Origin of the sequence: Chromohalobacter nigrandesensis (genome assembly GCF_023061285.1) — a bacterium.
Taxonomy (GTDB): Bacteria; Pseudomonadota; Gammaproteobacteria; order Pseudomonadales; family Halomonadaceae; genus Chromohalobacter; species Chromohalobacter nigrandesensis.
This window is the reverse complement of the sequence record NZ_JAKGAM010000018.1, coordinates 1-56286: the sequence shown is the minus strand read 5'-3', so window position 1 is coordinate 56286 and position 56286 is coordinate 1. Positions and strand designations below refer to the sequence as shown.

The window sequence follows — 56286 nt, the reverse complement described above, 5'->3', positions numbered from 1 at the left end:
CGTAATGCCGAATTGGACAGTGCTTACAGTGACGCCCAGGAAACCACGCGTGAGCTTGAGGCACGGCTCGATACGCAGGAACAGGACCTCTTGATGCGTTATTTCACCTACGGTGCTGCCGTGGCTGGCGCCGGCTTGCTGGTGGGCTTGATCGTGCCGCACCTCCCGCGTCGGCGTAAGCGCCGGAGTGGATGGTTTTGATGACGTGTCGTAGACGTGTGAACGATAGAAGATGGAAAGAGGGGCGTTAACGACATATGGCGACGGATGAGTGGCTGGCGCGCTGGGAGGAAGGCCGGATCGGGTTTCATCGGTCGGCGCCGCATGATGCCTTGATGCGCCACTGGCCGTCACTCGGGGCGGAGCCCGGCGGCAAGGTGCTGGTGCCTCTGTGTGGCAAGAGCCTGGATATGCGTTGGCTGGCCGAGCAGGGACATCCCGTGCTCGGCCTGGAGCTCTCGTCGTTGGCCATCGAGCAGTTCATGGCCGAAAGCGAGGCGCCGATATCACGCTATACGCAGGGTGCTTTCTCGTGCTGTCGTCAGGGCTGCATCGAGCTCTGGTGTGGCGATTTCTTTCATTTCCATACCGCCCAGGCCGAGGAGTTGTCGGCGTTCTACGATCGCGCGGCGCTGATCGCGTTGCCCGAGGCCACGCGGCAACGTTATGCCTTTCACCTGGCGCAATTATTGTTGCCCGGTACGCGAGGCTTGTTGATCAGCCTGATGGATATGCACTCACCGGAGGGTGGCCCGCCGTATTCGGTGGCCGATGACGAAGTCGAGCGTTTGTTCGCGGCGAATTTTGAACTCACGCATCTGGAAACGCGGCCACCGGATGATTCGGGCAAGCAGGAAAGCGTGTGGTCGCTGATACGGCGTGGGCCGCGACCGGCGTAATCGCTGTCGCGGCGCTGGCGCGCGTCAATTCTTGAGTTGGCGGGAAAGCTCGGGATCGCTGAAGGCGCGCCGCAAGGCGCTGCTCAGCAGATCGCTGACCATGCGGTTGTTGGAATCCCAGTCGGGCTTGATGGCGAAGCTCTGCTTGCGCTTGGCCGTATAGGTGCCGGTATAGGTACCGCCGTCGTTGGCGACCTGGGCACGCAATACCGCCTGTAGCTGCGCGGCGTCGAGTAGTGGCGCATCGGCCTCGACGTGAGCGTAACTGAGATCGGCGAGCGTCAACGTCAATGTCGCGTTGGCGCTACCGTCCTCGACGGGTGAAAAGCCCATGCGACGTAATGCTGTTTCCGCCTGCGTCTGTAGCTTGGGAATGACGTCATGCGCGGGGACGCGGATCGTCGATGTCGCCGCAGGTGAGCCTGAGCGTGTGCCCAGCACGTCGCTGCGGCGACCGTCCACGACGTCGAGAGCGATTTCCTGCCCGTTCCCCGTTTGAGGAAGATCCGTCCCGATATCGGGTTTGACCTGAAGCATCTGGGGGCTCTGGGCGCAGCCGATCATGAGCAGTGGCGTCATGAGTAGCGCGACGAGGGCGAACGCGGGACGTTTTGTGACGGGAATGAACCGGCGCATACGCATTGTGTGTCCTGGAAGAGAGTGAAAACAGGTAGCCGAAGTCCGGCTGCGAGTATAGCGATCCTCGCAAGCGTGAACGAACCCCTTTTTGCCCCGACCCCCTGCGTCTTTATTTACAGCCCCAATGCGGAAGATGTCGAACGCCTTGGGTCGGCGGCGCCGCCGTAATAGTGCCCGTTTTCGATCAGCACGGACTGCGCGGCCCCCATGGCGGCTTGTTGTGAGACCGTATGACCCATGGACTCGAGCAGCCCGATGGTGTCTGGGCTGATGCCTTCTTCGATGCGGATCTCGTCGGGCAGCCACTGGTGATGGATGCGTGGCACGCTCACGGCGCTTTGCACGTTCATGTCGTGATCGATGACGTTCATGACCACCTGCAGCGTCGTAGTGATGATGCGTGAGCCGCCGGGGCTACCGGTGATCAGGACGTTCTTGCCCTCTTTCTTGACGATGGTGGGCGTCATCGACGACAGCATGCGCTTGTTGGGCTCGACCTTGTTGGCCTCGCCGCCGATCAAGCCATAGGCATTGGGTGTGCCCGGTTTGGCGGAGAAGTCGTCCATTTCATTGTTGAGCAGGAAGCCCGCGCCCTCGACGACGATGCCCGAGCCATAGCTGAAGTTGAGGGTGTAGGTGTTGGACACGGCGAGGCCGTTGTCGTCGGCGATCGAGAAGTGCGTGGTTTCGTTGGACTCGTAAGGCAGTGGATCGCCCGCCGCAATGGTATCGCTGGGCGTGGCGCGCCCCAGGTCGATCTGCTCGCGCAGGTCGTTGGCGTAGGTCTTGGAGGTGATGCCCTCGAGCGGAACATCGACAAAGTCGGTATCGCCCAGATACTCGGCGCGGTCGGCATAGGCGCGCTTCATGACCTCGCTCATGACGTGCAGCGTGCGGGCGGAATTGAAACCCATCTCGCCGATATCGTAGCCCTCGAGGATGTTGAGCATCTGCACGATATGTGCGCCACCGCTGGACGGCGGGCTCATGGCGTAGACGTCGTAGCCGCGATAGGTCCCATGCACCGGCTCGCGAATCGTCGGTTGGTAGGCAGCCAGATCCTCGGCCGTCATCAGCCCGTCGTGTTTTTCCATTTCCTGGGCGATGAGTTCGGCAGTCTTGCCCTCATAGAACTCGCGCGGGCCTTGGGCCGCGATGCGCTTGAGCGTTGCCGCGAGGTCCGGCTGGCGGAATGTTTCGCCGGCAGCATAAAGGCTGCCATCTTCCTTATAGAACACGGCGCGTGAGGCATCCCATTGGCCCAGGCGTTCGCGTGCGTCGCGCAAGCCATTGGCGAAACGCGGCGGTATCTCGAAGCCTTCTTCGGCGAGTCGAATGGCGGGGGCCAGGGCCTCGGCGAGGCTGAGGGTGCCGTATTGCTCCAGCGCCAAGGCCAGGCCGGCGACGGTTCCCGGGACGCCGGAGGCGTTGTGGGTATCGCGCGAAAGCTCGGAGACCGCCTCGCCTTGATCGTTCTGGAACATCGTCTCATAGGCCGCCCCAGGCGCCTTCTCGCGATAATCGATGGCGATGACCTTGTCGCTTTTTTCATCCGAAATCAGCATGAAACCGCCGCCACCGATATTGCCGGAGCGTGGCTGTGTGACGGCCAGCGCGAATCCTGCGGTGACCGCTGCATCGACCGCGTTGCCACCGTCTTGCATGACGTCGCGGGCGATCTTCGAAGCCAGATAATGACTGGTGGCCGCCATGCCGTGTTGGCCTTCCTGGGGATGGAAACGCTCGCCTTCGAGAATCGCCTGCTCGGCACTGGCGGCAAGCGGCAGGGTGGCGAGTACCGCGCACAGTGCCAGACGTCGTCCATGGCGCAAGATAAATCGAATCATGCCGGGCCTCTCGAGAGTGGGGCGGTAATACGACGCCGCGTTTTTATAAAGGATTGCTTTACTATCGAAGGCGTCGCCTGAATATGCAAGGTCGTCGTGATCGAGCCGATCCACGTGCCTGTTTTTCCGTCCGGCATTCGCTAGAATGAAGTCTTCATTTCCAGCCGACAGCACCTTTATTGCTTATGCCCGACTTCAAGATTGCACCTTCGATCCTATCCGCCGATTTCGCTCGTCTCGGTCAGGAAACGGAGGATGTGTTGGCATCCGGCGCGGATATCGTGCACTTCGATGTCATGGACAATCATTACGTCCCCAACCTCACCATCGGTCCGATGGTGTGCAAGGCCCTGCGTGACCATGGCATCACCGCGCCTATCGATGCGCATTTGATGGTCAAGCCGGTGGACCGGCTGATCGGGGATTTCATCGAGGCAGGGGCGAGCTATGTCACCTTTCATCCCGAGGCCAGTGAACACATCGATCGTTCCCTGCAGTTGATCCGTGATGGCGGCTGCAAGGCCGGCCTGGTCTTCAATCCCGCTACGCCGCTGCATTACCTCGACTACGTCATGGACAAGCTCGACATGGTGCTGCTGATGAGCGTCAATCCCGGCTTCGGCGGGCAATCCTTCATCCCCGGCACGCTCGACAAGCTGCGCGAGGTGCGCCAACGCATCGATGCCAGCGGTCGCGACATTCGTCTGGAAGTCGACGGTGGCGTCAAGGTCGACAATATCGCCGAGATCGCGCGGGCCGGGGCGGATACCTTCGTCGCCGGGTCGGCGATATTCAAGGCTCGCGACGAGGCGGATCCACACCGTTACGACAGCGTCATGCAGGCCTTCCGCGACGCTTTGGCACAGCGTTGAGTCAGTTGCCTCATGGCCGATGACGAGCGCGCCGCCCAGGCGCAGTCCTGGTATCTCTACCTGATCGAAACGGCGGCGGGCGCGCTGTATACCGGGGTGACGACCGATGTGACGCGGCGTTTCCGCGAACATTGCGACGGCAAGCGTGGCGCGCGGGCCTTGCGTGGCAAGGGGCCATTGGCCTTGCGCCACTCGGAATACGTGGGCAGCCATGGCGAGGCGCTGCGTCGCGAAGCCGCGCTCAAGAAACTCAGCCCCGCCGCCAAGCGTGCCTGGCTGGCGGCACGCCGGGACGAGGCGTCGTCGTCATAGGTCGTCGTTATAGGCAGCGGGCCAGCGTTTCGAAGACCCGCGCAACGGCTTCAGCGCCAGGATCGACGACACCTTCCAATGCACTGTCGGGCACATAGGCGGCGCGTCCCGCCCGGGCGCGGGAAAGCGTCGCCGTGTGCTCTGCGCCTTGACGTGCCGCCTGGGCCGCGTCGGTGAGCGAGGCGTCTTTCTGGAGTGCCTGAAGCGCGGGAATCAAGGCGTCCAGCAGGGTGCGGTCGCCGAGCCGGGCGCCGCCATAGGTCTGCATGCGCTCGACCCCTCGCCAGAGACTGTCGATCAGGCCGCGCTGTTCGAGGGCGGTCGCCGTGGCGGTAAACAGAATCGACAGCAATACCCCGCTCGAGCCACCCATGCCGGTAGCCAGACATTGTCCCAGGCCTGCGAACAACCGCTCGGGGTGTGCGGTATCCAGGCGGCCCGCTGTCAATGCCAGCTCGATGGCATCGGCCCCTTCCACCAGGCTGCTACCGGCATCGCCGTCGCCGCTGCGAGCGTCCAGCCCGTCGAGATCGTCACGCGCGTCGCGCAACACGCTTAACACTTGCGTGAGCGCCGCCGTGAGATGCGTCGCCTGGGGTGCATCGTCTTGCAGTGCCTCGCCCTGGGTGGCAAGGCGGGGCGTGAACGTGTCCGGCGGACGCACGTCTCTGACGCCGGGCCAGGCGGGCGCATCAGTGGGCGCTTGCAAGGCCTTGCGCATGGCGTCGTCGGCGGCCATCAGCGTCACCGAGAAGCCGTGCATGTCCAGCGAGGTCATCAAGGGCGCGGGGCCGATAAGCTGGGGCAGTTGTATCGGGCCGAGGTTATCGATCAAGCTGCCGCTCAGCACCCCCATCTCCTGGGTCGAACAACCGCCGAGATTGTTGAGCAGAGCAAGCCAGCCGTCGGTGTGACCGCGCTCATCGAGAGCGTCTGCGAGGGGCGCAACGACGTGGTTCATAGCGTCGCGCGCGCTATCCGGTGCGATATGCTGGACGCCCGGCTCGTTGTGAATGCCCAATCCTAGCTCGGGGCTTCGGTCGGGACGCGTTTGGCCCGGCAGGGTGGCCGGCGTGAGCGCCATGCCCATCGAGGCCATGCGCTCGCATGCGTGTTGAGCGAGCGCTTGGATGTCGTCCAGTGTGTCTTGCTGCTGTGCGTGATAGCCGGCGATCTTGTGAATCAGCAAAGTACCGGCAAGGCCGCGTGGCTGTGGTGTATCGGGCAGGGAGATATCGTCGGCGACGATGACCATGGCGACTTTGAGACCTTCGCGACGCGCATGTTCGGCGGCCAGTCCGAAGTTGAGCCGGTCCCCGGTGTAGTTCTTGACTACCAGCAGGCAGCCGGCCGGCCCGCAGACTTCGCGAATGGCGGCGAGCACGGCATTCATGCTGGGCGAGGCGAACAGGCTGCCGGATATCACCCCGGTCAACATACCCTCGCCGATGAAGCCGGCATGCGCGGGTTCGTGCCCTGCGCCACCGCCGGAGAGTACCGCGACCTGCCGTTGGCCGTGCGTGTCGCGGTCCCAGTCGCGGCGAATCAGAATGCGGACGCCGCTTTGCGGCTCGGCAATACGCAAGGGGGCGAGGTGGCCGGCGGCGTAGAGAACGTCGACGACGACGTGTGAGGCGTCATTGAAAAAATGCTGCATGAACGGGCTCCATGATCGAGCGATAGGGTCTCTCGATCATGGTGGCCTCGCTGTATCAGTGCAACTTCATGCGTGGGCGGATATAGCGGTTGAGGCCGTCGACGACGACGGTCATACCGGTTTTGAACACGCCATGAATCGCCAACTGGTGCATGCGGTAGAGCGAGGCATAGAACAGCTTGGCCAGGCGCCCTTCGATGAACAGGCTGCGTGCCGAGGTGCCTCGCATCAGGCTGCCCACGGCATCGAAATGGGCTAGCGAGATCAACGAGCCACGGTCGCGAAAGACGAAGGGCTTGAGGGGCTTGTCGTCCATGGCCGCGCGCAGGTTGCGATACAGCAGGGTAGCCTGCTGGTGGGCCGCTTGCGCACGCGGCGGCACGCGCGTGTCGTCGGGTTGGGGGCAGGCGGCACAATCGCCGAAAGCGAAGATACGCTCGTCGTCGAGGCCCTGCAGCGTCTGGTTTACCTTGAGCTGATGATTGCGCTCGGTGGCAAGGCCCAGCTCGGAGAGAAACGCCGGTGCGCGAATACCCGCCGCCCAGACGTTCAGGTCGGTGGCGATGCGTTCCTCACTGGCGGTGACGAAGCCGTGCTCGTCGGCACAGGTGACGCGGGTATCGACGTGGACCTGCACGCCGAGCTTTTCCAGCTCCTGATGCACGGCCTGGCTGATGCGTTCGGGGAGTGCCGGCAGAATGCGTGGTGCCGCCTCGATCAGGTGGATCTCCAGCTTGCCGCTATCCATGGCGGTGAAGCCGTAGCTGTGCAGCATCTTTGAAGCACCGATCAATTCCGCGGCGAGCTCGACGCCGGTGGCGCCGGCCCCTACCAGGCCCACGCTCAACTTGGGATGCGTCCGGCGTTCGGGGTCGCTGTAACGCAAGAAGGTGTTGAGCATGTTCTGGCGGAAGTGTTCGGCTTGCCCAGGGCTGTCGATGAAATGGCAGTGCTTGGCGACGCCGGGGGTGCCGAAGTCGTTGGAGACACTGCCCAGCGCCATGACCAGATAGTCGTAGTCGATCGTGCGCGCGGGAAGGATCACGACGCCGTCGTCGTCGATGATCGGCGCCAACGTGATGGTGCGGTTGTCACGATCGAGATTGCTCAGCGTGCCGCGTTGGAAGCGGTAACCATGGGACTTGGAATGGCCTTGATAGGAGACTTCATCGAGGCTGGAGTCGAGCACGCCCGTGGCCACTTCGTGCAGCAGGGGTTTCCAGATGTGGGTCGCGTTGCGGTCGACGAGCACGATCTCGGCGCGTTGGCGCTTGCCGAGCTTGCGCCCCAGGCGAGTCACCAGTTCGAGGCCGCCGGCGCCGCCACCGACCACCACGATGCGGGGTGTGGACATACAGACTCCTGGAAAAGAAACGTTGAAAGGGGACGAAAAAAGGGTCGCCAGGGTCGGGGCATCGCGATGGGTCAGCCAAGACGCAAGCAAGATGGCAATGACTTGCGTGTCGTGCCGGGAGGGCGATGGCGCCTGGTGTCGGCGACGTCTGCGTATAGAATAACGCTGTTCGCGTATCAAGAACACCGTAGGGTGCGCGCGATGCCGAGTTTTTGCGTAATATTACATGCATTGTGATAGGCGCTTTCTGGTTCAAGGAGACGAATATGCCGTCCAGCGCGATGCATCCCGCCCTCAAGGGCATTCGGTTGGTGGTCTTCGATCTCGACGGGACCCTGATCGATTCCGTGCCGGATCTCGCCGCGGCGCTCGATGGCGCGCTTGGCGAGCTGAGATTGCCGGAAGCCGGCGAGGCAGCGGTGAGAGACTGGGTCGGCAACGGTTCTCGCAAACTCGTCGAGCGAGCGCTTTATGCCGTCGACGCGCAAGATAGAGACCTCGATGAGGTGCATGAGGCCTTCTTACGGCACTACCGGCAGGCGCCATGCCGATTGACGCAGGTCTATCCCGGCGTTCGCGAAGCGCTCGAAGCGCTTGCTACGCGTGGTGTGGCAATAGGGTTGATCACCAACAAGCCGACGGCGTTCATCGTCCCGATACTGGAGTGTCTAGAGCTTTCACGGTACTTCGCGCTGACGCTGGGCGGCGATGCATTGTCCACCCGGAAACCCGATCCGGCCCCGCTGCTGCATCTAGCGGATCGGCTCGAGGTTGCGCCGAGTGCATGCCTGATGGTGGGGGACTCACGCCACGACGTTGAGGCCGGCCGGCGGGCGGGTTTTCGCACATTGGCGGTGCCATACGGGTACAATCACGGCAAACCGGTGGCCGCGAGCGAGCCGGATGTCATGGTTGAATCGCTGGGGGAACTCGTTTAGTGTTTTCGAGACTGGCGTCTATTACGCTAAGCCTTTGATAATCATCTGCTATAACGGATAGCGTTTAATGGTTCTGAATGCTCCCTCATTGCGTAGAGCCCATGCGTTGATGCGCGAAGTCAAACGCTGGCGATGGTGATGCTTGCCGACCCGTCCGAGTGTCGGCCCCATGCGGAAGTGCGAATTCGTCACGACGTAGACTCTCACCAAAGGAATGCAGGGCATGATGACCCCCGAACGCTTCACCGAGCTGGCGCAGGCCGGCTATAACCGCATCCCCGTGACTCGCGAAGTGCTCGCGGATCTCGATACGCCGCTCTCTACTTATCTCAAGCTGGCCGATGCGCCCTGGACCTTCCTGCTCGAGTCCGTGCAGGGTGGTGAGAAATGGGGGCGCTATTCGATCATCGGCTTGCCGAGTCGCGAGCGCATCGAAGTGCGCGGCCAGGTGGTGCGTCATATTGCCGACGGCGAAGTTCTCGGTGTTACCGAAGTCGATGATCCGTTGGCGTGGATCGAGCAGTTCCAGGCGCGCTTCAAGGTGCCTCAGGTCGACGATCAACCGCGTTTTGACGGCGGCTTGGTCGGCTATTTCGGGCATGACACCATCCGTTATATCGAACCGCGCCTGCGGGGCGTGGAAAAGCCCGATCCTATCGGGGTGCCGGACATCCTGCTGATGGTCTGCGATGAGCTGGTGGTTTTCGACAATCTTTCCGGGCGTCTGACGCTGTGGACGCACGCCGATCCCGATGTGACGGATGCCTACCTGCGTGCCCTGGAGCGTCTCGAAGCACTGGAAATGAAGCTGCGCAGCGCCACGCTCAATACCGTCAGCCCCGGCACCGGCGGACCGGCGGTGGAAGAAGGGGACTTTACCTCCGGGTTTACCGAGGCGGGCTTCAAGGACGCGGTCGAGAAGATCAAGGAATACGTGCTGGCCGGCGATGTCATGCAATGCGTGCCCTCGCAGCGCATGACGATCCCGTATCGCGCGGCGCCGTTGGATTTGTATCGCGCGCTACGCAGCCTCAACCCGTCGCCCTATATGTTCTTCTTCAACCTCGACGATCATCATGTCGTCGGCTCGTCGCCGGAGATCCTCACGCGCCTGGAAGACGGCGAGGTCACGGTGCGTCCCATCGCCGGCACGCGGGTGCGCGGCCAAAGCGAAGCGGAAGACAAGGCACTGGAAGATGAACTGCTTGCCGACCCCAAAGAGATCGCCGAGCACTTGATGTTGATCGATCTGGGTCGCAACGATGTGGGGCGCATCAGTGAAACCGGCTCGATCGAGGTCACCGACAACATGGCCATCGAGCGCTACTCACACGTCATGCATATCGTCTCCCACGTGACCGGCAAGCTGAAGCCCGGCATGTCGGCACTCGACGTGCTGCGCGCCACCTTTCCCGCCGGCACGCTTTCCGGGGCGCCCAAGTTTCGCGCCTTGCAGATTCTCGACGAGCTAGAGCCCGTCAAGCGCGGGGTATACGGCGGGGCAGTCGGCTATCTTTCCTGGCACGGCAACATGGATACCGCCATCGCCATTCGCACGGCGGTCATCAAGGATGGCCAGTTGCATGTGCAGGCCGGCGCGGGAATCGTCGCCGACTCGGTACCTGAGCAGGAGTGGCAGGAAACCCTCAACAAGGGCCGCGCGCTTTTCCGCGCGGTGGCGATGGCCGAGCGTGGCCTCGATAACCTGGGGTGAGGTTGCTGAACAAGGGCGAGAACGGCGCTGCGCGATGACGTAGCGCCGTGCAAGGACACGTTCAGCGAGAAGGCGAGTTTTTGGACGACTTCTTGCGATTCTGATATTTCTCGGCCATCTGCTTGGCCGTTTGCTTTGCCTTCTCGCGGTTCTCGGGCTTGCGGAACCAGTTGGCAATGGCTGCGCCTATCATGCGTTTCATTGGTGCCTCCTGCGGATATAAAACCGTTCATCAGTATTGCCTCTGAGTATAGATCTGGCGTCGAGGCCATGCGAGGTCAAGTCTGTACGGCTATGTGGCTTTCAGCTTGATTGACATTTCCTCACTGCAAACGGCACTATTCAAGACATGACTATCGACTCGACCTACAGCTTGATTCAGTGGTGGCGCTTCTGAGCGAAGGGCGGCACGCTGACGATACAAAAATGCCGCCGTGTGGGCGGCTTTTTTGTGTCTACTGTCCCTGCACGGCTGGCCACTCATTAAGACCGACCTGGGTAATATTCTAGGTAACAAATCGCGGCGAAAAATGTTTATGCCATTAGAAACAGGAATTTAAAGCCATGTCCGTGCTGATGATCGATAACTACGACAGCTTTACCTACAACGTCGTGCAATATCTAGCGGAGTTGGGGGCCGAGGTTGTCACCTACCGTAACGACGCTATCACTCTCGAGGAGATCGAGCGCTTGGCGCCGAGTCATCTGGTGATCTCGCCGGGGCCGTGCACGCCCAACGAGGCGGGCATTTCGCTTGAGGCCGTGCGCTATTTCGCGGGCAAGTTGCCGATCCTCGGCATCTGTCTGGGGCACCAGGCCATCGGCCAGGTCTTCGGTGGCGAGGTGGTGCGGGCACCGCAGGTGATGCACGGCAAGACCTCGCGGGTCGAGCACGATGGTCGCGGCGTGTTCGATGGCCTGGTCAATCCGCTCGAGGTGACGCGCTATCATTCGCTAGTGGTGGCCGAGCAGGGGCTGCCGGAGTGTCTCGAGATCTCGGCTCGCGTCGTGGCCGATGACGTCACGCCCGGCTTGATCATGGGCATGCGCCACAAGACACTGGATATCGAGGGCGTGCAGTTCCATCCCGAATCGATCATGACCCGCCAGGGCCACGAGCTGCTGGCCAATTTTCTGAAACGCCGCGCGTAAATCGAGGAGCGAAACATGCAGATGCGAGAAGCCATCGGCGCGGTGATGCGTCATCGCCACCTGAGCTTCGACGACACCCATGCGGTGATGAAAGCGATCATGACCGGCGAGGCCAGCGATGCCCAGATCGGCGGCTTTCTGATCGGCCTGGCGATGAAGGGCGAGACCGCCGACGAGATCACGGCGGCCGCGCAGGTGATGCGTGAATTGATGCTGCCCGTCGAGATTGACCGCACCCACCTGGTGGATATCGTCGGCACGGGGGGCGATGGTGCCAACCTGTTCAACGTCTCGACCGCCGCCAGCTTCGTGGTCGCCGCCGCCGGCGGGCGTGTCGCCAAGCACGGCAACCGTAGCGTGTCGTCGTCTTCCGGGAGTGCCGACCTGTTCGACGTGGCGGGCATTTCGCTGGAACTGCCGCCGAACGAGGTGGCGCGCTGCATTCAGGAAGTCGGAGTCGGCTTCATGTTCGCGCCCATGCATCACCAGGCCATGCGTCATGCCATCGGCCCGCGTCGCGAGATGGGCGTGCGCACCGTGTTCAACATCCTCGGGCCACTGACCAACCCCGCCAATACGCCGAATCAGCTATTGGGCGTCTACGATCCCGCGTTGCTGACGATCATGGCGGAAGCCCTGAAGCGACTCGGCAGTGAGCATGTGCTGGTCGTCAACGCCGAGGACGGTCTGGACGAGATTTCCCTGGCCGCGCCGACGCGTGTCGCCGAGTTGCAGGACGGCGAGATCCGCGAATACACCATCGTGCCGGAGGATTTCGGCATCGAGCGCCAGTCGCTGGCGCCGCTGAAGGTGGTGACCGCCGAGGATAGTCTCAAGCTGGTCAAGGCCGCGCTCGTGGGCGAAAGCCCGGCGGCGGATATCGTGGCGCTGAATGCGGGGGCGGCGCTTTATGCTGCCGGCGTGGCGGACACGTTGAAAGAGGGCGTGCTCCTGGCGCAGGATGCCCAAGGCTCCAAGCTTCCGCTGGAGAAGATGAAAGAGCTCGCGGATTTCACGCGCATTCTGGCCCATAAGGACGACCGCTGATGAGCCACGAACACGACACCGGCCTGCCGACGATTCTGGCCAAGATCCTGGCGCGCAAGGACGACGAGATTCGCGAGCGTCGCGCGCGCTTGAGCGAAGCACAGCTTCTGGAGCAGGCAGGCCAGCAAGACGCGCCGCGTGGCTTCGTCGCCGCGCTCGAGCGTGGCATTGCGGCGGGCGATCCGGCGGTGATCGCCGAGGTCAAGAAGGCGTCGCCTTCCAAGGGCGTGATCCGTGAGGACTTCCAGCCGGACCAGATCGCCAAGTCTTATGCCGAGGCCGGGGCCAGTTGCCTCTCGGTGCTGACCGACGCCGATTTTTTCCAGGGCCACGAGCGTGACTTGCAGGCGGCGCGCGAGGCCTGCGCATTGCCTGTGATTCGCAAGGATTTCATCGTCGATACCTATCAGGTCAGCGAGGCGCGCGCCATCGGCGCGGATTGCATCCTGCTGATCGTCGCGGCACTCGACGACGCCCGCCTGAAAGCCTTGCATCAACAAGCCCATGAGCTGGGCATGGACGTGCTGGTGGAAGTTCATGACGCCCATGAGTTGGAGCGTGCGTTGGCGCTGGACGTGACGTTGGTAGGGATCAATAACCGGGATTTGCATACCTTCGAGACATCGCTGACGACGACTTTCGAGCTACTGCCGCGAATTCCGTCGCATGTCACCGTCGTCACCGAGTCGGGTATTCATACGCGTGACGATGTCGAGCATATGCGCGAGCACGATGTGAATGCCTTCCTGGTCGGCGAAGCTTTCATGCGTGAGGAAGACCCGGGGAGTGCGTTGCGCCGCTTGTTCTTCTAGACGTGCGATACAGATCACGCCGTTCACCATCGGGCCGCCTTGTGCGGCCCGATGGCGTTGTGGGCATTCAGAATTGTGGGACGTTCAGAATTCGGGCGAGTCGGGGTAGACCAGGCTGATCAGAGTGTCCCCGGCACGCGGGGTGAGCGGCGTCCTGTCGTTGGCAACCCGAATACGGCCGTTGGGGCCGATGCAGAACAGGGGCAACAAGCGGTTGCGGTGTGCTTGACGGTAGTCTTTGATGCCGAAGTTGGCGCTCAGCTTGGCCTTGCGGATCTCGCCGCCACGATAGACCACGCTCGAGAGCTGGGCATAGGTCACGTCTTCGCCGAAGACCATGGGCAGGTGGTCCAGCGCCTGTTCCTGATGGCGGTGAGCGTGCTTGCTGTTGCCTGCTGCGAGACGAAAGACCTTGCCGTGCCCCAGTATATGTTCGAAATGCAGGATTGCCAGGTTGTTCAGTTCGCGATAGGGCGACAGCGGCAGCAGATGGCCGATGCCGGTCAACTCGAGATGCTGCGTGGCATGCTCGGAGAGCGGGTTGCCGTAGTAGACGGGCAACCCAGCCATGCGTGCTTCTTGTACGGCGTCCCAACTGTTGTCGGTCAGGCGCACTGTGAAACCGGATTCCTCCAAGGCCTTGGCGATGGTGCGCGCCACTGGATTGGCGCCGATGATCAGGAAGCCGGTGGGCGGTGGTTCGCTGACCTTCAATGCCAGTGCAATGGGGCGTGACAGCAGGCTTTGCACCACGACGGTACTGATGATGACCAGGAAGGTCACCGGCACCAGCATTTCCGCGCCCGGCATGTTCAGGTCCTCGAGCTTGAGGGCGAACAGCGATGCCACGGCAGCGGCGACGATACCGCGCGGCGAGAGCCACGCCAGCAGCGCTTTCTCTCGCCAGTTGAGGCGAGTGCCCAGGGTGCAGACCCACACCGCCAGAGGGCGGGCCACGCCTACCAGGATGAGCAGGAACGCCCAGGCGGGCCAGGAAAGTTGTGCCAGTTGATCGACGGTCAAGCGTGCGGCGAGCAGGATGAAAAGCCCCGAGATCAACAGCAACGAGAGCGTTTCCTTGAACTCGATGATCTGTTGCGTGGGTACCCCGCGCATATTGGCCAGCCACACGCCCATCACCGTTACCGTCAACAGCCCGGATTCATGAAAGAGCATGTTGGAAAGCGTGAACAGCGACAGCATGGCCATCAGCGTGCCGAAGCTGTGCAAGCGCTGAGGCAGCCAGTGGTGACGCAGCACGCACCCCCATAGATAACCGCCGAGGCCACCGAGCCCGAAACCGATCAGCGCCGTCTTGGCGAACAGCACCAAGGCGTGGGTAGCGGCGCCGTTGGACGCGCCCAGGGCGACGTATTCGTACACCAGCACGGCGCCGATGGCACCCACCGGATCGATCAGGATGCCTTCCCAGCGCAGGATCTGCGAAAGATGCTCGCGGGCGCGCAGCGTCTGCAACATGGGCAGTACCACCGTGGGCCCCGTCACTACCAGTAAGGCTCCCAGGACGCTGGCCATTTCCCACGACAGGCCTAGCGTATAGCGTGCCGCGACGATAGCGATGATGCCGGTGACCAGTGCCCCCCAGGTGACCAGCCGGCGTACGATATGGCCATGACCGCGCAGGTCGCCGAAGTCGAGCGTCAGGCTGCCTTCGAACAGGATCACTGCGACGGCCAGTGAGACGAGCGGAAACAACAGGTCGCCGAGCAGCGCGTCGGGCTGGAGCAGACCGGTGACGGGGCCCATGACGATACCCACGATCAAAAGCGGCAGGATCGCCGGCAATTTGAGACGCCAGGCCAGCCATTGGCAGATCAGCGCGAGCAGGCCGATCAATGTCAGGTCGACGGCAGCGTGCTCCATGGTCGCGCTCCTTGGGGTGAACGAAAGCGCGAAGCCTAGCGTTGCCTCACGCTAGTTGCAATGCATGGCAAGCGTTATTGATGAATGTGTCGACATCGTGACGGGATGCCCCGTTATGGTATGTCTCGCTGCACCGTTTTGATGTATGTCGATTCAGCGATTGAACAGCCACAACAGGGCCGATACGACCACGCTGACTAGGATCATGGTGGTGATCGGAAAATAGAAGGCGAAGCCTTCACGCTTGATGGCGATATCGCCGGGCAGATGCCCGAGCGGCAGCTTTGAAAGCCAGGGCCACAACAAGCCGATGACTACGATGGCCAGGCCGATGAAGATGAGAGTTCGGGACATGTCGACTCTCTTAGAGGGTGCGTTTGAGCGCCGCCAGCAAGCCCTGTAACGGATGCGGCAGTACAGCATCGGAGAGGCGCTTGGCCTGGCTGCGGCATGAGTAGCCGGTGGCCAGCAGGCGCCCGGCATTGGCGTCGTCCTCGACCGGCGCGCGCCACGAGAGATCGTAGATTTTCTCGGATGTCTCGCGGTTACGGGCTTCGTGGCCGTAGGTGCCGGACATGCCGCAACACCCGGTGGCGACGCTTTCCAGGCTCAGTCCGAACGTCGCGAACACCTGTTGCCAGGCCTTGGTAGCGCCCGGCGCATTGGTCTTTTCGGTGCAGTGCGTCAGCAGCTTGTAGCCAGGGTCCTCGAGCGCTGTCAGGCCCGTGGGTAGCAGGGAGCTCCCCAGTGACAGCAGCCATTCCTGCAGCAATAGCACCTCGGGCACGGCCTCGGGCCCCAGCGCCTTGACGTACTCCTGACGGTAGGCGAGCGTCATGGCCGGGTCGATGCCCACCAACGGCACGCCGAAATCGGCGAGCGTCTTGAGACGCTTCGCCTGGGTCGTGGCGGTCTTTTCGAACGCGCCCAGAAAGCCTTGCACGTGCAGCGGTTTACCGTTGGCGCGGAAGGGCGCCACGAAGACGCGAATATCCAGCCGCGAGAGCAGCTCGACGATATCCATCACCAGCTTGGCCTCGAAGTGGCTAGTGAAGGCATCCTGAACGATGATCACGCTGCGCGCTTTCTGGCGTTCGGTCAACAGGCCCAGTGCGGTGGGCGTGGCCTCGGCGATGCCCCAGGCCCTGAGTTGCTTGGTGAGACTCGCCCGAGACAGGCGTGGGGTGTCGACCATGCCCAGCGGCCCGGCGAGCAGGCGCTCTGCCAGGCGTGTGTTCAGCAGGGCGTTATATGCGGGCGCTATCGGTTTGAGATAGGGCACGAAGAATTCCAGCGAGCCGATCAGGTAGTCGCGTGGCGGGCGCAAGTAGCGGTTGTGATAAAGCTCCAGGAACTGCGAGCGAAATTCGGGGACGTTGACCTTGATCGGGCACTGGCCGGCGCAGGACTTGCACGCCAGGCAGCCGGCCATGGCGTCATACACTTCATGGGAGACATCTTCCTGGCCGCGTCGCTTGCGCAGGGTGTTGCGCAGGCGCCGCGGGAAGGCCTTGGTGGCGCCCCAGAGGCCCTCGGCTTGCTTCTGGCGTGATTCTTCGATGATATCGATGCCGGCCTGGTCCTGCAGGCGCAGCCATTCGCGCATCAAGCTGGCGCGACCCTTGGGCGAGTGGACACGTTCGCGGGTGGCCTTCCACGATGGGCACATGGCGTCATTGGGGTCGTAGTTGTAGCAGGCGCCGTTGCCGTTGCAATACACCGCGCTGGCATGGTGCTGCCAGACCCGCTCGTCGATCTGCCGATCGCGCTGCCCGCGGGTCGGCACGCCGTCGATGGTCAGCAGACCGGGATCGACCCATTTGACCGGCTCCGCCTCGGCGGCTTCAGGCGAGCTAACCGCTGCATCGTTCGTGGCAGATGTATCGGCGGGCGTGGCGATCTTGCCTGGGTTGAGCTGGTTATGCGGGTCGAACGCTGCCTTGAGGCGCTGCAGGCTGGGGTAGAGCTCGCCGAAGAACTGGGGCGCGTATTCCGAGCGCACGCCCTTGCCGTGCTCGCCCCACAGCAGGCCATGATAGCGCTGGGTCAGGGCGGCCACCTGATCGGAGATCTCGCGGATCAGAGCTTCCTGCGCCGGGTCTTTCATGTCGATGGCCGGGCGCACGTGCAATACGCCGGCATCGACGTGGCCAAACATGCCGTAGGCCAGCCCGTGGGCGTCGAGCAGGGCGCGGAACTCGGCGATGTAGTCGGCCAGGTGCTCGGGCGGTACGGCGGTATCCTCGACGAAGGGAATCGGGCGCTTTTCGCCCTTGGCGTTGCCGAGCAGGCCCACCGCGCGTTTGCGCATGGCGTAGACACGGCCGATGGCCTCGCGGCCTTCGGCCAGGGTATAGCCCAGGCGCTCGACCTGGGTATCGGTGCCGAGGTGCGTGCAGAAGGCCTCGACCCGGGCCGCCAGGCGTTCGGGATCGTCGTCATTGAACTCGACCAGGTTGATGCCGTGGATATCCTCGCCCTCGGCGGGAAAGAACTCGGCCACGCCGTCCCAGACGAAGTCCTCCATGGCCAGCGTCAGCACCTTGTCGTCGACCGTCTCGATGGAGGTGGGACGCGGCTGGGGTGAGGTGGAGAGCGCCTGCGGCTGGGTCGATGAAGAGCTGCCGCCCATCAGCGCCTTGGCATCGCGCAGGGCATCCATGAAGCCTCGGTAGCGGATGTTGACCAGCGTCGAATGTTTGGGAATCGGCAGCACGTTAAGCGTCGCCTCGGCGAGAAAGCCAAGCGTTCCCTCCGCGCCGCACAATACGCTGTTGAGGTCGAAGTCGCCGTTGTCACGATACAGGTGCGCCAGGTCGTAACCCGTGAGGCAGCGGTTGAGCGGCGGAAAGGTGGCCGCGATCAACGCGCCTTGTGTGTCGGCGATCTCACGGACGGTGCGATGCGCCTCGCCGATGCGGTCGTCGCGCGCGCAGGTCTGCGTTAGCGACTCATCGGTCAGCGGCTGGCTGTGCAGGCGTTCGCCGCCGAGCAGCAGCATGTCGAGTGCCAGCACGTGATCGCGGGTCTTGCCGTATTCGCAACTGCCTTGGCCGCTGGCATCGGTGGAAATCATGCCGCCGAGGGTGGCGCGGCTGGAGGTCGACAGATCCGGCGCGAAGAACAGCCCATAAGGCTTGAGAGCGGCGTTGAGCTGATCCTTGACCACCCCGGCCTGGACGCGCACGCGGCGGTTTTCCGCGTCGATCTCGAGGATTTGATTCATGTGCCGAGAAACATCGACCACCAAACCATCGGTGAGCGACTGGCCGTTGGTGCCGGTGCCCCCGCCACGTGGGGCGAGCACGATAGCCTGAAACTCCTCGCGCCCGGCGAGACGTGCCAGGCAGGCGAGGTCCTCGGCGTCGCGCGGATACAACACAGCCTGCGGCAAGCGCTGATAGATGGAATTGTCGGTGGCCATCACCGCGCGATTGGCATAGTCGGGGGCGATCTCGCCGCTGAAACCGGCCTGGTCGAGCGCCTCGAGAAAGCGCAGGTAGGATGTGGCGGTGCGTTCCGGTATATCCAGGGGTGCGATCATGAAGTCTCAAGCCATCGGTCAGCGCCGGGCGACGGTTTCTGCGACCGTTTGGCCGTGCGGCGTCGTCGGGACGATACAGTCTGGGGTACTTTCTTGAACGTACTTTACTGCAGCACGTTGCGCGACGCATCCCGATCGTACGCTCGAGAACGCGGCGAGCGTGGTGAACGGCGCGGCTTTTCCCTACAATGTGGGCCTATTCACGTGGCTTCATTATTTCTTTTCGACGGATAAGATCCATGCTCGATCCTAAATTGTTGCGCAGCGACCCGGCATTGGTCGCCGAACGACTGGCCCGTCGCGGCTTTACTCTCGACACGGCGCACCTCGAGACGCTGGAAGCGCAGCGTCGTGAGCTGCAGACCGAGACCGAACGTTTGCAGAACGAGCGCAATACGCGCTCCAAGGCGATCGGCCAGGCCAAGGCATCGGGCGAAGACATCCAACCGCTGCTCGACGAGGTCAGCGATCTGGGCGAGCGCCTCGACGCGGCGAAATCGCGCCTCGCCGAGGTACAGGCACAGTGGGACGAGTTCGCGGCGGCGCTGCCCAATCTGCCCCACGACAGCGTGCCCCAGGGCCTTGATGAAGCCGACAACGTCGAGCTGCATCGTTGGGGAACGCCGGGCACGTTCGATTTCGAAGTACAGGACCATGTCGATCTGGGCGCCAAGTTCGGTTACCTCGACTTCGAGATGGCGGTCAAGCTGACCGGTTCGCGGTTCGCCGTCATGCGCGGGCCTATCGCGCGTCTGCATCGTGCGCTGGCGCAGTTCATGCTCGACAAGCAGACTCGCGAGCACGGTTACGAGGAATGCTACGTCCCGTATATCGTCAATGACGATTCGCTCACCGGCACGGGGCAGTTGCCCAAGTTCGGCGAAGATCTGTTCAAGCTGGAAGGGGAGAGCGATTATTACTTGATCCCCACCGCCGAGGTGCCGCTGACCAACATGGCGCGCGAGCAGATCTTCACCCCGGCTGAATTGCCCTTGAAGCTGACCGCGCATACGCCGTGCTTTCGCAGCGAGGCCGGTGCCTATGGGCGCGATACCCGCGGCATGATTCGCCAGCACCAGTTCGACAAGGTCGAAATGGTGCAGATCGTCGAGCCGGAAACCAGCTATGACGCGCTGGAGGCCATGCGCGGGCATGCCGAGGCGATCCTCCAGGCGCTCGAGCTGCCGTATCGCGTGGTCACCCTGTGTGCCGGCGACATGGGCTTCGGCGCCAGCAAGACCTACGATCTCGAAGTCTGGCTGCCGAGCCAGGAGACGTATCGCGAGATTTCCTCGATCTCCAATTGCGAGGATTTCCAGGCGCGTCGCATGCAGGCCCGCGTACGTCATCCCGAACAGAAGAAGCCGCAACTGGTGCATACGCTCAATGGCTCCGGCCTGGCGGTGGGGCGCTGCCTGCTGGCGGTGCTCGAAAACTACCAGCAAGCCGATGGTGCGGTGGAGATTCCCCAGGCGCTGCGTGCCTACATGGACGGCGTCGAGCGGATCAACGCCTGAGTGCTGGACGCGTTGAGCGTGCCATTGCCCATATGCGGGCAATGGCACACTTCGCTACTTGGTTATAACCTTCCAACCAGACGTTCCTTCCTGCGGATGGTCTAGACCCTTATCTTTTCGGCTATATAATTTCGTGTTTTAAGTCGATTCGGGAATAAACGACGCGATGCCTGCCTCTCCCTATGACGCCACATCATGCCCACCAAGCGCCACGCCCGACTTTGGGCATGTCGCCCTGGTGGGTGCTGGCCCCGGCGATCCTGAGCTGCTGACGCTCAAGGCGCTGCGGTTGTTGCAGCAAGCCGATATGGTGCTGCATGACCGCTTGGTCAGTGATGAAATCATGGCGCTGGCCAATCCCGAGGCGCGGCGGCTTTATGTCGGCAAGGCGTGCTCCTCGCATAGCGTGCCCCAGGAAGGCATCAATCAAGCCCTGGTCGACTGGGCGCGCGCCGGTCATCGCGTGGTGCGGCTCAAGGGCGGCGATCCGTTCATTTTCGGCCGCGGCGGCGAGGAGCTGGAAACCCTGGCCCAGGCGGGAATCGCCTTCGAGGTGGTGCCGGGTATCACGGCGGCGAGCGGTTGCGCCGCCTATGCGGGGATTCCGTTGACCCATCGCGATCATGCCCAGTCGGTGCGTTTCGTCACCGGTCATCTCAAGAACGGTGGCTGCGATCTCGAGTGGCCGACCCTGGCGCGCCCGGGGCAGACGCTGGTGTTCTATATGGGGCTGGGGTCGCTGGCGACCATTCGTCATGAACTGCAGGCGCATGGCTTGCCGGGGCAGACCCCGCTGGCGCTCATCGAGCAGGGCACCACGGCGCGCCAACGCGTGCATGTGGGCACTCTAGAGACACTCCCCGAGGCAATGCAGGCGGCCATCGATGCTGGCGATATCCGCCCGCCGACATTGATCGTGGTCGGCGACGTCGTCTCCCTGCACGGCACGTTGGACTGGTTCTCGCCGGATGCCGCGACCAGCCAAGGCTGGCAAGACGGCAAACATCCCACGCCGCTGGGTAACGCCTCCAGCATCTGATCTGCAAGCGTCTCGCGCATGTTGCGGCTATCGCTTCTCCTTTGCTCCCTTTTCCTTTCCTTTTTATGTGCCACATTTTTGTGTGCCACAAAGGTGCGTTGCATCGTTGATGCTGGCCTTTATTGGTGCGACATCGGGTTGTGAGTGTCCTTGGTCGGTCGCGTTTACAACGAATTTTAAGAATAAGTTTTTGATATATAGGAATTTTATTGAGGATTCCTGATGTTGGCATGGCCCCTGCAAGCTTCTTGTATACCAGATGGAATGCAGGGGATATATGCCGATGGCCACCGACCAAGTAGAAACGAATCGTGCCAACGAAACGCCATCCTCCCTTCAAACGAAAGGGTGGGCACTCGATGAATGGCGCCATCACCAGCGAGATGGAAAGGGACTCGCCCGACTTGGAGCATTGATCGAGCATCTATCCGAGGACGACCCCGCCTGGATTGAGCTCGCCGATCGCGCTTCGCTCGAACGTCAGTGGCAGGCGCTGGAGACGCTGGCAAACGAGAAGCAAGACGATGATCTACCCCTGTATGGCGTGCCCTTCGCCGTCAAGGACAATATCGACGCAGCAGGTTGGAAGACGACGGCGGCATGTGAAGCGTTTGCGCATTGTGCCGAGGCCGATGCGACCGTCGTCGCGCGTCTGCGCGCCGCCGGGGCGATTCTGGTCGGCAAGACCAACCTGGATCAGTTCGCGACGGGACTTGTGGGAACGCGTTCTCCCTGGGGGGCGGTGCCCAACACCCATCATCCGGATTATGTCGCTGGAGGCTCCAGCGCGGGATCGGCCTCCGTGGTGGCGCGTGGGCTGGTGCCTTTCGCGCTTGGCACCGATACGGCGGGATCGGGACGCGTGCCCGCAGGGTTCAACAATATCGTCGGACTCAAGCCGACCCGGGGGTGGCTCTCGACGAAAGGGGTCGTGCCGGCTTGCCGCACTCTCGACTGCGTTTCCGCCTTTGCGCTGACGGTCGAGGATGCGTGGGCCGTGGCGGAAGTCGCGGGGGGCTATGATGAGGAAGATCCCTATGCGCGCTGCAACCCCATGACAGCCCCCGTGGGGATGGCCGAGAAGCCACGCCTGGCGATTCCCGAGACGCTCGAGTTCTGCGGCGATACCGCCATGCAGGCGGCTTTCGAGGAAGCTCGCGAGCGGCTGTCTCTGCTCGCGGAACTGGTGACCATAGATTTCTCGCCTTTCCAGGAATTGGCAGCGTTGCTCTATCAGGGCCCATGGGTTGCCGAGCGTACCCATGCCGTGGCCGAGACGCTTGAACAAGCCCCTGCCTCGATGGACCCCTCGGTACGTACCATCGTCGCGTCGGGGTACGGTTACTCGGCACTGGATTACTTCGCTGCCGAATACCGTCGTGCCGAGTTGGCACGCCACATTCAGCGTGTGTTGGCAGACGTCGATGCGCTAGTTGTACCCACGTCGCCGACCATTCGCACCTTGGTAGAAATGGCGGAAGAGCCCATCGCCTACAACAGCGAATTCGGCACTTACACCAATTTCACCAACCTTGCTGACCTGAGTGCACTGGCATTGCCTGCAGCTTTCCGCGATGACGGTTTACCCGCGGGCATCACTTTGATCGCGCCCGCTTGGCACGACCGTGCTCTGGCGACATTCGGCAAGCGCTGGCAGCAACAGAGTGGTTTGACTCTCGGGGCTACCGGACGCTCGCTATCCGACGTCATCCCGACAGAAAGCTTTCAGCCAATCGAGCCGTCGTCGACCAGCATTCGTCTGGCTGTCGTCGGTGCCCACCTGCGTGGCATGCCGCTCAATTTCCAACTGACGACACGTAATGCGGTATTCATTGAGGCGACGCATACCGCCCCCGATTACCGCCTCTATGCCTTGGCGAATACGACACCGCCGAAGCCTGGGCTGGCGCGTGACGACCATGGTGCACCGATTGAGGTTGAACTGTGGGATGTACCGCTGGCGCGGTTCGGCGAATTCGTCGCCGAGATTCCGAGCCCCCTGGGGATAGGGTCGCTGGTCCTGGCCGATGGTCGCGTCGTCAAGGGGTTCATCTGCGAGCCATGGGCGATTCCCGAAGCCAAGGATATTACCTCGCTGGGGGGATGGCGCGCCTATATCGCCTCGTTGTCAGTATCGAATGATCAGGAGACAGACGCATGAACCGGACGTCGCTTTTCAAGACTGTGTTGATCGCCAATCGTGGTGAGATCGCTTGCCGCGCGATACGCAGCTTACGCCGGCTGGGAATTCAAAGCGTTGCCGTCTACAGCGATGGCGATCGCAATGCCATTCATGTGCGTGAGGCCGATGTCGCCGTGGCGCTTGGCGGTGAGCGTGCCGATGAAACCTATTTGTCGATCGACAAGCTGCTCGCCGCAGCGCGTGAGACAGGCACCAATGCTATCTATCCAGGCTACGGTTTTTTATCCGAGAGTGCTGAGTTCGCCGAGCGTTGTGAGGCCGAGGGCATTGTGTTCATTGGTCCGACGCCGGTTCAAATTCGTGACTTTGGCCTGAAACATCGCGCGCGGGAGCTCGCACAAGCGGCTGAAGTACCGCTGACGCCGGGTAGCGAACTGCTTGAAGATGTCGAGGCAGCGGTGATGGCTGCCGAACGGATCGGCTACCCGGTGATGCTCAAATCCACTGCCGGTGGTGGCGGTATCGGCATGATGCGCTGCGCCGATGCGTCCGAGTTGCGGGCGGCTTACGATTCCGTCGTGCGCCTGGGTACGCAATATTTCAGTGATAGCGGCGTTTTCCTCGAGCGATGCATCGACGATGCGCGTCACGTTGAGGTGCAAATACTTGGCGATGGGCGCGGTAATGTCGTGGCTCTTGGAGAGCGCGATTGCTCCTTGCAGCGCCGCCATCAGAAAGTCGTCGAGGAAACCCCGGCGCCCCACTTACCCCCCGCCACGCGAGAGCGCTTGCTCGAAGCATCCGTACGTCTCGGTGAGCAGGTCGGCTATCGCAGTGCGGGGACGATCGAATTCATCTTCGATCCAGTTCAAAACGCGTTCTACTTTCTCGAAGTCAACACGCGCCTGCAGGTCGAGCACCCCGTGACCGAGGCGGTAACGGGGCTCGATCTGATCGAGCAGATGCTGCGCGTGGCTGCTGGCGAGACGCTGGACCCGGGACTCGAAACGCTCGAGCCACAGGGTGCGGCCATTGAAGTACGCCTTTACGCCGAAAATCCACTCAAGGACTTTCAGCCTAGCCCTGGGATGCTGGACGCGGTGCAGTTTCCTTCAGGATTGCCTGGCGTACGCATCGATGCAGGTGTGGAAAGCGGAAGCGAAGTATCGGCGCATTTCGATCCGATGATCGCCAAGCTGATCGTCCACGGTTGCGACCGTGACGAGGCTATTGCGCGTATGCGGACGGCGCTTGAGTCGACACGGCTTTATGGGATTCCGACCAACCTGGATTATTTGCGCGCCATCGTTGCGAGTCCCATGTTCTCGCAGGGAGAGGTCTCGACACGCGCGTTGGAGTCGCTTCACTGGGCGCCGCGTTGCGTCGAGGTCATCACGCCAGGTACGTATACCAGCGTGCAAGATGTGCCTGGGCGCGTGGGCTACTGGGATATTGGCGTTCCGCCTTCCGGCCCCATGGATGATATGGCGTTTCGGCTCGCCAATCGTGTCGTGGGCAATCCGTCCGATGCCGCAGCGCTCGAGTGCACGCTGGTCGGCCCGAAGCTCAGGTTCCACCGCGATGGCGTGATCTCGCTCACTGGCGGGGCGACGTCGGCGACCCTCGATGACCAGTCGGTGCCTCACGATCACCCTGTGGCGGTCAAGGCGGGTCAGGTACTCGCCATCGGGCAGGTGCAGAGCGGCTGCCGTTGCTATCTGGCGGTGCGTGGAGGATTGGACGTGCCAATCTATCTTGGCAGCCGTTCAACTTTCGCACTTGGCCAATTCGGCGGTTACAGCGGGCGCACGCTGGTGACAGGCGATTTGCTCGACATCGCCGAGCACACCGAGGAACTGACAACCCCTGCGCCGGCGCCGGCATCCTTGCTGCCGTCCTTCGAGAGCGAATGGCGGATCGGCGTGCTCGTTGGACCGCACGGTGCGCCTGACTTCTTCACCCAAACCGCATTCGAGCAATTCTTCGCGACCGATTGGGAAGTTCACTACAACGCCAACCGCCTGGGCGTGCGCCTGGTGGGGCCGCAGCTTGAGTGGGCTCGCAGCGATGGTGGTGAAGCCGGACTTCATCCTTCCAACGTGCATGACTGTGAATACGCTATTGGAGCGGTCAACTTCACCGGCGATAGCCCCGTCATCCTGATGAAAGATGGTCCCAGTCTGGGAGGCTTCGTCTGTCCGGTCACGGTAGCCAAGGGAGAGCTCTGGAAAGTTGGCCAGGTCAAGCCGGGAGATCGCATTCGCTTCGTGCCGATCTCGCTTGATCAGGCACAGCGCATCGAGGTTGCGCGATTGGAGGCGATCGAGACGCTGAGCTTGCCGGATGGCAATGCAGTGTCGCTGCCCGAGACTGTCCCGCCAGCGCTTATTCAGCCGCGAGTTCAGCCGAGCGGTGCCGTACCGGTAGCGTCTCACTCGCCTTGTGTGCTGGCATCGCGTCCGGCCGAAAATGCGCGTCCGGCGGCGGTTTATCGTCAGGCCGGGGATAGCTACATCCTGCTTGAGTATGGCGAGAATGTCCTTGATCTCACCACGCGGCTGCGCGTGCATCTGTTGATGGAGGCGATTCGTGACGCCTCTATCGACGGCGTACTCGAACTCGCCCCCGGTGTGAGGTCATTGCAAATTCGCTACGACGGTCACCGTCTGGCGCAGCATGACCTGCTTACGCGTTTACAAGCGCTGGACGATGCGCTCGCTGATCCGCGCGAGCTGAAAATGCCGACCCGCGTTCTGCACCTGCCAATGGCGTTCGAGGACAGCGCGACACTCGATGCCGTCCAACGCTATAGCGAAACGGTTAAATCGGACGCTCCTTGGTTGCCCAACAATGTCGACTTCATTGCCCGAATCAATGGCATTGCGCGTGAGGAGGTCGAGCGCATCTTGTTCGAGGCGCGTTACTTGGTACTGGGCCTGGGTGATGTCTACCTCGGTGCGCCCTGCGCGGTACCCGTGGACCCACGCCATCGTCTGCTGAGTTCCAAGTACAACCCAGCGCGGACCCACACGGCGGAGGGTACGGTCGGCATCGGTGGCATGTACATGTGCATCTACGGCATGGATTCGCCTGGCGGTTATCAACTGGTAGGGCGGACCGTTCCGATCTGGAACACCTGGGGGCGCAACGCCCAGTTCGCACCAGGCGCGCCGTGGCTATTGCGTTTCTTCGATCAGGTACGTTTCTACCCGGTCAGTGAGTCGGAACTGGCGCGGTTGCGTGATGACTTTCGCCATGGGCGACTCGAGCTTCATATCGATGAAGAGACCTTCGACGTTGCCGAGTATCTGCAATTTCTGGAGTCGCATGCCGATAGCATCGCGAATTTCCATGAGCGCCAACGCAACGCCTTCGACGATGAGGTTAGCCGCTGGAACGCGGCCGATATTGCGCCGCCCGCGATCGAGCAAGCTGAAGCCGCACCGGTTGAGAACGTTCGTCCCGGGATGGAACAAGTGGCCGCTTCTATCGCTGGTAATGTTTGGAAATTTGTGGCGACGCCCGGGGCCTGGGTAGAGGCTGGAGAGCCGTTGGTGATTCTTGAAGCCATGAAAATGGAGGTGGCAGTCAATGCTCCCGTCTCTGGCAAGCTCGACACGCTATTATGCGAACCGGGGAGGGCCGTCAAGGCAGGTGAAGTAGTTGCGATGATCGATACTGCGGTTCAGGAAACGGAGCCAGCATGAATCAGCGATTATCCAGCTTGCATAAGTCACATTCGAGGCGTCCTAGACTAGCCGATCATGTGTACGCAAAACTCAAGAAGATGATCTTCGATTTTGAGCTTATACCTGGAGATCATTTCAGCGAAGCCGATGTTGTCGAGCGCTTTGAAGCGAGCAGGACGCCAGTACGTGAAGCATTACAACGACTTCAGCGCGAGGGGTATGTGGAAGTCCGGTTTCGCAGTGGCTGGCAGGTGAGGCCCTTTGATTTCGAGGTTTTCGAGCAGCTTTATGACGTCAGGATGGTGCTCGAATGTTCTGCCATCGAGCGCCTTTGCGCGATGAAAAGGCAACCGACAGTCATCGAAGAGCTCAGCGAATTCTGGCGAATACCTGTAGAGAAACGTTCACACGACATCCGTTTAAGCGATGACGATCAATATTTTCATACCTCTTTGGTGGCGGCAGCAGGCAATGCCGAGATGGCCAGTATTCATCGGGATGTAAGCGAGAGAATTCATATCATTCGTCGGCTGGATTTTACCCAGGCTTCCCGAATCGAAGCGACGTTCGATGAGCATGCCGAGATTATTCATGCTATTCGCAAGCAGCACGGTGAATACGCACAGCAATTGATGCGCACCCACATTGCGGCCAGCCGAGATGAGGTGCGCAAGATCACACTGCACATGTTGCATGAAGCCAGAAAACGTCATGAGGCTCATGAGGATGAAGAATTGGTGAAAGCCAATAATCGAGGCCGATGAAATCGACCGCTCCAAGACACCAAACAATCAATAGGTCAGGAGTTATTAATGAAGCCCAACAAACTTATAAAGTGGCTGGCAATGTCCGGGGTAGCGATCGGAAGTGTCAATATGGCGGTGGCGCAGGAAGACGACACCATCAAGGTAGGCATCCTGCACTCCTTATCCGGCACCATGGCCATCAGCGAGTCGACGCTGAAAGACGAAATGCTGATGCTCATCGAGGAGCAGAACGAGAAAGGCGGGCTGCTGGGCAAGAAGCTCGAGCCCGTGGTGATGGATCCGGCGTCGGATTGGTCGCGGTACGCCGAGCAGGCACGCGACATGCTGACCGGCGACGACCAGGTCGACGTGATCTTCGGCAACTGGACCTCGGCGTCGCGCAAGGCGGTATTGCCGGTGGTCGAGGAGGAAAACGGCCTGCTGTTCTATCCCGTTCAATACGAAGGTGAAGAGTCTTCCGAGAATATCTTCTACACCGGCGCGGCACCCAATCAGCAGGCGATTCCCGCCGTCGATTACCTGAGAAGCCAGGGCGTGGAGCGCTGGGCGTTGCTGGGCACGGATTATGTCTATCCGCGCACCACCAACAAGATTCTCGAGGCGTATCTCAAGGAACATGGCGTCGCTGATGAAGACATCATGGTCAATTACACGCCGTTCGGGTTCAGCAACTGGCAGTCGATCGTCTCCGACGTGGCTGACTTTGGTAGCCAGGGCAAGAAGACCGCCGTGGTGTCGACCATCAATGGCGATGCCAACGTGCCGTTCTATACCGAGCTTTCCAATCAGGGGATCAGCGCTTCCGACATTCCGGTCGTCGCCTTCTCGGTGGGTGAGCAGGAACTCAGCGGGATCGATACCGGACCGCTGGTAGGGCACATGGCGGCCTGGAACTACTTCATGAGTGTCGATAGCGATGCCAACTACGACTTCATCGACAATTGGGTCGAATTCACCGATGACGAGACCGCCGTTACCAACGATCCCATGGAAGCGCATTACATCGGCTTCAATATGTGGCTGGAAGCGGTGCGTGAAGCCGGTACGGCAGATGTCGACGCGGTGAAGGATTCCATCATCGGGGTCACGGTGCCCAACCTTTCCGGTGGCTCCTCGGCGATGATGCCCAACCACCACATCACCAAGCCGGTGATGATTGGCGAAATCCAGGATGACGGCCAGTTCAGCGTGGTCTGGGAAACCTCGGGCAATGTCGCGGGCGATGCCTGGTCCGACTACCTTCCGGAATCGCAGAATCTGATCAGCGATTGGCGCGCGCCGCTGCGCTGCGGAAAGCTGAACGTCGAGTCGATGACCTGTGAAGACGGCGCCGGCGACGAATAAGAACGCTTGCGGTGGGCGTGTGTCGCTCACCGTTTCCTTCCAGTCAGGGCGCCCGTTGCGGCGGGCGCTCGCGAAACATGCGCCGCGATCCTTGCGGCGTGAGAAGGGTTTCTTCGATGACGCCAACTCATACAATGATATCCCGTTTGCGGGGGAAGGCCGGGTCGAGGCGCGTGAACGGATTGAAAATAGCGCCCCGACGCTGGTATTGCCTGCCGGTCATGGCTGTGCTGCTGGTGTGGTTCGCCCTCGTCTCGCCGTCGCAAGCCGATGTCTCACCGCAGCGCGCTCAGGCATTGCTGCAGGCCCTGGACACCGATGATTTCGACGCCAAGGCCGAGGCCGCACAGGCCATCGCCGCCAGCGACGCGGCACAGAAAACCCGCTGGCTGGAGGCATTTCTCGACGGTCGCCTGGGGCGCGAACGCGATGGCGAGCGTTTCTACATCATCACCGATGATAGCGGCCGCGAATGGCCGATCATCGATGCCATTACCTTCGAGGATGCCGGGACGGGCTCCCGACGCAGTGTCGATGCCTTCCGCATCAACAATACGTTGCGCACGCAGCTGCAGGGCTTGATCGCCTCGCTGTCGCTTGATGAAGGCGACGAGGCGACGCGTCTCGACGCCGCCAAGCGTTTGATCGGCGAGGTTGATGCGCAGAGTGTCGATGCGGTCGCCACACAGCTCGACAACGAAGAGAGCCCTGCGGTACGCGCCGAGATCGAGACCGCGCTGGCGCTGTATCGCGTGGAACAGGGAGAAGGCGAGGCGCTGGCGACCTTAGAGGGCAACCTCGACACCCGCGTGCGCAATTCACTGACGACCATCGCCAATAGCGATGCCCCGATTGCCGCCGACGCCGAGAAGGTGCTGGCGGGCATCGAGAACAAACGCGCCTGGTACGAGCGTGGGCAGACGCTGTTCTTCGGCTTGAGCGCCGGGTCGGTGCTGGTGCTGGCGGCGATTGGCCTGGCGATCACCTTCGGGGTGATGGGCGTGATCAACATGGCGCACGGCGAGTTGATCATGCTGGGCGCCTATACCACCTGGATGATCCAGCAGCTGTTACCCGGTCAGCCGGGGCTGGCATTGTTGCTGGCGATTCCCGGCGGCTTCCTGGTCGCGGGCGCGTTCGGCATTCTCATCGAGCGCAGCGTGATTCGTTTTCTCAAAGGCCGGCCGCTCGAGACATTGCTGGCGACCTTCGGCATCAGCCTGATTCTGCAGCAACTGGTGCGCACGGTGTTCTCGCCGCTCAATCGGCGCGTGAACTCGCCGGACTGGTTGCAGGGCGCATGGCACCTCAACGAGGCACTGTCGTTGACCCTCAATCGCCTGGGCGTGCTGATCTTCTGCCTGGTAGTGTTCGCCGCGCTATGGGCGTTGATGCGCTATACCCGTCTGGGCCTCGAAGTGCGCGCGGTGACCCAGAACCGTGCCATGGCACGCTCAATGGGTGTGCGCGCCGCGCGGGTGGACATGCTGACCTTCGGTCTGGGGGCCGGTGTAGCGGGGCTGGCGGGGGTCGCGTTGTCGCAGATCACCAATGTCGGCCCCAATCTGGGGCAGAGCTACATCGTCGACTCCTTCCTGGTGGTGGTCTTCGGCGGCGTCGGTAATCTGTGGGGCACCTTGGTCGCTGGCATGTCGCTGGGCGTGATCAATCAGGTCCTGCAGCCCTGGGTCGGCGCGGTGCTGGCCAAGGTGATCGTGCTGATCGGTGTCATTCTGTTCATCCAGAAACGTCCGCAGGGCCTCTTCGCGCCCAAGGGGCGGACGTCATGAGTCTCGCCACGATGTTCAAACGCAACTCCCTGCTCGATGAACGCTCGACCTGGGTTACCAGCGTCGTCCTGATCGTCGGCATGCTAGCGGTGGTCGTGCTGCATGCCTTGCCGTCGGATCATGCCTGGCATCTGAATGGGTCCGTCGTCTCGCTGCTGGGCAAGTACCTGACGTACATGCTGCTGGCGCTGGCGGTGGACCTGATCTGGGGATACCTGGGCATCCTGAGTCTGGGTCACGGCGCCTTCTTCGCTCTGGGTGGCTATGCGATGGGTCTTTATCTCACGGCGCAGGACGCCCCCCTGGCAGGCTGGCAAAGCGCCATGGTCCACTTTCCCGTGGCGGCGCTCGGCGTGGTGCTGGCGCCGGGGCTGCTGGCCCTGGTGTTCGGCTGGCTGGCGTTTCGCTCGCGCGTGACCGGGGTGTATTTCTCGATCATTACTCAGGCGTTGACGTTCGCGCTGATGCTGGCTTTCAACCGCAACGAGATGGGCATGGGCGGCAGCACCGGCCTGACGCGGTTCGATGAATTGCTGAGCTTTTCGCTGAGCAGCGAGGGCATGACGATAGCGCTGTTCGTGGCCTCCGGCGTGGCGGTCTTACTAGCCTTCTGGGGCTGCAAGGCGATCACCCGTTCGCGGCTCGGCCGGGTATGCATGGCCACGCGCGACGCCGAGGCGCGGGTGCGCTTCATCGGCTATCGCGTCGAGCACGTCAAGCTGGCGGTGTTCGTGCTCTCGGCGATGATCGCGGGTATCGCCGGAGCGCTCTACGTGCCCCAGGTGGGCATCATCAACCCCAGCACCTTCGCGCCGCTGTTCTCCATCGAAATCGTGGTGTGGGTCGCGCTGGGCGGTCGGGCCACGCTTTATGGGGCGTTACTCGGTGCCTTGCTGGTCAATTATTTCAAGACGCTGCTGACCGGTGTGATGCCGGATGCCTGGCTGTTTCTCCTGGGTGGCTTGTTCGTGGTGGTCACCATGTTCCTGCCGCAGGGCGTGGCGGGCTTGATGGCACACCTGCGTCGGCGTCGGGAGGTGACCACATGAGCATGACGAATGTAGAACGCCTGCGCGAATTTGCGCGCCCTGACCGTGTTTTCGATTTCATGGCGCCGGCGCGTTCGCCCGTCGACGTGCGCCATGGGCCGATTCTCTATCTCGAGGATGTCAGCGTGAGCTTCGACGGCTTCAAGGCCATCGACGACCTCAACCTGACCATCGACGACGGCGAGCTACGCTGCATCATCGGCCCCAACGGCGCCGGCAAGACCACCATGATGGATATCATTACCGGCAAGACGCGTCCCGACCGTGGCCAAGCCTGGTTCGGCAGCCGCCACAATCTATTGCAGATGGACGAGCCGCAAATAGCCAACCTGGGCATCGGGCGCAAGTTCCAGAAGCCGACCGTGTTCGAGGCGTTGTCGGTGAGTGCTAACCTCGAGCTGGCGATGGCCGGTGACCGGCGCGTGTGGAAGACCTTGCTGGCGCGTCTCGACCACGAGGGGCGCGAGCGCATCGACGAGGTGCTGGAGACCATTGCCTTGAGTGCCGAGCGCGACCGCCTGGCGGGGGTGCTCTCGCACGGTCAGAAGCAGTGGTTGGAGATCGGCATGCTGCTGATGCAGCGTCCGCGCTTATTGCTGGTCGACGAACCCGTGGCCGGCATGACCGAACCGGAAATGCACCGCACGGCGGATCTTTTGACGCGCCTGGCCGGTCAGCAGTCGGTGGTGGTCGTCGAACATGATATGGGCTTCGTGCGCTCCATTGCCCGCACCGTCACCGTCCTGCATCAGGGCAGCGTACTGGCCGAGGGCAGCATGGATGAGGTCGCCAACGACCCGCGCGTGATCGACGTCTACCTTGGCGGTGACGACGACTCAGCCGATACGCGGGAGGAGGGATAATGCTCAGTGTCGACAAGCTCAACCAGTATTACGGCGAAAGTCATATCCTGCGTGATCTCTCGCTGGACGTGCCGGAAGGGCGCTGCACCTGCGTGATGGGCCGCAACGGCGTGGGCAAGACCACCTTGCTCAAGGCCGTCATGGGCGAGGTGGCGGTGCGCGATGGCCAGGTACGCTTCGCCGAAGGGGACCTGCTCAAGCGCCGCCCGGAGACGCGGGCCGATCTGGGCATCGGTTACGTGCCGCAGGGGCGTCAGATATTTGCCACCCTGAGCGTCGAGGAAAACCTGCGCATCGGCCTGCCGGCGCGACGCAAACGTGTTCAAGGCGGGGCGGAACGCGGCATTCCCGAGCGCATCTATGAACTCTTCCCGGTACTCAAGGAAATGCGCCACCGGCGTGGCGGCGACCTATCCGGCGGCCAGCAACAGCAATTGGCGATCGGTCGCGCGCTGGTGATCGAGCCGCGTCTGTTGATCCTCGATGAGCCCGGCGAAGGCATTCAACCCAATATCGTCGTGCAGATCGGCGAGGTCATTCGTCGCCTCAATCGCGAGGACGGTCTCACCGTGTTGCTGGTCGAGCAGAAGCTGCCGTTCGCGCGCAAGTACGCTGACCGCTTCACGATCATGGATCGCGGCCAGACGGTGGCCGGTGGCGAGATCGGCGAGCTCGACGACGACCTGGTCAAACGGCATCTGACGGTATGACCCACTACGAATCGCCATCGCATCTTGCGCCGACTGAGTCGGCCGCCACGTATGCCTCGGGGCATCGCTTTGACATCCAGCGGCACTGGGCGGCATCGCCGTCGCTGATGCTGGCAATACGCTGTTGATGGGCTGAGCGCCACATCCGGTCATAGGCGTGGGGTGCGCGTGCGCCGGTATCCCGCGTTGATGAAGCAATAAAGGCCATAGGCCATCAGCCCCACGGCGACACCGCCGAGCAGCCAGCGTCCATAAGGTTGCTCGGCGAGTGTGTCGAGGACCCCGCCCAGACCCTCGGCATTATCGGGATCGACTTCGATGGCGGCCACGCACAAGAAGGTCCCGATGATTCCGAACACGATACCGCGAGCCGCTAGCCCTAGACGGGCGACGCCCTCGAGGATGGGTAGCGGTCCATTGGGCATGTCTTCGACGTGCCAATTGCGACGATAGTGGCGTTTCCATGCACGCTGAAGCTGATGTAGCCCCACGCCGATGAAGGCAAGCCCCAGCCCGAACAGCACGAAGACGCCGCCGGGATAGGTGAGCAGCTCGGCGGTTTGCTGTGAGGTGCTGCTGCTCCCGCCGCTGGCAAGCGAGCGGACGAGGACGGTGACACACTGCCAGGCGAGAGCGACATACAAGATGCCGCTGATCGCGAATCCCAGACGTTGCAGGATGCCCTTCCAGTGATTGCCCTTGTATTCGAGATCCCACCAGGCCTGAGCGAGTCGCCAGAGGACATAGGCCACCAGGCCGAGCCCCAAGAGTCCGATCAAGAACGTCCCGAATGGCCACAACGCGATGGTACGAATGATTTCGTCCGTGCCGGCATTCTGGCCCCCTGTACCGAGCGTGGTGAGTAATGAGAGCCAGCCGATGGTGATATAGATCACCCCTTTGGCGATATAACCGGCACTTGCGGTGCCGCTGAGCGCGTTACGCAAGCCGGCCAGGGAAAATTTCATTGAGGACATCCTTGTCGCCGGGAAGAAATGCACGGGGAGCAGTAGGGCACCATGCCATGCCAAGTATACTGACGGTGCCTACGGGACGCGCAGAACATGCGAGCACGCGCCGATCCCCTAGAGCGAATGAATGCGCTACCATGAGCGCTTTTCGCGTATCGCCATTGTAAGGCATACGCCTTGGCAACGTAGATCATCTTTCCTGAGCGGAACGTTTCATGAAACATTATATAGTGCGGCCGACCACGGGCCGTGGCTGGGGTTTGGTCCTGGCCTTCATCGGGCTCATCGCGGCGGGCATCTGGCCGGTGATCGGCTGGTTCAACCGGGCATGGGTAGTGCTTGGTTTGCCGCTGATCGCGGTATGGGCGTATGTCATCGTATTCGCCTGTTGCGGCGTCATGGCCATCGGCAATCGGCTCGTGGAGCGTTCTTCCGATGACGAGTAGCGTGCCGATTATCATGACACTCGCCTATCTGGGCGTGGCGATCTTCCTTGGCTTGCGCGCCCGGACAGGACGCTCGATGAACTCGCTTGAAGAGTGGGGCGTCGCCGGTCGCAGCATGGGGCCGGTCACGCTCTATCTGCTGATTGCTGCAGGCAGCGTGAGCGCTTACACCTTCATGGGCGCGCCAGGTTGGGCCTACACCAAGGGCGTGGCGGTCTTCTACGTCGTGATCTACCTATCCTATCTGGCGCTGGTGGCCTGGTATTTCGGCCCCAAGGTGTGGGCTTTCGGTCGGCATTTCGGCCATGTCACGCAAGGCGCGGCCATTGCCGATCGCTATGAAAGCCCGCTGCTGGGCGCCCTGGCCGCAGGGGTAATGTCGATTGCGTCATTGGCCTATGCGGTACTGCAGACCATTGGGGCAGCGTATATTCTGCACGTCATGAGCGCTGGGCGTTTGCCGATCTGGGTGGGGGTGCTGATGGTCTTGAGTTGCATCGCCCTCTATCTGTATGCCAGCGGCCAACGTGCGATCGGTATCACCAACGCCTTTCAGGGCGTACTGATGCTGGCGGTGGCATGGGCGATCGGGCTCTGGGCGTCGCAGCGTTTCGGCGGCGGTCTCTGGTTTGGCGACGTCTTCACCACGTTGCGTGAGCGTGACCCGACCTATCTGACCTTGCCGGGTGCTCAGGGAGACATGAGCTTCGCCTTCTGGACGACGTCGATCATCGTCTCGATGCTGTCGTTCATGCCGCCGGTCTGGACGCAATGGATGAGCGCGTCATCGGCGCGCACCATTCGTCGCAGCGCAACCTGGTTGCCCAGTTACTACGTGGTTATCTTGCCCATGGTGGTGGTGGGCTTCATTGGCATCTACAGCCTGCCCGAGCTGGCGCGTGCCGATACCGTGGCCCTGGAACTCGCCATGCAACAGATGCCGGTCTGGTTGGTGGGGTTGCTGGGGGCGGGCACACTGGCGGCCTCGATGTCGTCCTGCGAGCCCTTCTTGCATTCGGTGGCGTTGTCCTATGCCAAGGATATCGCCCAGCCGGCCTTCAAGCTTTCCGATGCCGCCGCCGGCAAGCTGGCGCGGCGCCTGCTCTTGCCGATCATGGCGCTGATCGTCGCGCCGGTGGCCATCGCCGAACCCAGCAACCTGGTGATGATACTGCTCGTGGGATTGGGCTTCGCTACCCAGGTGCTACCCGCCTTCATCGGCATGTTCTTCTGGACCCATGCCTCCAAGCTGGGTGTTTTGAGCGGCATCGTGGTGGGATTTACCGTCACGCTGTTATTTACGCTGGTATGGCGCAATCCGCTGGGCATCCACGCCGGATTCTGGGGGCTTGTCGTCAATCTACCCACATTCGTGGTGGTGTCCTGTCTGACACGGCCGGCCTCGACGCTGGTGATCCAGCGTTTCTTCGCCATTGCGGCGCCAAGACGGCATGCGAGTGAAGCCGGGTCTATGCAGGGCGCGAAGGAATCTGCGTTATAGGCTGAGTAAGTACTTACGCTCGTATTGTACGAGGCTTTTCCAAGACCGCTCAGGCGTCTAAGATGGAGGTGATTCAAGCGATCACCGGTCACTGGGACGCTGCCAAGGAAATTGCGCGATTGCGCTGGTTGGTGGCCGGCAGCCAGGGAAAGGGGCGGATGTCGCCTCGCAGGCTCATGTGATCCGAATCGCCAAGGAAGACGCAAGTCTCGTGTGTGTCTTTAGAGGTGGACAAGCAGCCGCCTCCAACCGGTCTGTAAAGGCCGGCGTATGTCACTCGCCATGCAGTACATGGCGTCTCGCCGGTTGATTGTCAGCCGGCGTTTTTTTGTCTCCGTTTCGACGTTTGATAAATGCAAGGAATCAAGGGGGATTTTCATGAGACAAACCGCCAAACGGGCATTGAGCGTGATGCTAGTGGCCGGGTTGGGCTGCGCGGGAATCGGCAACGCCTGGGGCTATTTCTACAATGGTGCCGACCTTCTCGATTTTCAGCGCCATTACCAGCAATTTCGTGCTGATGAGTCCTACGATACCAGTAAGTTTTTCACCTATACCGGGTATGTACTAGGTATTTTCGACCGCTTGGAATCCCAGGAAAAGCTTTGTGCGCCGAGTGACGTTCGCGGACGCGATATCTTGGATGAAGTGTCGCAATATCTGGAAGGCGCCTCTGAGAGCTGGAGCGAACCGGCCAGCGACGTAGTGACCGAGGCCTTGAAAAAGGCGTACGCCTGTCAATGACATGATGCCATGTGCAGGGTGAACAGCCGCTAGGGGCATTCTGTTCCGTTCATGGACTCTTTATTAATGCAGGTTAAGTTTATTGCATTCGCAATTTGCCAAAATACCTGCATCCAGGACGGATGCTCAGCCGCCAAGGATGTGCTGAATTCATTCAGATACATGGGCTTATGCTGATTGAGAGCTCCTGATCGTCCTCGGGGGCTCTCTCTTTCAACGTATCACCGGCCGGTTCATTTCCGCCCCGCTCGCAAGCTGGGCAATCTATTGGGATAGCAAAAAAGGCTCCAACCCCCCAGCTATCCGAAGTGATCAAGCGCTGTCAGCGTTTACGCTGACGATCTCAGACGGCTTATGATGGCGATCAATGATCGTGCGTGCTTCGGATCAACTCTCCGCCTCGACCTCTTCGCTTCGGAGCTCATCCTCACCCGGCAGCTTGAATTCAACCGTGTACAAATCCATGTATGCGCTCCTCCATCGTTTGGATCATGCACTCATAGATTTAGTAGCCAACGGAGGTCTACGCCCATGGTTGTTGTGTAATGCCCATGGTTTCAGTACGCGCCGCCATTCGGCCTGGCTGGAGTTAGCTATTAGCTAAAATATATTGCTCATATTTCGCTATGAGCTATGATGGGGCTATGAAGACGGTCACTTACCGAAAAAGCGCCTTGAAGGTATTGCAGCGTATGCCACGCCCAGAGGCAAAGCGCATACAGGCCAAAATCAAGGCCTACGCAGAAGATCCGGCAAGTCAACGTAATAACGTGAAGGCGTTGAAGGGGAGCGATTATATTCGCCTGCGGGTGGGCGATTGGCGGGTGATCATCGACGAACGTGGCGATGTGTTGGACATCATTAACATCGGTGCCCGTGGTGGCGTGTACCAATAACGCACCAGTAAATTGACAGGAGGCGGCATGAGCGCACCTCAGACGATTCAAACCCCAACCGGTGAACGGCTGGTGGTAATTCCCGAGCAGGAATACCACGCGTTGCTTGCGCGGCTGGAAGATCAAGACGATATCGACGCTGCCAATGCGGTCGTGGCGCGCGGTGAAGCATCGTTTCCCATGGCGGTAGTGGATGCGTTGCTGGACGGTGTCGCACCGGTAAAAGTGTTCCGCGAGCACCGAGGGCTGCGTGCCGGCGAACTCGCTGAACGGGCGGGTATCAGCCAGGGGTATCTGTCGGAGCTCGAAGCAGGCAAGAAAACCGGATCGTTGAGCGTTTTAAAGCGGCTTGCCGACGCACTGGAAGTTGAACTGAACGACCTGACGTAACGGCCCGATCTCACTGAATGACAGCGCCCCATCTCAACATGGCGCTCAAGTAGGGTGTGAGCAGGTATTCACTGGCGATGATGATCACGGTCAGCAGCAGCGGGCGCCAGTTGCGCTGCAACCAACTCTTCCCGGTGTCTCCGGCCAGGACACCTTCATCTGCGCATTGAAGCGTGTGCGCACGCGCCGGCTGGAGTTTCATAGATTTCGTGGGGACTTGGCGGGGACTGAGAAGCTGAGAAAATCGAAGATGCTTGATCAGTAAAAACAACAACTTACAGAAAAATGGTGCGGATGGGGAGACTCGAACTCCCACGCCTTTCGGCACTAGAACCTAAATCTAGCGTGTCTACCAATTCCACCACATCCGCAGTCTGGCAGGTCGAGCGATATTCTACGTATGCAGGAAGGGAAGTCAATTGCTATGGGCGCCGAGGCGGCACGGTGAACGCCTCGGCGGGTGTCGGTATTGCTCACTCGAGCGTCGCGGAGGCGTTCGTGGCGTCGTAATATAACGCTTGGTGCGGGAAGGACGGTGGCGTCTGTGCTGCGTCATGCAGGCTGAGCGTTTCGGCATGCAGCCCGAGCTTGGCGAAGAGTTGACGGTCGCCATTGACCTCCGGATTGTCGGTGGTGAGCAGTTTGTCGCCATAAAAAATCGAGTTGGCGCCGGCGAGAAAGGCCAGTGCCTGGGTCGATTCGCTCATTTCACCACGCCCGGCGGAAAGACGAACGTGGCTTTGCGGCATCATGATGCGGGCCACCGCGATGGCGCGAATGAATTCGATAGGGTCGAGGTCCTCGGCGTTTTCCAAGGGTGTGCCGGCGACCTTGACCAGCATGTTGATGGGCACCGACTCCGGGTGCGGGGTCAGGTTCGCGAGTTGCTGAAGCATGGAGGCGCGGTCGCGCGGGGTTTCGCCCAGTCCCAAGATGCCGCCGCTGCAGATCTTCATGCCCGCGTTGCGAACATGCTCGAGCGTGTCGAGCCGGTCGGCGTAGCTCCGGGTGGTGATGATTTCGTCGTAGTACTCCGGCGAGGTGTCCAGATTATGGTTGTAGTAATCGAGCCCGGCATCGGCCAGTCGTTGGGCCTGGTCGCCGCCCAGCATTCCCAGCGTGACACAGGTTTCCAACCCCAGAGCCTTGACCTCTCTCACCATGGCCTCGACGACTTGAAGATCGCGCTGGCGTGGGCTGCGCCAGGCGGCCCCCATGCAGAAGCGCGAAGCGCCAGCCTCCTTGGCGGCGCGGGCCTGGGCAACGACCTCGTCGACGTCCATCAAGGTTTCCTTGCCCAAGCCGGTATTGTAGTGCCCGGATTGTGGACAGTACTTGCAGTCCTCGGGACAGGCACCGGTCTTGATCGATAACAGCGTGGCAACCTGGATGGCATTGGCATCGAAGTGCTGGCGATGGATGCGTTGTGCCTGAAAGAGCAGGTCGTTGAAAGGCTGATCGAAGAGGGCCTGGATTTCCTCGAGCGTCCAATCGTGACGCTGCGTGTGGGGCGTGGCAGGCATGCTAGTCTGCTCCTGTCGAGCCAGGGTCGGGCGGCTCTGTTAATCTTGAAAAAATAAAAGGTTGACTATGATGATAGCGAAAAGCATCTGGTATTTGTCAACTAAAATAAAGTCACGAGTTGACCGCTCGGTGCGCGTGGGGTTGCCGGGCCACTGTGCTTTTTGCCTGGGGAAGACGCCGCTGGGGTCGCCTTGGTGCGAGGCGTGCTTCGAGGAGCTGCCCTGGAATCGCGTGGCCTGTGCGCGCTGTGCCGAGCCGTTGGCGCGTCCCGCTGAGCTTTGCGGCCATTGTCTGCGTCACGCGCCGTCCTTCGATGTGGCGCGGGCACCGCTGCGTTACGAAGAGGCCTCGCAGGCGTTGCTGCAACGCTTCAAGTTCGGCGCGCAACCGCGCGCGGGTATCTTGCTGGCAACGCTCTTCGCGCATAGTCGGGAAGGTGCGTTACCCGAAGCACTCGTGGCAGTGCCGACGCATCCGCAGCGGCGGCGTGAGCGCGGTTTCGATCACAGTGTCTGGCTGACGCGTGAACTCTCGCGTCAACTGGGCGTGCCGTGTCGGCGTGCCTGGCGTGAGCGTGACACGCCGACCCAGCGCGGGCTGACACGCCGTGCACGTCGCGGCAACGTGCGCGGGGCTTTTCGCGTTGCGCCTGGCTTGCCGGCTCACGTGGCGCTCGTCGACGACGTGATGACCACCGGCAGTACGTTATCGGCACTGGCCGATGCCTGCCGAGAGGCGGGCGCACAGCATGTCGAAGCCTGGGCGATGACGCGTACGCCGCGAGGAATCTGATAGCATGAGGTGGCATCTTAAACAGGACACGCCATGACCGCCCCGAAGCACCCTTTTGAAACGTTGTCGCCCGCGCATGTGGTCGATGCCGTCGAGTCGTTGGGCTTTTGGTTGCCGGGCGAGCCGTTCGCGCTCAACAGTTACGAGAATCGCGTGTTCTTGTTGAGCGACGACGACCGCCGCCGTTGGGTGGCCAAGTTTTATCGTCCCGAGCGCTGGAGCGAGGCACAGATTCGCGAGGAGCATGCTTTTCTCGATGAGCTCGACGCTGCGGGCGTGCCCGGCGCGCCGCCGTGGCGCGACGATGATGGTGAGACGCTCCACCATGCCTACGGATTCGCCTTTGCGCTGTTTCCGCACGTCTCGGGGCAGGCGCCGGAACTCGAAAACCCCGCGCACCTCTTTGCCCTCGGTGACCTGATCGGCCAAGTTCATGCCGTGGCGCGCCGTAGTCCCTTCCAGGCGCGACCGGTGCAGGAGCCGATAGCGATCAGCCAAGCGAGTTGTGAGCGCGTGCTGGCGAGCGATTGGCTGAGTCGTCGCCAACGCCAGGCGTATACCCGCATCGCCGAGCGTCTGCAGACGTTACTGGTCGAACAGCGCTGGCCGGAGACGGCCTTGCAACGCGTACATGGCGACTGTCATCTGGGCAACATCCTGGGGCGCGATGAAGATTTTGCGCTGGTCGATTTTGACGATTGCTGCACGGCGCCGGCAATCCAGGATTTGTGGATGTTATTGACGGCGCCTGAAGCCGATGAATGGCAGATGCAGTTATCCGAAGTGATCGAGGGCTATGAACAACATGTCGAGTTCGACCGGCGCCAATTGCGCTGGATCGAGCCGCTGCGCACGTTGCGCTTGATGCGGCATAGCGCCTGGTTGGTCGATCGCTGGGAAGATCCGGCGTTTCCCAAGGCCTTCCCATGGGTGGCCAGCGAGGGGTATTGGGATCAGCACATCCGTATTCTCGAGCAACAGCGTCTGGCGTTGGAAAATCCGCGCTGGCTGGCGTGACCTTGCCGCCTCGAAGATTCATGCGTGGGGTCGGGGAAGGCAGTGTCGCCGACGTCGGCGCGAATCGCGCGTGCGTCGCGCTTTGCCCATGTGGCAAACTTCCGATGGTTTTATTCATTTTGTAACGTATGCCCGGTCGGGCGTCATGACGAAGGCACTTAAAGGCACTTAAATGACAGAAGAACTCGCAACGCATTACCGCGACATCATCGCCGGCTTGGGCGAGGATCCCGACCGGGAAGGGCTACGCGATACGCCCATGCGAGCCGCCAAGGCTATGCAGTTCCTCAACCAGGGCTATGGGCAGACGCTCGAGTCGTTGGTCAACGGCGCGGTATTCGAATCGCAAACCGACGAAATGGTGCTGATCAAGGACATCGAACTCTACTCGATGTGCGAGCATCATCTGTTGCCATTCATTGGTAAGTGCCATATCGCGTATCTGCCCAAAGGCAAGGTGCTGGGGCTCTCCAAGTTTGCGCGTATCGTCGATATGTATGCGCGACGCATGCAGATCCAGGAAAACCTGACACGCCAGATCGCCGAGGCCGTGCAGGAGGTGACCGAGGCGCGCGGGGTGGGGGTGATCGTCGAGGCGCAGCACATGTGCATGATGATGCGGGGGGTCGAGAAACAGAACTCGAGCATGAAGACCTCCGTGATGCTGGGCGCCTTCCGCAATAACCTGAATACCCGCCAGGAGTTCTTGACGCTGGCGCATGGCTGAGCGGGCATCGATCATCGCTGCGCATGACGCGCGTTTCGCACTTTAGGAGCAATGCCGCATGGCCTTACATGCCTTGAACGATCAGCACCTCGATCACGACCTGGCGACGATCAGCATCAAGAATCTGCGTCTGCGTACCCATATCGGTATCAAGGACGAGGAAATCCAGAACCGTCAGGATGTGGTGATCAATGCCACCATTCGTTATCGCGCCGAGCGTGCGGTCAAGTTCGATCATATCGAGCAGGCACTCAATTATCGTACGATCACCAAGCACATTATCGGCTATGTCGAGGATAACCGCTTTCTGTTGCTGGAACGTATGACCCGTGAAGTCCTGGATATCATTATGAGTTACGAGCAAGTCCTCACGGCGCAGGTGGAAATCGACAAGCCGTTCGCACTGCGTTTTTCCGACTCCGTGTCGGTGACGCTCTCGGACTCGCGTCTGGACTGAGGTGAGATGACCATGTCATCGGGATTTCGCCGGGAGTCGTATCGTGCACGGTAAGCTGGAAACCTTCGACGACGCGGCCCAGCGCGGTGTGATCGTCGGCGACGATGGGCATCGCTATACATTCACCTTGACCGAGTGGCGCGGCCGAGGTCTTCCCAGGGAAGGCAGCCGGCTACGCTTCGATGGCGATGCCGGCCGTGCCGAACAGGTGTTCGACGCGCCCGTGCCTCAGCGCACCGCGCGGCAAACGCGTGACGATCAGGGGCACGTCAAATCCTCTCTATTGTCTCCCTTGGCGGTGCTGGCGCTGATACTCGTTGCTGTGGCGCCGCTGTTGGCATCTTATATGCTGTTCGTCGATGTGCTGGCGGTGTTACTGGCAGTGCTCGGACTCCGGCAGGTACGGCGCGCGCCTTCGCGTTACCGAGGGCAGGCGCTGTGCGGGGCCGCCATCGCTATCGCGGTGCTGAGTCTCTTTGTCTGGGGATAGGGTGAATGGCATGTCATTGCGCGCTGCGTTTGGTGGCGCCGAAAGACTCGGCATAAGATGAATTCACGGCGACGGCCAGCGTCGCCCTCATTGTCAGGAAGGAGAACGCCATGGAGTCCCTTCAGGAAAACTCGCTGTTTCGTCCCTTTGCCTATATAGACGGCAATTGGGTGGCAGCGGACAGCGGCGAACAGATCGAGGTCGACGACCCGGCCACCGGTGAGATCGTGGGGCGCATGCCCAAGCTGGGGCGTGCCGAGACCGAACGTGCCATCGAAGCCGCCGAGTCGGCCTGGCCGGCCTGGCGTGCCCTGACAGCGCAAGAGCGCGCGGACACCCTGATGAAATGGTACGACTTGATGCTCGAGCATCAGGACGAACTAGCGGCGATCATGACCGCCGAGCAGGGCAAGCCCCTCAAGGAAGCGGCCGGCGAAATCGCCTATGCGGCGAGCTTTCTGCGCTGGTTCGCCGAGGAGGCGCGGCGTGTGTACGGCGACACCATTCCCGCGGCCAAGTCCAGCCAGCGCATCGTGGTGCTCAAACAGCCGGTCGGCGTCGTCGGGGCGATAACGCCGTGGAACTTCCCGTCGTCGATGATTACCCGCAAGGCAGCAGCGGCATTGGCGGCGGGCTGCCCGATCGTCATCAAGCCGGCCAGTCAGACGCCGTTTTCCGCGACCGCGCTGGCGGCGTTGGCCGAGCAGGCCGGGGTGCCGCGCGGCGTGTTCAACGTGGTGCCGGGGCGTGCCAGCGCGATCGGCAAGGCGATGACCGAATCGCCTGTGGTGCGCAAGATCACTTTCACTGGCTCGACTGAGGTGGGCAGCCAATTGATGGCCGGCGCCGCCGAGCATATCCAGAAGATTTCGCTGGAACTGGGCGGCAACGCGCCGTTTCTGGTTTTCGAAGATGCCGATCTCGATGCCGCCGTCGAGGGCGCGATGGCCAGCAAGTTCCGCAACGCCGGTCAGACCTGCGTGTGCACCAACCGCTTTCTGGTGCAGTCCAGCGTGATCAATGCCTTCAGTGAAAAGCTGGCAGCAGCCATGAACAGCGAATTGCATGTCGGCCCAGGGACCGAAGAGGGCGTGAACATCGGCCCGTTGATCGACGATGATGCTGTCGCCAAGGTCTCCGAGCATATCCAGGATGCCATCGACAAGGGCGCCGAGCTGTTGCTGGGCGGTCACACACACACGCTGGGTGGGCGCTTCTTCACGCCGACGCTGGTGAGTCACGCCAATGCCGATATGAAGGTCGCGCACGAGGAAACCTTCGGCCCACTGGCGGCGGTGATTGCGTTCGACGACGAGGAAGACGCTGTGCAGATGGCCAACGATACCCGCTTCGGGCTGGCATCGTACTTCTACGCCAACGACCTGAGCCGTGTCTGGCGCGTGGCCGAAGCGCTGGAATATGGCATGGTTGGCATCAATACGGGCTTGATCTCCAACGCCAGCGCACCGTTCGGCGGCGTCAAGGCTTCGGGGCTGGGGCGTGAAGGCTCCAAGTACGGCATCGACGAATACATGGAAACCAAGTATCTGTGTATGGATCTAGGCTGACTGGGCTTCGCCCGGAGCTCGAAGCGTGAAGAGCGGCGCTTCGCGCCTGGAAGTTTGAAGAAAAACACCCTGTCGGATGATCCGGCAGGGTGTTTTGCTTTCGGCGTGGCTCAGACTGGCTTCGAGCTTCGAGCTTCGAGCTTCGAGCTTCGAGCTTCAGTGCCTGAAGTGACGCATAGCGGTGAAGACCATGGCGATGCCGGCTTCGTTGGCGGCGTCGATCACTTCCTGGTCTCGCATCGAGCCGCCGGGTTGAATGACGGCGGTGATACCAGCCTCGGCGGCGGCATCGATGCCATCGCGGAAGGGGAAGAAGGCGTCTGATGCCATTACCGAGCCGGGCACTTCCAAGCCTTCGTCGGCAGCCTTGATACCGGCGATCCTGGCCGAGTAGACGCGGCTCATCTGCCCGGCGCCCACGCCGATGGTCTGGCCGTGCTTGGCATAGACGATGGCGTTGGACTTGACGAACTTGGCGACCTTCCAGGCAAAGCTGAGATCGCTTAGTTCCTGCTCGCTGGGTGCGCGTTCGGTGACGGTGCGCAGTTGGTCGGCTTCGACCATGCCCTGATCGCGGTCCTGGACCAGAAGTCCGCCGGTGACGCGCTTGAGGTCATGGGTGGGACGTTGCTGGCTGGGCCAGTGCTCGCTGACATCGAGCAGGCGCACATTCTTCTTTTCGGCGACGATCTCGGCGGCGGTGGCGTTGATGCCCGGCGCGATGATCACCTCGACGAACTGACGGTCGACGATGGCGCGAGCCGTCTCGGCGTCCAGCGGGCGGTTGAAGGCGATGATGCCGCCGAAGGCGCTGGTGGGATCAGTGGCAAACGCACTCTGATAGGCCGCCAGCGGTGTGTCGGCGACGGCGACGCCGCAAGGGTTGGCATGCTTGACGATGACGCAGGCGGTCTCGCTGAAGGCCTTGACGCATTCGAAGGCGGCGTCAGTGTCGGCGACGTTATTGAATGACAATGCCTTGCCCTGGCGCTGCTCTGCCGTGGTCACACTGGCTTCGTCGGCACTGGTGTCAGCATAGAAGGCCGCCTGCTGATGCGGATTTTCGCCGTAGCGCATCGCCTGTTTTTTCTGGAACTGCACGTTATAGGTGCGCGGGAAGTCGGCTTCGCCGCCTTCTACCAGGGTGCCCAGATAGTTGGCGATGGCACCGTCGTAGCCCGCAGTATGCTCTAAGGCCTTGACCGCCAGGTCAAAGCGTAGCGTTGCGCCGACACCGCCATGCGCACGCATGTCATCGAGCACACGGCCATAGTCGGACGCATTGACCACGATGCTGGTGTGCGCGTGATTCTTGGCACAGGCGCGCACCATGGTGGGGCCGCCGATGTCGATGTTCTCGATGGCCTCTTCCAGCGTGCAGCCGTCACGCGCGATGGTCTCCGCAAAGGGATAGAGGTTGACCACGACCATATCGATGGCGTCGATGCCGTGCTCGGCCATGACCTCGTCATCCTGCCCGCGGCGCCCGAGAATGCCGCCGTGAATCTTGGGATGCAGTGTCTTGACGCGACCATCCATGATTTCCGGGAAGCCGGTATGTTGCGAGACTTCCGTGACCGGAATGCCGTTTTCGTTGAGCAGGCGGAAGGTGCCACCGGTAGAGAGCAAGGCGACGCCGTGCGTGCTGAGTTCGCGGGCGAAATCGACGATGCCGGTCTTGTCGGACACGCTGATCAATGCGCGACGCACAGGCTGGGGAGACGAGGATGCGGTGTGATCGGCCATGAGGCTCCACTCTTGAAAGGTGAGGGACGATTGACGCCAGACAACGGCGTGAAACGTGAATGGCGCCTGGTGAGGGCGCCCTTGTCGGATCGGTTCGGGCTCAGATCAGGTCGTACTGCTTGAGTTTCTTGCGCAGAGTGCCGCGATTGAGGCCCAGCATGTCGGCGGCGCGGGTTTGATTGCCGTCGGCATAGCGCATCACGGCCTCCAGCAAGGGCACTTCGACCTCGGTCAGCACCATGGCATAAAGGTCGCTGACCGTTTCGCCATCCAGGTGGCCGAAATAGCGCTGCATGGCGAGCTCTACCGACTCACGCAGGGTTTGCTGATGTGCTGGCGATGCCGTGGCGCTGGCATCGAGCGTATTCTGATCGATGGGAAATGCTTGCCTGCTGGTCATGCTGCATTGCTTCCATTTGAGGTCAATACCGCATCGTGGGCGAGCGCATCCACGAAACGGTGTTGGGCCGAGGGCTGTTCCAGAACGTTGAAGCGTGCGCGCAATGCCGCTGCTTGTGGGCGAGTGGCGAGATACCAGCCCACATGCTTGCGTGCGATACGCACCCCCATGTGCTCACCGTAAAAGGCATGCAGTGCCTCGAGATGACGGTGCATCACGGCGGCGATCTCTGTGGGCGTCGGGCGCGCCATGATGTCACCGGTACGTAAGTAGTGCTCGATCTCGCGAAAGATCCACGGATTGCCTTGGGCGCCGCGTCCGATCATGACCGCGTCCGCCTTAGTGTAGTCGAGGATGCGGGCGGCTTTTTCGGCGCTATCGATATCGCCATTGGCGAACACCGGCAGCGACACCGTTTGCTTGATGGCAGCGATGGTATCGTATTCGGCGTCGCCGCTATAGCGCTGCTCGCGGGTGCGGCCATGCACCGCAAGCGCCTGGATGCCGGCAGCCTCGGCCAGTTGCGCCACACGTATGCCGTTGCGCGACGCCGCGCACCAGCCAGTGCGGATCTTCAAGGTCACTGGCACGTCCACGGCCGCAACGACCGCTTCGAGAATCGCCGCGACCAGGCGTTCATCACGCAATAGCGCGGAGCCGGCGGCCTTGTTGCAGACCTTCTTGGCGGGGCATCCCATGTTGATATCGATGATCTCGGCGCCTTGCGCGACGTTGAGGCGTGCGGCTTCGGCGAGCATTTCTGGGTCGCCACCGGCGATCTGGACATCGCGGGGGCCGGGCTCACCGGTATGATCGAGACGTTGCCGCGATTTGCGGGTATGCCATAGGCGCGCGTCGGCGGTGACCATTTCCGAGACCACCAGGCCCGCGCCGAGCTCGCGGCACAATTGCCGAAACGGGCGATCGGTCACGCCCGCCATGGGCGCGAGAATCGCTCGATTGGGCAATGCGTAAGAGCCGATGTGCGGCAACGGCGTCACCGGAGATGAGACGTGGGTCGGCATCACAAGGGGCGTCTAGGTGGTGAAAGGGGCTTATGATAGCCGCCAGCACGATGTTCTTGAAGGGGCTTTTCGTCGCCCCTGGCATGGTTGGCCTTCATCATGAGGCGGCGACACCGGTAATGCGTACCCAGCCTTCGCGTTCGCACGGGGTATCGAGGTCGATGCCCTGGGCGCGATAAGCGTCCATTACCTCCTCGGCTTGCCCCGCGAGAATACCGGATAAAGCGAGGCGACCACGGGGGGCGAGGTGGGCACAAAGCGTTGGCGCCAGTTCGACCAGGGGGCCGGCGAGGATATTGGCGACCACTACCTCGTAGCGTTGTGCCTCGAGTCGCTCCGGATAGCACAGCGACAAACGCTCATCGGCGATGGCATTGCGCTGGGCATTTTCACGGCTGGCTTGCAGGGCCTGTGGGTCGATATCGGTGCCTGTGGCGTGCTCGGCCCCTAGCTTGAGTGCGGCGATGGCCAGAATGCCGGAGCCGCAGCCGAAATCCAGCACCTTGCTCGCGTCGAGATCGAGGCCGTCGAGCCAGCCGAGGCACAGCGCAGTGGTAGGGTGCGTGCCGGTACCGAAGGCCAGGCCGGGATCGAGCAGCAGATTGACGGCATCGGGCTCGGGAGCGGCATGCCAACTAGGCACCACCCACAGCCGCTCGCCCATCTTGAGCGGGGTAAAATCGTCCATCCACTCGCGCTCCCAGTCGCGATCGGCGAGCAGCTCGTAGTCGATCTCGGGGCAGGGTTCGTCGGCCATCTCGGCGGCCCATTGCTGGCGGACTCGGTCGAGCATCGGCTCGATGTCCTCCAGGTCGTCGTAGAGGCCGGTGAGCACGGTCTCATCCCACAGCGGCGTGGTCCCGCTTTCAGGCTCGAAGACGGGGTCGTCGTAAGCGTCCTGCAGGGTGATGGCCTGAGCACCTTCGGCCAGCAGCAGCTCTTCCAGGGTCTCGGCATGCTGCGGGGCGATGTGTGCCTTGAGTTGCAGCCAGGGCATGAAGTCTCCTTGAGCATCAACGCAAACGGGACGGCCAAGGCCGCCCCGTGTCGAGTCGCGTGGGCTGATCAGGTCAGGCCAAGCTTTTTCTCGAGGTAGTGAATATTTACCCCGCCTTGCTGGAACGCGCTATCGCGGACCAGATCCTTCTGTAGGTCGATATTGGTCTTGATGCCTTCGACCAGCAGTTCATCGAGGGCATTGCGCATGCGTGTCAGCGCGGTCTCGCGACTCGCCCCCCAGGTGATCAGCTTGCCGAGCAGCGAATCGTAGTGCGGCGGCACGCTATAGCCGGTGTAAATGTGCGAGTCCATGCGTACACCCAGGCCACCTGGGGCGTGGTAGAGATCGATCTTGCCGGGCGATGGCATGAAAGTGCGTGAGTCCTCGGCGTTGATCCGGCACTCGAAGGCGTGCCCATGGAGCTGGACGTCTTCCTGGGTGATGGTCAACGGCAAGCCGGACGCGATGCGCAACTGTTCCTTGACGATGTCCACGCCGGTGACCATTTCGGAGACCGGGTGTTCGACCTGAACGCGGGTGTTCATCTCGATGAAGAAGAACTGGCCGTTTTCGTAGAGAAACTCGAAGGTGCCGGCGCCGCGGTAATTGATCTCGATGCAGGCGTCGATGCAGGCCTTGAAGACGTTCTCGCGAGCCTCGGGATCGATATGCGGGGCGGGCGCCTCTTCCAGCACTTTCTGGTGACGGCGCTGCAGGGAGCAATCGCGATCGTAGAGATGAATGGCATTGCCCTGGCCGTCGGCCAGCACCTGCACCTCGATGTGACGCGGATTTTCGAGGTACTTCTCCATGTACAACGTGCCGTCGCCGAAGGCCGAATCGGCTTCGTTGCGCGTCACGCTGACTGAGGAAAGCAGGCTGTCCTCGCTGTGTACCACGCGCATGCCGCGTCCGCCACCGCCAGCGGCGGCCTTGATCATTACCGGATAACCGATGCGTTGCGCGGTGGCCAGCACGGCCTCGTCGTTATCTTCGGGTAGCGGGCCGTCGGAACCGGGTACGGTGGGGACGCCGGCGGCCTTCATCGCCGAAATGGCGCTGACCTTGTCGCCCATCATGCGGATGGTTTCGGCACGCGGACCGACGAATACGAAGCCGGAACGCTCGACCTGCTCGGCGAAGTTGGCGTTCTCGGAGAGAAAGCCATAGCCGGGATGGATGGCGCTGGAATCGGTGACCTCGGCGGCGCTGATCAGCGCCGGGATATTCAGATACGACTGCGCGGAGGAGGCCGGTCCGATGCACACGGCTTCGTCGGCCAGGCGTACATGCATGAGGTCACGGTCCGGCTTGGAGTGGACCGCAACGGTCTTGATGCCCAGTTCCTTGCAGGCGCGCAGTATACGAAGAGCGATCTCGCCACGGTTGGCGATGAGTACCTTGTCCAACATAGTGTCGTCCGTCTCTATGTAAGCTCGGAAGCGTTTCGTGATCGACCGTCAAGGGCGATCACAAACGGCTTCAAGAGATGATGACCATCGGCTGGTCGAATTCGACCGGTTCGCCGTCCTCGACCATGATGGCTTCGATCACACCATCCTGATCGGCCTCGATCTGGTTCATCATCTTCATGGCTTCGACGATGCACACGGTCTCGCCTTTCTTGACGCTCTGGCCAACTTCCACGAAGGCTTTGGCGCCCGGCGCCGGCGAGCGGTAAAAGGTACCGACCATGGGCGAGGTCACCGGATGGCCGCTGGGCTGCGCAGGTACTGTTTCAGATTCAGCCTCTGGAGCGGCCGCTGCGCTCGGCGCGGCAGGGGCGGGTGCGGGCGCTGCGGCCGGCGCAGGAGCCTGAGCGGCGGGCGGTGCGCTGAAACCACCGGTGTGGCGGCTGATACGCACGGACTCCTCGCCTTCCTGGATTTCGATCTCGCTGATATTGGACTCTTCCAGGAGTTCGATGAGTTTCTTGACCTTGCGAATATCCATAAACCTGTCTCGATCAATGTGAAAATGAGGTGACGTGGTCTGCCATTGGAGCGTATGCGCTGTCAGCCGAGCTGGCGTAGCGCGGCCTCCAGGGCAAGCTCGTAACTATCGGCGCCGAATCCGGCGATGACGCCGCGAGCGACATCCGAAAAATACGAATGCGCGCGAAATGGCTCGCGCGCATGCACGTTGGAAAGATGCAGCTCGATGAAGGGAATGGCGATACCCGTGAGCGCGTCGCGCAGGGCGGCGCTGGTATGCGTGAAAGCGGCCGGGTTGATCAGGATGAAGTCGGTGCCATCGTCGCGTGCTGCATGCACCCGCTCGATGAGCTGGTGCTCGGCGTTGGACTGCAGCCAATCGAGTTGATGGCCGGCATCCAGAGCGCGCTGGGTCAGGCGCAGACGAATGTCCTCGAGGGTAGTGGTGCCGTAAACGCCTGGCTCGCGGGTGCCGAGCAGGTTGAGGTTAGGGCCGTTGAGTACGAGAAGCTTCGCCATGTCATGAGTCCTGATCGACGCTGTTAACCTGTTCAGGATTGGTTTAGATCACGGCACGATCACGCAAGATGCCGTCGCTGGTGCCATATATCGTTAGTGTGGGCGGAGTTTGCCCAAAAACGGACGAGCTGTCTAGTTTGTGTTGGCACAAGCAAAAGCGCCGCTGCATGATAGGATGAAAGTCACTGCTCTCAACTTCATCACAAGGACGTCTTATGGCTCTTTTTCGCAAGCGTGAGCGTCACCAGCGCAATGTTCTGGAATCGCCCCAGTATGGCTGGATCTGGAAGCCCTTGGTCGCCTTGCTGATCATCTACCTGGTGGTCTGCGTGGCGCTGGGCGTCTGGTGGAGCCAACGGCCCGACGACTTCAGCGTCGAGGATGCGGTGGGCGTGCAGCGCGGTGCTGCACAGTCGTCCGGTGCCGAGGCCGCAGCGGACGCCCCGCAGCCTGGCGAGACCGTCACCGCCACTACCTTGACGCTTCTGGGCAGCTTACTCGACAAGCCTGGCGGTTATTTGCGCAACGATATCGCCCCGCCTGGATTGTGGCTGGATAACATGCCGAGCTGGGAGCATGGCGTGCTCGGGCAAGTGCGGGTCATGAGCGCAGCTCTCGATGATCCTATCGCCAGTGACGACGAAGACGTGCAACACGTCGTCGATGCCTTGGCCACGCGCAGTGACGCCTGGCGCTTTCCGTCAGCCGAAGGCCGTTACCAAGAGGCGCGCGAGGCGTTGCGCGATTACCTGGTGCGTTTGAATGAGCAGCAGGCTGATTTCTCCTCGGATGCCCCGGCGTTGGCTGCCTGGCTGGCGGGCGTGCAGACCCGACTCGACCAGCAGACGCAGCGTCTGGCGGCGAGCGTGGGAAGCACCGAGCGTCGCAGTGCCGATATCGAGACCGGTGAGGATGGCGAGAACACTCCGTGGTCGCGTATCGACAACGTCTTCTTCGAAGCGCGCGGCAATACCTGGGCCTTGATGCACCTGCTCGAGGCGGCCAAGCGTGACTTTGCTCCGGCTATCGAGGCGGCAGGCGTCGGTGAAAAACTCGATCGGCTGATCGACGAGCTGGAAGCCTCGCAGGCACGTGTGTGGAGCCCGATAGTGCTCAATGGCAGCGGCTTTGGCATCTTCGCCAATCACTCGCTGATGATGGCCAACTATACGTTGCGGGCATCGCAACTGATCCAGGAGATACGCGGGGATCTCGAGTCGCAATAAGCCCTGAAAAAAACACCCCGCGGCGGAGTATCCGGCGCAGGGTGTGGGGGAGCGGACGAGCGCTTCAGGCTTTGGTATAAGCGTCGGCGGCCTTCTCGATCGCCTTGCGAGCGGCGTCGGCGCCGTCCCAGGAATCGATCTTCACCCATTTGCCTTTTTCGAGATCCTTGTAGTTCTCGAAAAAATGCGCGATCTGTTGACGCAGCAGCTCGGGCAAGTCGGTGACTTCCTGTACGTCGTCATACAATGCGCTCAGCTTGGAGTGCGGAACGCAGACCAGCTTGGCATCTTCGCCGGCTTCGTCGGACATGTTGAGTACGCCGACCGGGCGCGCACGAATCACGCTCCCCGGTTGAACCGGATACGGCGTGACCACCAGTGCGTCGAGCGGATCGCCGTCGTCGGCCAGGGTGTTGTTGATGAAGCCGTAGTTGGCCGGATAGAACATCGGCGTGGCCATGAAGCGGTCGACGACCAGCGCGTCCATGTCCTTGTCGATCTCGTACTTGATCGGTGCGTGATTGGCCGGGATCTCGATCGCCACGTAGACGTCGTTGGGAAGATCCTTGCCTGCGGGAATGTTGTTGAAACTCATCGTCGAGTCCTTGCGGTTTGCAGGTTGAACACCAGCGGGGGAAAATCCGGGAAATTATACGAGTAGCGTCCAGCGTTTACCAACCGACTTGGGACGTAAATGGCATCATGCAATCGTCGTCTTGCGTTGCCATGCTCAGCAAACACGGGAATTATCCGTCTCATCATCATCGACAAGGAGACGCTCGTTGACGGAAAGCACCCTTTCTATACGCTTCGGTCAGGCATTCGTGGCACCGGATCGGCGTCGCCATCGTAGTTCGATGTCGGTGCAAATACCGGGCGGTTCGCAATTGTCCGCCAAGGGCGCTTGCGCTCTGATCAGCGATTCCACCTGGCGCAATGCCATTGCCAAGCAGGCCGGAGACCTGAGCGTACGGGGCTTTCTCGCCGATTACTACTCGACACCGGAGCATTGGGACGTCAAGACATCGGCACATCGCGTGCTGCATGCCCTGAATGGCTGGAGCTATAGCCAAAGCGCCTACATCGAGGGGGGCAGTTATATCTGCTCGCTATCGGCCATGGTGTTTCGCCATCGTGAGGTGCATCTCTTTCATATGGGGGACACCTTGGTGTTCCGCCTGCGCGGTGCGGAATTCGAGCAAATGTCTCGCGATCATGTCACCGACCTGGGCGGTTACCGCTATCCGTCGCGCGCGCTGGGCATGGACGGTAGCCTCGATATCGATTACGTGACGGATTCGCTCAAGCAGGGCGATCTTTTCCTGTTCACTACCCAGGCCGTGCGCGGCACCTTGCTCCCCTCGGATTTCGTACAGTTGATCCGTGCCGATGTCAGCGACCTCGATGCGACCTGCGAACGCTTGGCCGAATCGGCGTTGGCCCGGGCCCAGGAGCGCGGTTACGGCGGCGACCAATTCTGCTTCCAACTGGTGCGTATCGATCGGCTGCCCGAGGAGATCGAGCCCGAGCATCCCATGCCGCTATACGGTGACTTGCCAGTCCCCACCGAATTGACGCCCGGGGAGCGTCTCGATGGGCTCGAGGTGCAGGAGGTGTTGTCGCGTACGGCCAAGTCGCGCGTCTATCGCGTGCATGATGCGCGTAACGAGCGCGAGATGGTGATGAAGGCGCCGAGCCCTGAGTTATCGCTGCGCAACGCCTATCAGGAGCACTTCGCGCTTCAGCAGTGGGTCGTGCAGCGTGTCAACTCGCCGTTCGTGGCCAAGGTCGTGGAGCCGGCCCGGCCACGCCGTTACCAGTATTACCTGCTCGAGTACATCAAGGGCGAATCGCTCAGCAACTGGGCATTGCGCCATCCCCAAGCGAGTCTCGAGGCGCGCCTGGACTTGGCGCGGCAATTGGTCAAGGCGGTGCAGGCCCTGCATCGCCGCGATGTGCTGCATCAGAACATTCACCCCGATAATCTGATGGTGAATTCGCATGGCCAACTGGTACTGACGGATTTCGGCGCCTGCCATTTGCGCGAAGGCGATAGTCAGCAAGGGGCGCGCGAACTGGCGCGTCAGGTGGGATTGAACGAGCACAGCGCACCGGAATATGCGCTGGATACGGAAGTAGGGCGGCGCAGTGATCAATACGCGCTGGCCTCGACCATCTACTGGCTGCTGACCGGGCATCAGCCCTATGCGCTAGCGCCCAATGAGCTACGCAGCCATACCGATCTCGAGCGCATGAGTTATACCAGTGCACGGCGCTACAATCCCGCCATCGATGCCGGGCTCGATGGCGCCCTGCGCCGCGCGCTCGACCCCCAGCGTGCGCTGCGCTTTCGACGCCTGGGCGAGTTCGCCTACCATCTGCGCGCCCCCAAGCGCCGCGATGACCCCGAGCCACGCCAGTCATGGCAGCAACCGGCCACGCTATGGAAAGTCGTGGCCGGCGTGCTGCTGCTACTGTTGTTGCTGTCCTGGTGGCTGGGGTAAGGCCATCAGCTTTGTAGGGGCGCCGTCAGGCGCTGTTGAGCACGCATAGGGCTCTGCTTCGTGATCTTGCCGTAACGGCCTGCCTTGCAATGACACCGGCGACATCCCGCGCGCATGTTGACAGATCTGCCCAGCGTCTTCCGATTGAGGCACATGCTCCGCAACAGCAGGTTGTCGTTGCTGATCTCGGCATCGTTCGATAGCTTCAAAAATACCCTCTGAAGCAGAAATACAGAATCACCAACACTTCTGCCCAGCCAAGCAGAAAGCAGAACAACGGCCAGAGGATTTCCTTTGCGGTCAGCGGGTGCTCGGTGTGGCGATTGCGCACGTAGGAGTCGTTCGGGTCAATGCGGCACTTTTCCTCGACCCATTCGGGCCAGCGCGGCACGCGGCAGGTCCATTTGGCGATGATGCGGCCGGTGCCAGCCCACATGACCATGGGGGCAAAAATCAGTTGAACCGCACGGCTGTCGGCGAGAACTTGAGTGGCCTGTATCAGCGAATGGATAAAGCTCTCGCGCTTGCCCTCCAGATCCAGCAGGCGCTGATCGACTTGATAGGCCTGGATATGGCCATCGGGCTCTTCCATATAGCGGCGCACCAGCTCCCAGATTTCCAGTACGCCCTTCATGCCTTTGAGGCCTTCATACTTGAAGAAGACCAGGTGATAAAGCATGTTGCCGTTGCGATCTCGTACGTATCCGCGAATCTCCTCGCGTGACATCCCTCGACGATCCTGGGACTTCGTCGCTTCGCTAGTGTAAAACTGGATATCGTCCCAGTTCATGGTGACCACGCCCATATCCTGCGACCAGGCGTAGACC

General features: G+C 61.5%; 52 protein-coding genes and 1 tRNA gene (1 of these 53 only partly in view). 32 read left to right on the top strand and 21 right to left on the bottom strand.

Annotated elements, in window-relative coordinates; all coding sequences use genetic code 11:
• Positions 1-201, top strand: the 3' end of a protein-coding gene (locus L1073_RS16005; RefSeq protein ID WP_246900938.1) for a TIGR04211 family SH3 domain-containing protein. 396 nt of this gene lie to the left of the window's left edge; only the last 201 of its 597 coding nucleotides appear in the window; the start codon falls outside the window, past its left edge; it ends in the stop codon at positions 199-201.
• Between the two features lie 56 nt (positions 202-257).
• A complete protein-coding gene (gene tmpT / locus L1073_RS16000; RefSeq protein WP_246900936.1) occupies positions 258-899 on the top strand; it encodes a thiopurine S-methyltransferase in 642 nt (213 codons plus the stop codon).
• A 24-nt stretch (positions 900-923) separates the two neighbouring features.
• On the opposite strand, the gene L1073_RS15995 is transcribed toward tmpT, so the two are convergent.
• Both L1073_RS15995 and ggt read right to left on the bottom strand, forming a co-directional pair.
• Entirely contained in the window at positions 924-1478 is a 555-nt protein-coding gene (locus tag L1073_RS15995) for a YajG family lipoprotein (protein ID WP_246900928.1), read from the bottom strand.
• A 173-nt stretch (positions 1479-1651) separates the two neighbouring features.
• Entirely contained in the window at positions 1652-3385 is a 1734-nt protein-coding gene (ggt, locus tag L1073_RS15990; protein ID WP_246900922.1) for a gamma-glutamyltransferase, read from the bottom strand.
• Between the two features lie 185 nt (positions 3386-3570).
• Between ggt and rpe the strand changes: the two genes are divergently transcribed.
• Both rpe and L1073_RS15980 read left to right on the top strand, forming a co-directional pair.
• Positions 3571-4257 (top strand): ribulose-phosphate 3-epimerase, encoded by a 687-nt coding sequence (gene rpe / locus L1073_RS15985; RefSeq protein ID WP_246900920.1) that lies wholly within the window; start codon positions 3571-3573, stop codon positions 4255-4257.
• A gap of 12 nt (positions 4258-4269) precedes the next feature.
• Positions 4270-4569, top strand: a complete 300-nt coding sequence (locus tag L1073_RS15980; protein WP_246900918.1) for a GIY-YIG nuclease family protein — start codon at positions 4270-4272, stop codon at positions 4567-4569.
• A 7-nt stretch (positions 4570-4576) separates the two neighbouring features.
• On the opposite strand, the gene L1073_RS15975 is transcribed toward L1073_RS15980, so the two are convergent.
• Positions 4577-6226 (bottom strand): dihydroxyacetone kinase subunit DhaK, encoded by a 1650-nt coding sequence (locus L1073_RS15975; RefSeq protein WP_246900916.1) that lies wholly within the window; start codon positions 6224-6226, stop codon positions 4577-4579.
• Positions 6227-6281: 55 nt separating this feature from the next.
• Positions 6282-7580: an NAD(P)/FAD-dependent oxidoreductase gene (locus tag L1073_RS15970; RefSeq protein ID WP_246900915.1), complete on the bottom strand. Its 1299-nt coding sequence runs from the start codon at positions 7578-7580 to the stop codon at positions 6282-6284.
• A gap of 266 nt (positions 7581-7846) precedes the next feature.
• Here L1073_RS15970 and L1073_RS15965 point away from each other — a divergent pair, with 266 nt between their 5' ends.
• Together L1073_RS15965 and trpE are read left to right on the top strand one after the other, a co-directional pair.
• Positions 7847-8518, top strand: a complete 672-nt coding sequence (locus L1073_RS15965; RefSeq protein WP_246900914.1) for a phosphoglycolate phosphatase — start codon at positions 7847-7849, stop codon at positions 8516-8518.
• A 226-nt stretch (positions 8519-8744) separates the two neighbouring features.
• Positions 8745-10232 (top strand): anthranilate synthase component I, encoded by a 1488-nt coding sequence (gene trpE, locus L1073_RS15960; protein ID WP_246900978.1) that lies wholly within the window; start codon positions 8745-8747, stop codon positions 10230-10232.
• Positions 10233-10293: 61 nt separating this feature from the next.
• On the opposite strand, the gene L1073_RS15955 is transcribed toward trpE, so the two are convergent.
• The gene (locus L1073_RS15955; RefSeq protein WP_246900912.1) at positions 10294-10434 is read right to left on the bottom strand and encodes a hypothetical protein; all 141 of its coding nucleotides are present in this window, start codon (positions 10432-10434) and stop codon (positions 10294-10296) included.
• A gap of 362 nt (positions 10435-10796) precedes the next feature.
• Here L1073_RS15955 and L1073_RS15950 point away from each other — a divergent pair, with 362 nt between their 5' ends.
• From L1073_RS15950 to trpC, 3 genes are read left to right on the top strand one after another with little or no spacing between them, the layout of a single operon-like run.
• Positions 10797-11384 carry an anthranilate synthase component II gene (locus L1073_RS15950; RefSeq protein WP_246900911.1) on the top strand — a complete coding sequence of 196 codons (588 nt, stop codon included), beginning with the start codon at positions 10797-10799 and terminating at the stop codon, positions 11382-11384.
• A gap of 15 nt (positions 11385-11399) precedes the next feature.
• Entirely contained in the window at positions 11400-12431 is a 1032-nt protein-coding gene (trpD, locus tag L1073_RS15945) for an anthranilate phosphoribosyltransferase (protein ID WP_246900909.1), read from the top strand.
• The gene (gene trpC, locus L1073_RS15940) at positions 12431-13243 is read left to right on the top strand and encodes an indole-3-glycerol phosphate synthase TrpC (RefSeq protein WP_246900908.1); all 813 of its coding nucleotides are present in this window, start codon (positions 12431-12433) and stop codon (positions 13241-13243) included. Before trpD ends, trpC begins: the two co-directional genes overlap by 1 nt.
• 84 nt (positions 13244-13327) lie before the next feature.
• On the opposite strand, the gene L1073_RS15935 is transcribed toward trpC, so the two are convergent.
• The 3 genes from L1073_RS15935 to ydiJ all read right to left on the bottom strand — a co-directional run bounded on the left by L1073_RS15935 (position 13328) and on the right by ydiJ (position 18671).
• Positions 13328-15127: a cation:proton antiporter gene (locus L1073_RS15935; RefSeq protein ID WP_246900906.1), complete on the bottom strand. Its 1800-nt coding sequence runs from the start codon at positions 15125-15127 to the stop codon at positions 13328-13330.
• 153 nt (positions 15128-15280) lie between these two features.
• The gene (locus L1073_RS15930; RefSeq protein ID WP_246900899.1) at positions 15281-15481 is read right to left on the bottom strand and encodes a DUF2905 domain-containing protein; all 201 of its coding nucleotides are present in this window, start codon (positions 15479-15481) and stop codon (positions 15281-15283) included.
• Positions 15482-15491: 10 nt separating this feature from the next.
• A complete protein-coding gene (gene ydiJ / locus L1073_RS15925) occupies positions 15492-18671 on the bottom strand; it encodes a D-2-hydroxyglutarate dehydrogenase YdiJ (RefSeq protein ID WP_246900897.1) in 3180 nt (1059 codons plus the stop codon).
• 239 nt (positions 18672-18910) lie between these two features.
• Between ydiJ and serS the strand changes: the two genes are divergently transcribed.
• From serS to urtE, 10 genes are all read left to right on the top strand, one after another.
• The gene (serS, locus tag L1073_RS15920) at positions 18911-20188 is read left to right on the top strand and encodes a serine--tRNA ligase (RefSeq protein ID WP_246900895.1); all 1278 of its coding nucleotides are present in this window, start codon (positions 18911-18913) and stop codon (positions 20186-20188) included.
• A gap of 166 nt (positions 20189-20354) precedes the next feature.
• A complete protein-coding gene (cobA, locus tag L1073_RS15915; protein ID WP_246900893.1) occupies positions 20355-21227 on the top strand; it encodes a uroporphyrinogen-III C-methyltransferase in 873 nt (290 codons plus the stop codon).
• A gap of 283 nt (positions 21228-21510) precedes the next feature.
• On the top strand, positions 21511-23388 hold the full coding sequence (gene atzF, locus L1073_RS15910) for an allophanate hydrolase (RefSeq protein ID WP_246900891.1): 1878 nt from the start codon (positions 21511-21513) through the stop codon (positions 23386-23388).
• Positions 23385-27077, top strand: a complete 3693-nt coding sequence (gene uca / locus L1073_RS15905; RefSeq protein ID WP_246900889.1) for an urea carboxylase — start codon at positions 23385-23387, stop codon at positions 27075-27077. The genes atzF and uca overlap by 4 nt, the downstream gene beginning before the upstream one ends.
• Entirely contained in the window at positions 27074-27823 is a 750-nt protein-coding gene (locus L1073_RS15900) for a GntR family transcriptional regulator (protein ID WP_246900887.1), read from the top strand. The genes uca and L1073_RS15900 overlap by 4 nt, the downstream gene beginning before the upstream one ends.
• An 81-nt stretch (positions 27824-27904) precedes the next feature.
• Positions 27905-29170: an urea ABC transporter substrate-binding protein gene (gene urtA / locus L1073_RS15895; protein ID WP_246900975.1), complete on the top strand. Its 1266-nt coding sequence runs from the start codon at positions 27905-27907 to the stop codon at positions 29168-29170.
• A 221-nt stretch (positions 29171-29391) separates the two neighbouring features.
• On the top strand, positions 29392-30960 hold the full coding sequence (gene urtB / locus L1073_RS15890) for an urea ABC transporter permease subunit UrtB (RefSeq protein WP_246900971.1): 1569 nt from the start codon (positions 29392-29394) through the stop codon (positions 30958-30960).
• Positions 30957-32009, top strand: coding sequence for an urea ABC transporter permease subunit UrtC (gene urtC, locus L1073_RS15885; RefSeq protein ID WP_246900885.1), 1053 nt, complete (start codon positions 30957-30959; stop codon positions 32007-32009). Before urtB ends, urtC begins: the two co-directional genes overlap by 4 nt.
• Positions 32006-32872 carry an urea ABC transporter ATP-binding protein UrtD gene (urtD, locus tag L1073_RS15880; protein WP_246900882.1) on the top strand — a complete coding sequence of 289 codons (867 nt, stop codon included), beginning with the start codon at positions 32006-32008 and terminating at the stop codon, positions 32870-32872. The genes urtC and urtD overlap by 4 nt, the downstream gene beginning before the upstream one ends.
• Positions 32872-33582: an urea ABC transporter ATP-binding subunit UrtE gene (gene urtE, locus L1073_RS15875; RefSeq protein WP_246900880.1), complete on the top strand. Its 711-nt coding sequence runs from the start codon at positions 32872-32874 to the stop codon at positions 33580-33582. The genes urtD and urtE overlap by 1 nt, the downstream gene beginning before the upstream one ends.
• A gap of 149 nt (positions 33583-33731) precedes the next feature.
• Here the strand turns inward: urtE and L1073_RS15870 are convergent, their stop codons facing one another.
• Positions 33732-34550, bottom strand: coding sequence for a DUF1206 domain-containing protein (locus L1073_RS15870; RefSeq protein ID WP_246900878.1), 819 nt, complete (start codon positions 34548-34550; stop codon positions 33732-33734).
• A gap of 218 nt (positions 34551-34768) precedes the next feature.
• Here L1073_RS15870 and L1073_RS15865 point away from each other — a divergent pair, with 218 nt between their 5' ends.
• The 5 genes from L1073_RS15865 to L1073_RS15845 all read left to right on the top strand — a co-directional run bounded on the left by L1073_RS15865 (position 34769) and on the right by L1073_RS15845 (position 38530).
• Positions 34769-34999, top strand: coding sequence for a hypothetical protein (locus L1073_RS15865; RefSeq protein WP_246900876.1), 231 nt, complete (start codon positions 34769-34771; stop codon positions 34997-34999).
• A complete protein-coding gene (locus L1073_RS15860) occupies positions 34989-36500 on the top strand; it encodes a sodium:solute symporter family protein (protein WP_246900874.1) in 1512 nt (503 codons plus the stop codon). Before L1073_RS15865 ends, L1073_RS15860 begins: the two co-directional genes overlap by 11 nt.
• Positions 36501-36770: 270 nt before the next feature.
• A complete protein-coding gene (locus tag L1073_RS15855) occupies positions 36771-37244 on the top strand; it encodes a Rap1a/Tai family immunity protein (RefSeq protein ID WP_246900872.1) in 474 nt (157 codons plus the stop codon).
• Between the two features lie 644 nt (positions 37245-37888).
• A complete protein-coding gene (locus tag L1073_RS15850; protein ID WP_246900870.1) occupies positions 37889-38140 on the top strand; it encodes a type II toxin-antitoxin system RelE family toxin in 252 nt (83 codons plus the stop codon).
• 27 nt (positions 38141-38167) lie between these two features.
• Positions 38168-38530 (top strand): helix-turn-helix domain-containing protein, encoded by a 363-nt coding sequence (locus tag L1073_RS15845; protein WP_246900868.1) that lies wholly within the window; start codon positions 38168-38170, stop codon positions 38528-38530.
• A gap of 10 nt (positions 38531-38540) precedes the next feature.
• Here the strand turns inward: L1073_RS15845 and L1073_RS15840 are convergent, their stop codons facing one another.
• The 3 genes from L1073_RS15840 to bioB all read right to left on the bottom strand — a co-directional run bounded on the left by L1073_RS15840 (position 38541) and on the right by bioB (position 40053).
• Positions 38541-38732: a hypothetical protein gene (locus L1073_RS15840; RefSeq protein WP_246900867.1), complete on the bottom strand. Its 192-nt coding sequence runs from the start codon at positions 38730-38732 to the stop codon at positions 38541-38543.
• 84 nt (positions 38733-38816) lie between these two features.
• Positions 38817-38901 (bottom strand) — tRNA-Leu (locus L1073_RS15835).
• 102 nt (positions 38902-39003) lie between these two features.
• Entirely contained in the window at positions 39004-40053 is a 1050-nt protein-coding gene (gene bioB, locus L1073_RS15830; protein ID WP_246900865.1) for a biotin synthase BioB, read from the bottom strand.
• 130 nt (positions 40054-40183) lie between these two features.
• Between bioB and L1073_RS15825 the strand changes: the two genes are divergently transcribed.
• The 6 genes from L1073_RS15825 (at position 40184) to L1073_RS15800 (ending at position 45105) form a co-directional block, all read left to right on the top strand.
• Positions 40184-40846, top strand: a complete 663-nt coding sequence (locus L1073_RS15825) for a ComFC family protein (protein ID WP_246900863.1) — start codon at positions 40184-40186, stop codon at positions 40844-40846.
• 33 nt (positions 40847-40879) lie between these two features.
• Positions 40880-41863: a serine/threonine protein kinase gene (locus L1073_RS15820; RefSeq protein ID WP_246900861.1), complete on the top strand. Its 984-nt coding sequence runs from the start codon at positions 40880-40882 to the stop codon at positions 41861-41863.
• A 172-nt stretch (positions 41864-42035) separates the two neighbouring features.
• Positions 42036-42590 (top strand): GTP cyclohydrolase I FolE, encoded by a 555-nt coding sequence (gene folE, locus L1073_RS15815; RefSeq protein WP_246900859.1) that lies wholly within the window; start codon positions 42036-42038, stop codon positions 42588-42590.
• A gap of 58 nt (positions 42591-42648) precedes the next feature.
• Entirely contained in the window at positions 42649-43047 is a 399-nt protein-coding gene (gene folX / locus L1073_RS15810) for a dihydroneopterin triphosphate 2'-epimerase (protein WP_097023008.1), read from the top strand.
• 43 nt (positions 43048-43090) lie between these two features.
• Positions 43091-43537 (top strand): hypothetical protein, encoded by a 447-nt coding sequence (locus L1073_RS15805; RefSeq protein ID WP_246900858.1) that lies wholly within the window; start codon positions 43091-43093, stop codon positions 43535-43537.
• Between the two features lie 110 nt (positions 43538-43647).
• On the top strand, positions 43648-45105 hold the full coding sequence (locus tag L1073_RS15800; RefSeq protein WP_246900851.1) for an NAD-dependent succinate-semialdehyde dehydrogenase: 1458 nt from the start codon (positions 43648-43650) through the stop codon (positions 45103-45105).
• A gap of 156 nt (positions 45106-45261) precedes the next feature.
• Here L1073_RS15800 and purH read toward each other — a convergent pair whose 3' ends face one another.
• The 7 genes from purH to aroQ all read right to left on the bottom strand — a co-directional run bounded on the left by purH (position 45262) and on the right by aroQ (position 51729).
• Positions 45262-46851, bottom strand: a complete 1590-nt coding sequence (gene purH / locus L1073_RS15795; RefSeq protein WP_246900849.1) for a bifunctional phosphoribosylaminoimidazolecarboxamide formyltransferase/IMP cyclohydrolase — start codon at positions 46849-46851, stop codon at positions 45262-45264.
• Positions 46852-46951: 100 nt separating this feature from the next.
• Positions 46952-47251, bottom strand: a complete 300-nt coding sequence (fis, locus tag L1073_RS15790; RefSeq protein ID WP_246900847.1) for a DNA-binding transcriptional regulator Fis — start codon at positions 47249-47251, stop codon at positions 46952-46954.
• A complete protein-coding gene (gene dusB, locus L1073_RS15785; RefSeq protein WP_246900846.1) occupies positions 47248-48276 on the bottom strand; it encodes a tRNA dihydrouridine synthase DusB in 1029 nt (342 codons plus the stop codon). The genes fis and dusB overlap by 4 nt, the downstream gene beginning before the upstream one ends.
• Positions 48277-48373: 97 nt before the next feature.
• Positions 48374-49273 carry a 50S ribosomal protein L11 methyltransferase gene (prmA, locus tag L1073_RS15780; RefSeq protein WP_246900844.1) on the bottom strand — a complete coding sequence of 300 codons (900 nt, stop codon included), beginning with the start codon at positions 49271-49273 and terminating at the stop codon, positions 48374-48376.
• Positions 49274-49341: 68 nt separating this feature from the next.
• Entirely contained in the window at positions 49342-50688 is a 1347-nt protein-coding gene (gene accC, locus L1073_RS15775; RefSeq protein WP_246900842.1) for an acetyl-CoA carboxylase biotin carboxylase subunit, read from the bottom strand.
• Between the two features lie 70 nt (positions 50689-50758).
• Positions 50759-51229, bottom strand: a complete 471-nt coding sequence (accB, locus tag L1073_RS15770) for an acetyl-CoA carboxylase biotin carboxyl carrier protein (RefSeq protein ID WP_246900840.1) — start codon at positions 51227-51229, stop codon at positions 50759-50761.
• A 62-nt stretch (positions 51230-51291) separates the two neighbouring features.
• On the bottom strand, positions 51292-51729 hold the full coding sequence (gene aroQ / locus L1073_RS15765) for a type II 3-dehydroquinate dehydratase (RefSeq protein ID WP_246900839.1): 438 nt from the start codon (positions 51727-51729) through the stop codon (positions 51292-51294).
• Positions 51730-51944: 215 nt separating this feature from the next.
• Here aroQ and L1073_RS15760 point away from each other — a divergent pair, with 215 nt between their 5' ends.
• Positions 51945-52955: a DUF2333 family protein gene (locus tag L1073_RS15760; RefSeq protein WP_246900837.1), complete on the top strand. Its 1011-nt coding sequence runs from the start codon at positions 51945-51947 to the stop codon at positions 52953-52955.
• A 64-nt stretch (positions 52956-53019) separates the two neighbouring features.
• Here the strand turns inward: L1073_RS15760 and ppa are convergent, their stop codons facing one another.
• Complete coding sequence (gene ppa / locus L1073_RS15755; protein ID WP_246900836.1) at positions 53020-53550, bottom strand: inorganic diphosphatase; 531 nt, start codon at positions 53548-53550, stop codon at positions 53020-53022.
• A gap of 187 nt (positions 53551-53737) precedes the next feature.
• On the opposite strand from ppa, the gene L1073_RS15750 reads away from it, so the two are divergent.
• Complete coding sequence (locus L1073_RS15750) at positions 53738-55459, top strand: bifunctional protein-serine/threonine kinase/phosphatase (protein WP_246900834.1); 1722 nt, start codon at positions 53738-53740, stop codon at positions 55457-55459.
• A 205-nt stretch (positions 55460-55664) separates the two neighbouring features.
• Here the strand turns inward: L1073_RS15750 and L1073_RS15745 are convergent.
• Positions 55665-56286: DUF6708 domain-containing protein (locus tag L1073_RS15745; RefSeq protein WP_343322514.1), on the bottom strand; the 622-nt coding region annotated here is incomplete at its 5' end.

Bases quoted from the DNA above. Each gene is read 5' to 3' on its own strand.
- L1073_RS15865 (WP_246900876.1), top strand. From the start codon at position 34,769: ATGAAACATTATATAGTGCGGCCGACCACGGGCCGTGGCTGGGGTTTG.
- ppa (WP_246900836.1), bottom strand. From the start codon at position 53,550: ATGAGTTTCAACAACATTCCCGCAGGCAAGGATCTTCCCAACGACGTC.
- L1073_RS15930 (WP_246900899.1), bottom strand. From the start codon at position 15,481: ATGTCCCGAACTCTCATCTTCATCGGCCTGGCCATCGTAGTCATCGGC.
- accB (WP_246900840.1), bottom strand. From the start codon at position 51,229: ATGGATATTCGCAAGGTCAAGAAACTCATCGAACTCCTGGAAGAGTCC.
- trpC (WP_246900908.1), top strand. From the start codon at position 12,431: ATGAGCCACGAACACGACACCGGCCTGCCGACGATTCTGGCCAAGATC.
- bioB (WP_246900865.1), bottom strand. From the start codon at position 40,053: ATGCCTGCCACGCCCCACACGCAGCGTCACGATTGGACGCTCGAGGAA.
- urtD (WP_246900882.1), top strand. From the start codon at position 32,006: ATGAGCATGACGAATGTAGAACGCCTGCGCGAATTTGCGCGCCCTGAC.
- L1073_RS15860 (WP_246900874.1), top strand. From the start codon at position 34,989: ATGACGAGTAGCGTGCCGATTATCATGACACTCGCCTATCTGGGCGTG.
- accC (WP_246900842.1), bottom strand. From the start codon at position 50,688: ATGTTGGACAAGGTACTCATCGCCAACCGTGGCGAGATCGCTCTTCGT.
- L1073_RS15935 (WP_246900906.1), bottom strand. From the start codon at position 15,127: ATGGAGCACGCTGCCGTCGACCTGACATTGATCGGCCTGCTCGCGCTG.
- L1073_RS15965 (WP_246900914.1), top strand. From the start codon at position 7,847: ATGCCGTCCAGCGCGATGCATCCCGCCCTCAAGGGCATTCGGTTGGTG.
- L1073_RS15850 (WP_246900870.1), top strand. From the start codon at position 37,889: ATGAAGACGGTCACTTACCGAAAAAGCGCCTTGAAGGTATTGCAGCGT.
- L1073_RS15820 (WP_246900861.1), top strand. From the start codon at position 40,880: ATGACCGCCCCGAAGCACCCTTTTGAAACGTTGTCGCCCGCGCATGTG.
- L1073_RS15950 (WP_246900911.1), top strand. From the start codon at position 10,797: ATGTCCGTGCTGATGATCGATAACTACGACAGCTTTACCTACAACGTC.
- ggt (WP_246900922.1), bottom strand. From the start codon at position 3,385: ATGATTCGATTTATCTTGCGCCATGGACGACGTCTGGCACTGTGCGCG.
- L1073_RS15760 (WP_246900837.1), top strand. From the start codon at position 51,945: ATGGCTCTTTTTCGCAAGCGTGAGCGTCACCAGCGCAATGTTCTGGAA.
- urtA (WP_246900975.1), top strand. From the start codon at position 27,905: ATGTCCGGGGTAGCGATCGGAAGTGTCAATATGGCGGTGGCGCAGGAA.
- trpE (WP_246900978.1), top strand. From the start codon at position 8,745: ATGACCCCCGAACGCTTCACCGAGCTGGCGCAGGCCGGCTATAACCGC.
- L1073_RS15800 (WP_246900851.1), top strand. From the start codon at position 43,648: ATGGAGTCCCTTCAGGAAAACTCGCTGTTTCGTCCCTTTGCCTATATA.
- L1073_RS15980 (WP_246900918.1), top strand. From the start codon at position 4,270: ATGGCCGATGACGAGCGCGCCGCCCAGGCGCAGTCCTGGTATCTCTAC.
- rpe (WP_246900920.1), top strand. From the start codon at position 3,571: ATGCCCGACTTCAAGATTGCACCTTCGATCCTATCCGCCGATTTCGCT.
- L1073_RS15970 (WP_246900915.1), bottom strand. From the start codon at position 7,580: ATGTCCACACCCCGCATCGTGGTGGTCGGTGGCGGCGCCGGCGGCCTC.
- tmpT (WP_246900936.1), top strand. From the start codon at position 258: ATGGCGACGGATGAGTGGCTGGCGCGCTGGGAGGAAGGCCGGATCGGG.
- atzF (WP_246900891.1), top strand. From the start codon at position 21,511: ATGGCCACCGACCAAGTAGAAACGAATCGTGCCAACGAAACGCCATCC.
- fis (WP_246900847.1), bottom strand. From the start codon at position 47,251: ATGACCAGCAGGCAAGCATTTCCCATCGATCAGAATACGCTCGATGCC.
- L1073_RS15975 (WP_246900916.1), bottom strand. From the start codon at position 6,226: ATGCAGCATTTTTTCAATGACGCCTCACACGTCGTCGTCGACGTTCTC.
- L1073_RS15900 (WP_246900887.1), top strand. From the start codon at position 27,074: ATGAATCAGCGATTATCCAGCTTGCATAAGTCACATTCGAGGCGTCCT.
- L1073_RS15840 (WP_246900867.1), bottom strand. From the start codon at position 38,732: ATGAAACTCCAGCCGGCGCGTGCGCACACGCTTCAATGCGCAGATGAA.
- L1073_RS15845 (WP_246900868.1), top strand. From the start codon at position 38,168: ATGAGCGCACCTCAGACGATTCAAACCCCAACCGGTGAACGGCTGGTG.
- L1073_RS15955 (WP_246900912.1), bottom strand. From the start codon at position 10,434: ATGAAACGCATGATAGGCGCAGCCATTGCCAACTGGTTCCGCAAGCCC.
- L1073_RS15870 (WP_246900878.1), bottom strand. From the start codon at position 34,550: ATGAAATTTTCCCTGGCCGGCTTGCGTAACGCGCTCAGCGGCACCGCA.
- folX (WP_097023008.1), top strand. From the start codon at position 42,649: ATGGCCTTACATGCCTTGAACGATCAGCACCTCGATCACGACCTGGCG.
- urtB (WP_246900971.1), top strand. From the start codon at position 29,392: ATGGCTGTGCTGCTGGTGTGGTTCGCCCTCGTCTCGCCGTCGCAAGCC.
- trpD (WP_246900909.1), top strand. From the start codon at position 11,400: ATGCAGATGCGAGAAGCCATCGGCGCGGTGATGCGTCATCGCCACCTG.
- dusB (WP_246900846.1), bottom strand. From the start codon at position 48,276: ATGCCGACCCACGTCTCATCTCCGGTGACGCCGTTGCCGCACATCGGC.
- L1073_RS15855 (WP_246900872.1), top strand. From the start codon at position 36,771: ATGTCACTCGCCATGCAGTACATGGCGTCTCGCCGGTTGATTGTCAGC.
- purH (WP_246900849.1), bottom strand. From the start codon at position 46,851: ATGGCCGATCACACCGCATCCTCGTCTCCCCAGCCTGTGCGTCGCGCA.
- ydiJ (WP_246900897.1), bottom strand. From the start codon at position 18,671: ATGATCGCACCCCTGGATATACCGGAACGCACCGCCACATCCTACCTG.
- cobA (WP_246900893.1), top strand. From the start codon at position 20,355: ATGCCTGCCTCTCCCTATGACGCCACATCATGCCCACCAAGCGCCACG.
- folE (WP_246900859.1), top strand. From the start codon at position 42,036: ATGACAGAAGAACTCGCAACGCATTACCGCGACATCATCGCCGGCTTG.
- aroQ (WP_246900839.1), bottom strand. From the start codon at position 51,729: ATGGCGAAGCTTCTCGTACTCAACGGCCCTAACCTCAACCTGCTCGGC.
- serS (WP_246900895.1), top strand. From the start codon at position 18,911: ATGCTCGATCCTAAATTGTTGCGCAGCGACCCGGCATTGGTCGCCGAA.
- urtE (WP_246900880.1), top strand. From the start codon at position 32,872: ATGCTCAGTGTCGACAAGCTCAACCAGTATTACGGCGAAAGTCATATC.
- L1073_RS15995 (WP_246900928.1), bottom strand. From the start codon at position 1,478: ATGACGCCACTGCTCATGATCGGCTGCGCCCAGAGCCCCCAGATGCTT.
- uca (WP_246900889.1), top strand. From the start codon at position 23,385: ATGAACCGGACGTCGCTTTTCAAGACTGTGTTGATCGCCAATCGTGGT.
- prmA (WP_246900844.1), bottom strand. From the start codon at position 49,273: ATGCCCTGGCTGCAACTCAAGGCACACATCGCCCCGCAGCATGCCGAG.
- urtC (WP_246900885.1), top strand. From the start codon at position 30,957: ATGAGTCTCGCCACGATGTTCAAACGCAACTCCCTGCTCGATGAACGC.